The organism is Tabrizicola sp. (genome assembly GCF_041913445.1).
Classification (GTDB): Bacteria; Pseudomonadota; Alphaproteobacteria; order Rhodobacterales; family Rhodobacteraceae; genus Tabrizicola.
Map to the genome: position 1 here is coordinate 53,913 of NZ_JAYSFG010000013.1, position 52,595 is coordinate 106,507.

At 66.5% G+C, this 52,595-nt stretch carries 64 protein-coding genes (2 of these 64 cut by a window edge); 35 read left to right on the top strand and 29 right to left on the bottom strand.

Annotated elements, in window-relative coordinates; translation table 11 throughout:
- The 5 genes in view from ACE3Q6_RS14880 to ACE3Q6_RS14900 are tightly spaced (at most 53 nt apart) and all read left to right on the top strand, a layout consistent with a single transcriptional unit that may run on beyond the window.
- A protein-coding gene (locus tag ACE3Q6_RS14880; protein WP_374433926.1) for an aminomethyltransferase family protein crosses the window boundary here: on the top strand, positions 1-637 show its 3' portion. Its footprint begins 500 nt before the window's first position; the window shows 637 of its 1,137 coding nt (coding positions 501-1,137); its start codon lies beyond the left edge, outside the window; its stop codon occupies positions 635-637.
- Positions 638-690: 53 nt separating this feature from the next.
- Complete coding sequence (locus tag ACE3Q6_RS14885) at positions 691-1,317, top strand: dimethylamine monooxygenase subunit DmmA family protein (RefSeq protein WP_374433928.1); 627 nt, start codon at positions 691-693, stop codon at positions 1,315-1,317.
- Positions 1,314-2,276, top strand: coding sequence for a 2Fe-2S iron-sulfur cluster-binding protein (locus ACE3Q6_RS14890; RefSeq protein WP_374433931.1), 963 nt, complete (start codon positions 1,314-1,316; stop codon positions 2,274-2,276). The genes ACE3Q6_RS14885 and ACE3Q6_RS14890 overlap by 4 nt, the downstream gene beginning before the upstream one ends.
- 9 nt (positions 2,277-2,285) lie before the next feature.
- The gene (locus ACE3Q6_RS14895) at positions 2,286-3,356 is read left to right on the top strand and encodes a DUF3445 domain-containing protein (protein WP_374433932.1); all 1,071 of its coding nucleotides are present in this window, start codon (positions 2,286-2,288) and stop codon (positions 3,354-3,356) included.
- Positions 3,349-4,356: a GlxA family transcriptional regulator gene (locus tag ACE3Q6_RS14900; RefSeq protein ID WP_374433934.1), complete on the top strand. Its 1,008-nt coding sequence runs from the start codon at positions 3,349-3,351 to the stop codon at positions 4,354-4,356. The genes ACE3Q6_RS14895 and ACE3Q6_RS14900 overlap by 8 nt, the downstream gene beginning before the upstream one ends.
- On the opposite strand, the gene ACE3Q6_RS14905 is transcribed toward ACE3Q6_RS14900, so the two are convergent.
- Positions 4,357-5,190: an EamA family transporter gene (locus ACE3Q6_RS14905; protein WP_374433937.1), complete on the bottom strand. Its 834-nt coding sequence runs from the start codon at positions 5,188-5,190 to the stop codon at positions 4,357-4,359.
- A 135-nt stretch (positions 5,191-5,325) separates the two neighbouring features.
- Between ACE3Q6_RS14905 and ACE3Q6_RS14910 the strand changes: the two genes are divergently transcribed.
- Both ACE3Q6_RS14910 and ACE3Q6_RS14915 read left to right on the top strand, forming a co-directional pair.
- Entirely contained in the window at positions 5,326-7,695 is a 2,370-nt protein-coding gene (locus ACE3Q6_RS14910; RefSeq protein ID WP_374433939.1) for a DUF1989 domain-containing protein, read from the top strand.
- An 87-nt stretch (positions 7,696-7,782) separates the two neighbouring features.
- Entirely contained in the window at positions 7,783-8,166 is a 384-nt protein-coding gene (locus ACE3Q6_RS14915) for a group II truncated hemoglobin (RefSeq protein ID WP_374433941.1), read from the top strand.
- 66 nt (positions 8,167-8,232) lie between these two features.
- On the opposite strand, the gene ACE3Q6_RS14920 is transcribed toward ACE3Q6_RS14915, so the two are convergent.
- From ACE3Q6_RS14920 to cbiB, 3 genes are read right to left on the bottom strand one after another with little or no spacing between them, the layout of a single operon-like run.
- On the bottom strand, positions 8,233-9,138 hold the full coding sequence (locus tag ACE3Q6_RS14920; RefSeq protein ID WP_374433943.1) for a glycosyltransferase family 2 protein: 906 nt from the start codon (positions 9,136-9,138) through the stop codon (positions 8,233-8,235).
- A complete protein-coding gene (locus ACE3Q6_RS14925; RefSeq protein WP_374433945.1) occupies positions 9,138-10,295 on the bottom strand; it encodes a lytic murein transglycosylase in 1,158 nt (385 codons plus the stop codon). The genes ACE3Q6_RS14920 and ACE3Q6_RS14925 overlap by 1 nt, the downstream gene beginning before the upstream one ends.
- Before the next feature lie 24 nt (positions 10,296-10,319).
- On the bottom strand, positions 10,320-11,219 hold the full coding sequence (gene cbiB, locus ACE3Q6_RS14930; protein ID WP_374433948.1) for an adenosylcobinamide-phosphate synthase CbiB: 900 nt from the start codon (positions 11,217-11,219) through the stop codon (positions 10,320-10,322).
- A 213-nt stretch (positions 11,220-11,432) separates the two neighbouring features.
- Here cbiB and ACE3Q6_RS14935 point away from each other — a divergent pair, with 213 nt between their 5' ends.
- The gene (locus tag ACE3Q6_RS14935) at positions 11,433-11,786 is read left to right on the top strand and encodes a hypothetical protein (RefSeq protein ID WP_374433950.1); all 354 of its coding nucleotides are present in this window, start codon (positions 11,433-11,435) and stop codon (positions 11,784-11,786) included.
- Positions 11,787-11,861: 75 nt separating this feature from the next.
- Here ACE3Q6_RS14935 and ACE3Q6_RS14940 read toward each other — a convergent pair whose 3' ends face one another.
- The gene (locus ACE3Q6_RS14940) at positions 11,862-12,392 is read right to left on the bottom strand and encodes a murein L,D-transpeptidase family protein (protein ID WP_374433952.1); all 531 of its coding nucleotides are present in this window, start codon (positions 12,390-12,392) and stop codon (positions 11,862-11,864) included.
- The gene (locus ACE3Q6_RS14945; RefSeq protein WP_374434072.1) at positions 12,389-13,561 is read right to left on the bottom strand and encodes a MalY/PatB family protein; all 1,173 of its coding nucleotides are present in this window, start codon (positions 13,559-13,561) and stop codon (positions 12,389-12,391) included. The genes ACE3Q6_RS14940 and ACE3Q6_RS14945 overlap by 4 nt, the downstream gene beginning before the upstream one ends.
- Before the next feature lie 196 nt (positions 13,562-13,757).
- On the opposite strand from ACE3Q6_RS14945, the gene def (ACE3Q6_RS14950) reads away from it, so the two are divergent.
- The 5 genes from def (ACE3Q6_RS14950) to ACE3Q6_RS14970 are packed head-to-tail and all read left to right on the top strand — an operon-like array spanning position 13,758 to position 16,480.
- Positions 13,758-14,273: a peptide deformylase gene (def, locus tag ACE3Q6_RS14950; protein WP_374433955.1), complete on the top strand. Its 516-nt coding sequence runs from the start codon at positions 13,758-13,760 to the stop codon at positions 14,271-14,273.
- 44 nt (positions 14,274-14,317) lie between these two features.
- A complete protein-coding gene (gene def / locus ACE3Q6_RS14955) occupies positions 14,318-14,806 on the top strand; it encodes a peptide deformylase (protein ID WP_374434074.1) in 489 nt (162 codons plus the stop codon).
- Positions 14,803-15,306: a peptide deformylase gene (def, locus tag ACE3Q6_RS14960; RefSeq protein WP_374433957.1), complete on the top strand. Its 504-nt coding sequence runs from the start codon at positions 14,803-14,805 to the stop codon at positions 15,304-15,306. Before def (ACE3Q6_RS14955) ends, def (ACE3Q6_RS14960) begins: the two co-directional genes overlap by 4 nt.
- A complete protein-coding gene (fmt, locus tag ACE3Q6_RS14965; RefSeq protein WP_374433961.1) occupies positions 15,303-16,193 on the top strand; it encodes a methionyl-tRNA formyltransferase in 891 nt (296 codons plus the stop codon). Before def (ACE3Q6_RS14960) ends, fmt begins: the two co-directional genes overlap by 4 nt.
- 53 nt (positions 16,194-16,246) lie before the next feature.
- Complete coding sequence (locus ACE3Q6_RS14970) at positions 16,247-16,480, top strand: GlsB/YeaQ/YmgE family stress response membrane protein (RefSeq protein WP_374433964.1); 234 nt, start codon at positions 16,247-16,249, stop codon at positions 16,478-16,480.
- Here the strand turns inward: ACE3Q6_RS14970 and ACE3Q6_RS14975 are convergent.
- The 9 genes from ACE3Q6_RS14975 to ACE3Q6_RS15015 all read right to left on the bottom strand — a co-directional run bounded on the left by ACE3Q6_RS14975 (position 16,473) and on the right by ACE3Q6_RS15015 (position 21,732).
- Positions 16,473-16,973 carry a transcriptional regulator gene (locus ACE3Q6_RS14975; RefSeq protein WP_374433966.1) on the bottom strand — a complete coding sequence of 167 codons (501 nt, stop codon included), beginning with the start codon at positions 16,971-16,973 and terminating at the stop codon, positions 16,473-16,475. The genes ACE3Q6_RS14970 and ACE3Q6_RS14975 overlap by 8 nt on opposite strands.
- Before the next feature lie 39 nt (positions 16,974-17,012).
- Complete coding sequence (locus ACE3Q6_RS14980; protein ID WP_374434076.1) at positions 17,013-17,648, bottom strand: trimeric intracellular cation channel family protein; 636 nt, start codon at positions 17,646-17,648, stop codon at positions 17,013-17,015.
- Positions 17,649-17,656: 8 nt separating this feature from the next.
- Positions 17,657-18,115 (bottom strand): ribonuclease HI, encoded by a 459-nt coding sequence (gene rnhA, locus ACE3Q6_RS14985; RefSeq protein WP_374433968.1) that lies wholly within the window; start codon positions 18,113-18,115, stop codon positions 17,657-17,659.
- Positions 18,116-18,117: 2 nt separating this feature from the next.
- The gene (locus ACE3Q6_RS14990; protein WP_374433969.1) at positions 18,118-18,579 is read right to left on the bottom strand and encodes a DUF3429 domain-containing protein; all 462 of its coding nucleotides are present in this window, start codon (positions 18,577-18,579) and stop codon (positions 18,118-18,120) included.
- 37 nt (positions 18,580-18,616) lie between these two features.
- The gene (locus tag ACE3Q6_RS14995) at positions 18,617-19,093 is read right to left on the bottom strand and encodes a hypothetical protein (RefSeq protein ID WP_374433971.1); all 477 of its coding nucleotides are present in this window, start codon (positions 19,091-19,093) and stop codon (positions 18,617-18,619) included.
- Entirely contained in the window at positions 19,090-19,539 is a 450-nt protein-coding gene (locus ACE3Q6_RS15000) for a YdeI/OmpD-associated family protein (protein WP_374433974.1), read from the bottom strand. Before ACE3Q6_RS15000 ends, ACE3Q6_RS14995 begins: the two co-directional genes overlap by 4 nt.
- A complete protein-coding gene (ispH, locus tag ACE3Q6_RS15005; protein WP_374433977.1) occupies positions 19,536-20,489 on the bottom strand; it encodes a 4-hydroxy-3-methylbut-2-enyl diphosphate reductase in 954 nt (317 codons plus the stop codon). Before ispH ends, ACE3Q6_RS15000 begins: the two co-directional genes overlap by 4 nt.
- A gap of 192 nt (positions 20,490-20,681) precedes the next feature.
- Entirely contained in the window at positions 20,682-21,110 is a 429-nt protein-coding gene (locus ACE3Q6_RS15010; RefSeq protein ID WP_374433979.1) for a YqaA family protein, read from the bottom strand.
- 46 nt (positions 21,111-21,156) lie between these two features.
- The gene (locus ACE3Q6_RS15015; protein ID WP_374433981.1) at positions 21,157-21,732 is read right to left on the bottom strand and encodes an NYN domain-containing protein; all 576 of its coding nucleotides are present in this window, start codon (positions 21,730-21,732) and stop codon (positions 21,157-21,159) included.
- A 135-nt stretch (positions 21,733-21,867) separates the two neighbouring features.
- On the opposite strand from ACE3Q6_RS15015, the gene folK reads away from it, so the two are divergent.
- From folK to rnc, 8 genes are all read left to right on the top strand, one after another.
- Positions 21,868-22,443, top strand: coding sequence for a 2-amino-4-hydroxy-6-hydroxymethyldihydropteridine diphosphokinase (gene folK, locus ACE3Q6_RS15020; protein ID WP_374433983.1), 576 nt, complete (start codon positions 21,868-21,870; stop codon positions 22,441-22,443).
- An 85-nt stretch (positions 22,444-22,528) separates the two neighbouring features.
- The gene (gene rpoZ / locus ACE3Q6_RS15025; protein ID WP_374433986.1) at positions 22,529-22,882 is read left to right on the top strand and encodes a DNA-directed RNA polymerase subunit omega; all 354 of its coding nucleotides are present in this window, start codon (positions 22,529-22,531) and stop codon (positions 22,880-22,882) included.
- Between the two features lie 25 nt (positions 22,883-22,907).
- The gene (locus ACE3Q6_RS15030) at positions 22,908-25,025 is read left to right on the top strand and encodes a bifunctional (p)ppGpp synthetase/guanosine-3',5'-bis(diphosphate) 3'-pyrophosphohydrolase (RefSeq protein WP_374433989.1); all 2,118 of its coding nucleotides are present in this window, start codon (positions 22,908-22,910) and stop codon (positions 25,023-25,025) included.
- Positions 25,026-25,088: 63 nt separating this feature from the next.
- Positions 25,089-25,769 carry a DUF2062 domain-containing protein gene (locus ACE3Q6_RS15035; protein ID WP_374433991.1) on the top strand — a complete coding sequence of 227 codons (681 nt, stop codon included), beginning with the start codon at positions 25,089-25,091 and terminating at the stop codon, positions 25,767-25,769.
- A 39-nt stretch (positions 25,770-25,808) separates the two neighbouring features.
- Positions 25,809-26,567 carry a pyridoxine 5'-phosphate synthase gene (locus tag ACE3Q6_RS15040; RefSeq protein ID WP_374434079.1) on the top strand — a complete coding sequence of 253 codons (759 nt, stop codon included), beginning with the start codon at positions 25,809-25,811 and terminating at the stop codon, positions 26,565-26,567.
- Positions 26,568-26,613: 46 nt separating this feature from the next.
- The gene (gene acpS / locus ACE3Q6_RS15045; protein WP_374433993.1) at positions 26,614-27,039 is read left to right on the top strand and encodes a holo-ACP synthase; all 426 of its coding nucleotides are present in this window, start codon (positions 26,614-26,616) and stop codon (positions 27,037-27,039) included.
- Positions 27,040-27,089: 50 nt separating this feature from the next.
- The gene (lepB, locus tag ACE3Q6_RS15050; protein ID WP_374433996.1) at positions 27,090-27,893 is read left to right on the top strand and encodes a signal peptidase I; all 804 of its coding nucleotides are present in this window, start codon (positions 27,090-27,092) and stop codon (positions 27,891-27,893) included.
- 4 nt (positions 27,894-27,897) lie between these two features.
- Positions 27,898-28,584, top strand: a complete 687-nt coding sequence (gene rnc / locus ACE3Q6_RS15055; RefSeq protein ID WP_374433999.1) for a ribonuclease III — start codon at positions 27,898-27,900, stop codon at positions 28,582-28,584.
- On the opposite strand, the gene ACE3Q6_RS15060 is transcribed toward rnc, so the two are convergent.
- Complete coding sequence (locus ACE3Q6_RS15060; RefSeq protein WP_374434001.1) at positions 28,581-29,159, bottom strand: thermonuclease family protein; 579 nt, start codon at positions 29,157-29,159, stop codon at positions 28,581-28,583. The genes rnc and ACE3Q6_RS15060 overlap by 4 nt on opposite strands.
- A gap of 119 nt (positions 29,160-29,278) precedes the next feature.
- On the opposite strand from ACE3Q6_RS15060, the gene era reads away from it, so the two are divergent.
- Positions 29,279-30,190: a GTPase Era gene (gene era / locus ACE3Q6_RS15065; protein ID WP_374434003.1), complete on the top strand. Its 912-nt coding sequence runs from the start codon at positions 29,279-29,281 to the stop codon at positions 30,188-30,190.
- A gap of 72 nt (positions 30,191-30,262) precedes the next feature.
- Positions 30,263-30,598, top strand: coding sequence for a DUF1491 family protein (locus tag ACE3Q6_RS15070; RefSeq protein WP_374434005.1), 336 nt, complete (start codon positions 30,263-30,265; stop codon positions 30,596-30,598).
- On the opposite strand, the gene ACE3Q6_RS15075 is transcribed toward ACE3Q6_RS15070, so the two are convergent.
- Positions 30,587-31,189: a Pr6Pr family membrane protein gene (locus ACE3Q6_RS15075; RefSeq protein ID WP_374434008.1), complete on the bottom strand. Its 603-nt coding sequence runs from the start codon at positions 31,187-31,189 to the stop codon at positions 30,587-30,589. The genes ACE3Q6_RS15070 and ACE3Q6_RS15075 overlap by 12 nt on opposite strands.
- Before the next feature lie 79 nt (positions 31,190-31,268).
- Between ACE3Q6_RS15075 and recO the strand changes: the two genes are divergently transcribed.
- Both recO and ACE3Q6_RS15085 read left to right on the top strand, forming a co-directional pair.
- Positions 31,269-31,988 carry a DNA repair protein RecO gene (gene recO / locus ACE3Q6_RS15080; RefSeq protein WP_374434010.1) on the top strand — a complete coding sequence of 240 codons (720 nt, stop codon included), beginning with the start codon at positions 31,269-31,271 and terminating at the stop codon, positions 31,986-31,988.
- 62 nt (positions 31,989-32,050) lie between these two features.
- A complete protein-coding gene (locus ACE3Q6_RS15085; RefSeq protein WP_374434012.1) occupies positions 32,051-33,274 on the top strand; it encodes an MFS transporter in 1,224 nt (407 codons plus the stop codon).
- Here the strand turns inward: ACE3Q6_RS15085 and ACE3Q6_RS15090 are convergent.
- The 3 genes from ACE3Q6_RS15090 to ACE3Q6_RS15100 form a co-directional block, all read right to left on the bottom strand.
- On the bottom strand, positions 33,271-34,281 hold the full coding sequence (locus ACE3Q6_RS15090) for an SDR family oxidoreductase (RefSeq protein WP_374434015.1): 1,011 nt from the start codon (positions 34,279-34,281) through the stop codon (positions 33,271-33,273). The genes ACE3Q6_RS15085 and ACE3Q6_RS15090 overlap by 4 nt on opposite strands.
- 56 nt (positions 34,282-34,337) lie before the next feature.
- Entirely contained in the window at positions 34,338-35,999 is a 1,662-nt protein-coding gene (locus ACE3Q6_RS15095; protein ID WP_374434017.1) for an acyl-CoA dehydrogenase family protein, read from the bottom strand.
- Positions 36,000-36,110: 111 nt separating this feature from the next.
- Positions 36,111-36,629: a hypothetical protein gene (locus ACE3Q6_RS15100; RefSeq protein WP_374434019.1), complete on the bottom strand. Its 519-nt coding sequence runs from the start codon at positions 36,627-36,629 to the stop codon at positions 36,111-36,113.
- Positions 36,630-36,693: 64 nt separating this feature from the next.
- Between ACE3Q6_RS15100 and ACE3Q6_RS15105 the strand changes: the two genes are divergently transcribed.
- The gene (locus tag ACE3Q6_RS15105) at positions 36,694-37,467 is read left to right on the top strand and encodes a sulfite exporter TauE/SafE family protein (protein ID WP_374434021.1); all 774 of its coding nucleotides are present in this window, start codon (positions 36,694-36,696) and stop codon (positions 37,465-37,467) included.
- Here ACE3Q6_RS15105 and ACE3Q6_RS15110 read toward each other — a convergent pair.
- Positions 37,445-37,945 (bottom strand): DUF2243 domain-containing protein, encoded by a 501-nt coding sequence (locus ACE3Q6_RS15110; protein ID WP_374434023.1) that lies wholly within the window; start codon positions 37,943-37,945, stop codon positions 37,445-37,447. The genes ACE3Q6_RS15105 and ACE3Q6_RS15110 overlap by 23 nt on opposite strands.
- A gap of 34 nt (positions 37,946-37,979) precedes the next feature.
- On the bottom strand, positions 37,980-39,578 hold the full coding sequence (locus tag ACE3Q6_RS15115; protein WP_374434025.1) for a phosphoenolpyruvate carboxykinase: 1,599 nt from the start codon (positions 39,576-39,578) through the stop codon (positions 37,980-37,982).
- A gap of 356 nt (positions 39,579-39,934) precedes the next feature.
- Between ACE3Q6_RS15115 and ACE3Q6_RS15120 the strand changes: the two genes are divergently transcribed.
- From ACE3Q6_RS15120 to ACE3Q6_RS15150, 7 genes are read left to right on the top strand one after another with little or no spacing between them, the layout of a single operon-like run.
- Complete coding sequence (locus tag ACE3Q6_RS15120; RefSeq protein ID WP_137111551.1) at positions 39,935-40,636, top strand: response regulator transcription factor; 702 nt, start codon at positions 39,935-39,937, stop codon at positions 40,634-40,636.
- A gap of 12 nt (positions 40,637-40,648) precedes the next feature.
- Entirely contained in the window at positions 40,649-42,343 is a 1,695-nt protein-coding gene (locus ACE3Q6_RS15125; RefSeq protein ID WP_374434028.1) for a sensor histidine kinase, read from the top strand.
- Positions 42,340-42,762, top strand: coding sequence for an HPr kinase/phosphorylase (locus ACE3Q6_RS15130; protein WP_374434030.1), 423 nt, complete (start codon positions 42,340-42,342; stop codon positions 42,760-42,762). Before ACE3Q6_RS15125 ends, ACE3Q6_RS15130 begins: the two co-directional genes overlap by 4 nt.
- Before the next feature lie 18 nt (positions 42,763-42,780).
- On the top strand, positions 42,781-43,695 hold the full coding sequence (gene rapZ, locus ACE3Q6_RS15135; protein ID WP_374434032.1) for an RNase adapter RapZ: 915 nt from the start codon (positions 42,781-42,783) through the stop codon (positions 43,693-43,695).
- Positions 43,692-44,087: a PTS sugar transporter subunit IIA gene (locus ACE3Q6_RS15140; RefSeq protein ID WP_374434035.1), complete on the top strand. Its 396-nt coding sequence runs from the start codon at positions 43,692-43,694 to the stop codon at positions 44,085-44,087. The genes rapZ and ACE3Q6_RS15140 overlap by 4 nt, the downstream gene beginning before the upstream one ends.
- Before the next feature lie 11 nt (positions 44,088-44,098).
- Positions 44,099-44,368, top strand: a complete 270-nt coding sequence (locus ACE3Q6_RS15145) for an HPr family phosphocarrier protein (RefSeq protein WP_374434037.1) — start codon at positions 44,099-44,101, stop codon at positions 44,366-44,368.
- A gap of 49 nt (positions 44,369-44,417) precedes the next feature.
- The gene (locus tag ACE3Q6_RS15150) at positions 44,418-45,302 is read left to right on the top strand and encodes a lysophospholipid acyltransferase family protein (protein ID WP_374434039.1); all 885 of its coding nucleotides are present in this window, start codon (positions 44,418-44,420) and stop codon (positions 45,300-45,302) included.
- 45 nt (positions 45,303-45,347) lie between these two features.
- Here the strand turns inward: ACE3Q6_RS15150 and ACE3Q6_RS15155 are convergent, their stop codons facing one another.
- Positions 45,348-46,223: a 3-hydroxybutyryl-CoA dehydrogenase gene (locus tag ACE3Q6_RS15155; protein WP_374434041.1), complete on the bottom strand. Its 876-nt coding sequence runs from the start codon at positions 46,221-46,223 to the stop codon at positions 45,348-45,350.
- A 162-nt stretch (positions 46,224-46,385) separates the two neighbouring features.
- Here ACE3Q6_RS15155 and ACE3Q6_RS15160 point away from each other — a divergent pair, with 162 nt between their 5' ends.
- Entirely contained in the window at positions 46,386-47,210 is an 825-nt protein-coding gene (locus ACE3Q6_RS15160) for a DUF6473 family protein (RefSeq protein ID WP_374434043.1), read from the top strand.
- 65 nt (positions 47,211-47,275) lie between these two features.
- On the opposite strand, the gene ACE3Q6_RS15165 is transcribed toward ACE3Q6_RS15160, so the two are convergent.
- From ACE3Q6_RS15165 to ACE3Q6_RS15190, 6 genes are all read right to left on the bottom strand, one after another.
- Entirely contained in the window at positions 47,276-48,202 is a 927-nt protein-coding gene (locus ACE3Q6_RS15165; protein WP_374434045.1) for an electron transfer flavoprotein subunit alpha/FixB family protein, read from the bottom strand.
- Positions 48,202-48,963, bottom strand: a complete 762-nt coding sequence (locus ACE3Q6_RS15170; protein ID WP_374434047.1) for an electron transfer flavoprotein subunit beta/FixA family protein — start codon at positions 48,961-48,963, stop codon at positions 48,202-48,204. The genes ACE3Q6_RS15165 and ACE3Q6_RS15170 overlap by 1 nt, the downstream gene beginning before the upstream one ends.
- Before the next feature lie 149 nt (positions 48,964-49,112).
- Positions 49,113-49,685 carry a cob(I)yrinic acid a,c-diamide adenosyltransferase gene (locus tag ACE3Q6_RS15175; RefSeq protein WP_374434050.1) on the bottom strand — a complete coding sequence of 191 codons (573 nt, stop codon included), beginning with the start codon at positions 49,683-49,685 and terminating at the stop codon, positions 49,113-49,115.
- Positions 49,686-49,687: 2 nt separating this feature from the next.
- Positions 49,688-49,891: a twin transmembrane helix small protein gene (locus tag ACE3Q6_RS15180; RefSeq protein WP_374434052.1), complete on the bottom strand. Its 204-nt coding sequence runs from the start codon at positions 49,889-49,891 to the stop codon at positions 49,688-49,690.
- Between the two features lie 103 nt (positions 49,892-49,994).
- Entirely contained in the window at positions 49,995-50,825 is an 831-nt protein-coding gene (locus ACE3Q6_RS15185) for an SDR family NAD(P)-dependent oxidoreductase (protein ID WP_374434055.1), read from the bottom strand.
- A gap of 24 nt (positions 50,826-50,849) precedes the next feature.
- On the bottom strand, positions 50,850-51,425 hold the full coding sequence (locus ACE3Q6_RS15190; RefSeq protein WP_374434058.1) for an SH3 domain-containing protein: 576 nt from the start codon (positions 51,423-51,425) through the stop codon (positions 50,850-50,852).
- Between the two features lie 177 nt (positions 51,426-51,602).
- Here ACE3Q6_RS15190 and ACE3Q6_RS15195 point away from each other — a divergent pair, with 177 nt between their 5' ends.
- Positions 51,603-52,595, top strand: the 5' end (the start) of a protein-coding gene (locus ACE3Q6_RS15195) for a DNA topoisomerase IV subunit A (protein WP_374434060.1). The gene runs 1,323 nt beyond the window's last position; the window shows 993 of its 2,316 coding nt (coding positions 1-993); the start codon lies at positions 51,603-51,605; its stop codon lies off the right edge, out of view.

A 52,595-nucleotide genomic window follows, 5' to 3' on the forward strand; every position in this document is an offset into this window, starting at 1 on the left:
GCCCTACATGGGCCACATGCCCGCGATGCTGTTCGGCAAGCCGATCACCCTGTCGCGCACCGGCTACACCGGCGAGCGCGGCTATGAAATCTTCTGCCGTGGGCAGGACGCGGGCGAGATCTGGGACCGCATCCTCGAGGAAGGCGCCAGCATGGGGATTATCCCCTGCCGCTTCACCACCTTGGACATGCTGCGGGCCGAGAGCTACCTGCTGTTCTACCCCTTCGACAACTCGGAAATGTATCCGTTCGAGAACGAAGGCCCGGGCGACACGCTGTGGGAACTGGGCCTCGAATGGACGGTCACCAAGGGCAAGACCGGGTTCCGTGGCGCGGAAGAGCATTACCGCCTGCAGGGCAAGGAACGCTTCAAGATCTCGGGCCTGAAGTTCGAGGGCAAGAAGGTTCCCGGCAACGCGCCGATCTACAAGGACGGCAAGAAGGTCGGCGTGGTCACCCAGCCGATGTATTCGCCGCTGAACGACTGGGTCGTGGCGATTGCCCGCCTGGAAGTGGACTGCGCGAACAACGGGACCGAGCTGGAAGTGCGCTGCGGGACCCACGGGCCGCTGAAAGCGGTGTCGGCGCCGCTGCCGTTCTACGACGTGGAAAAAAAGCGTCGGACGGCCAAGGACTGATCTTCCTGGGGCCCGCCTTCGGGTGGGCCCCTTTCACTTAGGGAACTGCCCCCGTGAAAGTTGAACTGACCCCTGTGAATGCCCCGTCGATCAAGTCGCGCCCGGTCTACGCGCCGCTGGAACCGCGTCCGGGCAAGCTGCATGTAATCGTTGCAGACGACGCCGGAGCGGATGCCGTTACCGACATGCTGGCGAAGGCGAACAACCGTTCGGAAATTCTGTCCGGCGCACATGTGATGTATTGCCCCGGCCCGACCGGGACGGACGGGACGGCGAATCTGGATGCTTTGGGCGCGGCGCAGTTCTTCCGCGCGCCGACCATTCCGGCGCTGCTGCCGCGTCTTGTGCGGGTGCTGTCGGATGCCCATATGGGGACTCAGTTCTACCTCGCCGGCACGGAAAGCCTGATCGGCCAGGCGGAACGCGAGATCATGAATACCGGCTTCCCCTTCGCCTCGATCCAGAAGGAGCAGCGCGGATCGACCCTGCGGCGGGTGCAATGCGTGCACTGCAAGGGGATCACCGAGAACGTGGCGACCGACCCGTTCAAATGCAGCCATTGCGGGCTTAACCTCTTTGTCCGCGATCATTATTCCCGGCGGATGGCGGCCTTCCAGGGCGTGAACATCGATGCCGAGGACCCCGGCCTGGTGCCGGAAAGCGTCGTGAGGTTCAAATGAGCGGGGGTGCGAAACTCCAGGTCCGCGTGGCCGAGGTGGTCGAGGTCAACGAGCTGATCAAGCGCTTCCGCTTCGTGGCGCGGGACGGCTCGCCGCTGCCTGCGTTCTCGGGCGGGGCGCATACGGTTGTCGAGATGGATGACCACGGGACGCGGAGGCTGAATCCTTATTCACTTATGTCCGACCCCGAGGATCGGTCGGGCTATGAGATCTCGGTCCGCCGCGATGACGTGGGCCGGGGCGGGTCGCTGTACATGCACCGGCATGTGAAGCCGGGGATGGAGATGACGCTCTCTTACCCCGTCAACCTGTTCCCGCTGGACAACCGGGCGAAGAAGCACCTTATGATCGCGGGCGGGATCGGGATCACGCCGTTCCTGGCGCAGATCGCGCAGATCACACATTTCGGCGGCAAGTTCGAGTTGCACTATTCGGCCCGATCAAAGCCGCTTGGCGCCTACATGGACCGGCTGACGTCGGCGCATCCGGATCGGGTCCACTGCTACTTCGACGACCAGAAGCAGATGATCGACCTGGGCAAGGTGCTGGAAAACCAGCCGATTGGCACGCACCTTTATGTCTGCGGGCCGAAGGGAATGATCAACTGGGTGCTCGCGACGGCGGAAAGCATGGGCTGGCCGAAGCAGGCGCTGCACCATGAAGAATTCCTCGCCCCCGGCACCGGCCTGCCGTTCCAGGTAGAGCTTGCGGCCAGCGGCAAGACCATCACCGTAGGCACGACGCAGAGCCTGCTCGAGGCGATGGAGGCGGCGGGTGTCGACGCGCCATACCTCTGCCGGGGCGGGGCCTGCGGGCAATGCGAAACGGCCGTTCACAAATGTGACGGGACGATCCTGCACCGCGACCACTGGCTGTCGCCGGAAGAGCAGGCCTCCAACCAGAAGATCATGCCTTGCGTCAGCCGCTTCGAGGGCAAGACCCTCGTCATCGACCGATAGGAGACGACGATGAGCCTCGATTTCAAGTTTACGCCCGATGATTTCGGTGGCTTCTTCCGGGACGAGACGTTCCGCGGGGATTTCACCTACAAGAACAGCAATCCGCGCCGGTTCCCGTTCCCCTTCGACCGCGACGACTACATGTATTCGGTCAACATGGAGCCGCACACGCCCGGCCGGAAGGGCACGGCCTTCGAGCACACCTTCGACGTCGACGAACACTACGTCGCCGAGATGATCGACCGCGCCAAGGTGCTGGCCGAGGATCCGCTGCGCTGCCAGTCCCTGCCGCACATGACGCTGGCGGGCTGGGACGTGCTGGAACTGATCATGGAGACCAAGGCGCGGGACTATCCGCAGTGGTTCTCGCTGACCAAGGACGGCAACCGCTGGCATTGGGTGAACCGGCCGCTGGGGATCGAACAGTCGTTTACATTCCTGGACGAATCGACGCTGCCCTACCCGCCCTTCGAATACATCATGCGGCAGACCCAGGGCGACTGGACCCTCCAGGATGAACGCGACGGGACGCTGTGGATGGATGCGGGGATCGCCACCAGCCAGGCCGACTGGTCGGTGGACTTCGACGTCGGCATGAACTTCATGGAATGGCACGCTCCAGTTCCGCTGGCGCATGAGAAGGGCGTCTTCGAACGCGCCCTGAAGTTCCTTCTGAAGCTGCAGCACGGCGCGCCGGTCCGGCGGTTCAACTGGACGATGACGGTGAACCCGCTTCTCGACACCGCGCCCGAGACCTATCCGAAGTGGGGGCCGATGAAGACGACCCTGACGCCGGAGAACCTGGGGAAGAAGCAGCACCTCCGGGTGGAGTTGCAAAGCCTCTACCGCCTGCCCCGGTCGAACGCGATCGCCTTCGACATCCGCTGCTATCTTTGCAGCTTCGAGCAGATCGTCACGGTTCCGAAATGGGGCCGCCGCCTGCACCGCGTGCTGCGCGACCTGCCGGACGAACTCGCGACCTACAAGGGTTTCATCCGCAACCGCCCCGCGATGGTCGAATGGCTGTCCAAGTACGACGACGGCCAGCCCACCTCTCCCGGCTGGTGGCCTGATGACTGACCGGACCGGCCCCCTGCGCCTGGGGTTCCTGATGTTCCCCGGCTTTCCGATGGCCTGCCTCACCTCGGCCATTGAGCCCCTGCGCGCCGCGAACGAGATCACCGGGCGGCAGGAGTTCGTCTGGAAGCTGGTGGCCGAAGCGCCCTCGCCCGTCCGCTCCAGCGCCGAGATCGGGTTCGACCCGGACGTGACGCTGCAGGACCTGGAGGGGATCGACCACCTTTACCTTCTCTCACCCCCCACGGCCGAATTCTCCGACCCCCGGCGCAGCCCGGCCAAGCTGCGCTGGCTGGACCGGACCGGTGTCACCCTCGGGGCCTTCTCGGGCGGGATCTTCCCGCTGGCCCGCTCGGGGCTTCTGGAGGGCAAGGCCTGCTCCGTCCACTGGTGCTACGAGGCCGCCTTCAAGGCGGACTTCCCGGCCGTCGAGGCGCGCGAGGTCACCATCCTGCGCGAAGGCCGCCGCACGACGGCCAGCGGGGCCGGCGCCGTCTTCGACCTGATGCTGCGGCTGATCGAAGAGCGCCTCGGGCGCGACTGCATGACCGAGGTTGCCTGCTGGTTCCAGCACCCCTTCGTCCGTGACGCCGACGCCTCGCAGAAGGTTCCCGTCGCGCGGGCCGGCGGGACGACCGACAGCCTTCCCGCCGCGATCCGCGAGGCGATCCGGTTGTTCGAGACCCATGTCGAGGACCCGCTGCGCATCCCTGACGTCGCGCAGGCCGTGGGCCTGTCCGGCCGCCACTTCGAGCGCCTGTTCAAGCGCGAGACGGGGCAAAGCCCCCTGCGTTACTACCACCACATGCGCCTGCAGAAGGCCCGCCAGCGCGTGCTCTATTCCAACGATTCTCTGCGCGAGATCGCGGCTTCGGTCGGCTACATGACCTCCAGCCCGATGATCCGGCACTATACGGAATTCTTCGGGGTCTCGCCCCGCGACGAACGCCGCCTGACCCAGACCATGCGCCGAGCGCCGGTGCGGGTAGAGGCGGCGGAATAGTCAGCCCTGCGAGGAGAGGATCGCGACGCCCGCGAAGACCACTCCGATCCCGGCCCATTGCACGGGGCGCACGGGCTCGCGCAGGAAGCGCCAAGCCAGAAGCACGGTGACGAGGCCGAAACAGGACGAGGTGACCGAGGCGAACTCGGGCCGGTCGAAGCTGCCCGCGGCGGTGACTGCGAACATGCCGCCAAGGTCGAGGGCCGCCATCATGGCCAGGATGGGCCAGACGGTCAGGGCCGGCCGGACCGCGACGCGCTGTCCGAGGATGAGCATGAGGATGCCCGCGCAGCCGGCGAGGCGGGCGATCAGGGCGACGGGGGCGTCGGCGGCCGCTTCGGCGGCGGAGTGGAGCATCCCAAGGCTGGCGAAGAAGCCGGCTGCGGCGGCGATGGACCAGAGGATGGCCGCGCGGCTGGAGCCTGCGCCGTCACCCCCCTCACCACGTGCGACGAGGGCCACGCCCGCGACGACGGCACCGGCGGCCAGCCAGACGAGGAGCGTGATCTCTTGCCCCTGGACCATGGCAAGGCCAACGGAGAGCAGCGGATAAGCCCCGCAGATCGGCGCGACCAGCCGGACGGGGCCGATGGCGAAGGCGCGGTAAAGGGCATAGACGCCAAAGGCATAGACGAGGCCGGCCAGGACAGTGAAGCCGATCAGGCCCGGTGAGAGTTCCGTCCAGCCGGGCGACAGAAGCGCGAAGGGCAGGATCCAGAGGACTCCGAAGACGAGGACCAGGAAGTAGAGGGCCGCCGCATCGGCCGCGGCGGAGACGCGCCGGACGGTGAAGTCATGCAGACCCCACAGGAGTGCGGCCGTCATGCCCAGCATCAAGGACTCCATGCCCATCCCTCGCCATCCGATTTTTCGCTGGTTAGCATGCACCGCGCTTGCGGCAGAAGGCAAGTCGCGGTATTCCTGTCATTAAAATTCCTTTTCTGCCGTTCAATACGACGAGAGGCTCTGATGCTGGACCAAGCCTATCCTTCCGTCCTGCCGGGACCGCCACGGCCCAGCCGGATTCTGACCCCGCAGGGGTTCTCGCGCCATCATGGGCAGGAGCGGCATGTCGTGCCGGGTGGCGGGGCGGTGCTCTTGCAGTTGATGGTCGGCGACCGGCTGACGCTGGTGAACGACGAGGGTGGCCAGCCGGTGGAGCTGGTCACGGCGACGAAGGATGGCCGGATCGACGCGGCGATCCTGGGGCAGGCGGCGAATTCGACGGCCGAAGGGCTGAAGGCGATGCTGGCCTCGGGCGAGGAGAGCCTGGCGCGGCTGCGCAAGGGTCTGGAAGCGCGGCGGATCGACCTGGCGACGGCCGGGGCGGTGCGGCTGTTTTCGGGAGAGACTCCGGCGGGGACAAGGGCTGAGCTGACGGTGCTGGACGAGGGCTGGCTGGTCTTCTGTGCGCCTGGCCTGCCGATGGCTCCGGATGCGCAGGACACGGCGACTCAGGTGACGTTGCTTGTGCAACGCGCCAAGCCGCGGATGGTGGGGCATTATGACCTGCCGGACCCGCTGGCCGACCCGATCCTGGACCTGCGGGTCAAGTCGGCGACGGCGGAGAGCTATTTCGTAAAGGCCGGCGACTACATCCAGATCCTGGACGTGGATGGCCGCCAGTGCACCGACTTCCAGTGCTTCGACGCGCGGAAGCTGGACAAGGGCATCCAGCACGCGCTGGACGTGACGACCTCGCGCACGCTGATGGGCCACGCCTATTCGATGCCGGGGCTGCATTCGAAATACTACGACCAGGACTGGGTGCCGCTGGTCGAGGTGGTGCAGGACACGGTGGGGCGGCATGACGCCTTCGCGATGGCCTGCGCGTCCAAGTATTACGACGACATCGGCTATCCGGGGCATGTCAACTGCTCGGACAACTTCAACAAGGCCTTGGCCGGGCGGGGCGTCGATGCGCGGCCGGGCTGGATGGCGGTGAACCTGTTCTTCAACACCAACATCGACGCCCATGGCGTGCTGATCAGCGACGAGCCGTGGAGCCGTCCCGGCGACTACGTGCTGTTCCGCGCGCTGACCGACATCGTCTGCGTGAACTCGGCCTGCCCGGACGACACCTCTCCGGCCAATGGCTGGTACCTGTCGGACATCCATGTCCGCACCTATTCGGGGGCCGAAAAGTTCTCCCGTTCCATCGCCTATCGCCCCACGCCCGCTTCGGAGCCGAAGATGACCAAGGAAACCGCCTTCCACTCGAAGATCGCCGAAAAGACCCGGCATGTGGTGGAGTACAAGGGCTACTGGCTGCCGCAGGTCTATTCGCAGAATGGCGCGCTGGAGGAATACTGGGCCTGCCGTCAGGCGGCGGTGGTGCTGGACCTGTCTCCCCTGAGGAAGTGGGAGGTCACGGGGCCGGACGCCGAGGCTCTGATGCAGTGGGTGCTGACCCGCGACATGAAGAAGCTGTCCCAGGGCCAGGTGGTCTATTCGGCCATGTGCTATGAGCACGGCGGGATGATCGACGATGGCACGGTGTTCCGCCTGGGCCGCGACCAGTTCCGCTGGATCGGCGGGGATGAATATGGCGGGCACTGGATCCGCGAGCAGGCCGAGAAGCTGGGGCTGCAGGTGATGGTGCGGTCCTCCACGGACCAGCTGCACAACCTGGCGGTCCAGGGGCCGAACAGCCGCGAGATCATCAAGCGCATGATCTGGACCGCCCCGCACCAGCCGACGATCGAGGAGCTGGGCTGGTTCCGCTTCACCGTGGGCCGGTTGGGCGGGCCGTCGGGGGCGCCGGTCGTGGTGTCGCGGACGGGTTATACCGGCGAGCTTGGGTTCGAGATCTTCTGCCACCCGAAGGATGGCGCGGCGGTTTATGACGCGGTCTGGGCAAATGGCGGCGACCTGGGGCTGAAGCCGATGGGGCTGCAGGCGCTGGACATGGTGCGGATCGAGGCGGGGCTGATCTTCGCCGGGTACGACTTCAGCGACCAGACCGACCCGTTCGAAGCGGGGATCGGGTTCACGGTGCCCTTGAAGTCGAAGACCGACGATTTTGTGGGCCGCGAGGCGCTGATCCGGCGGAAAGAACACCCCAGCCGAAAGTTCGTGGGGCTGGAGATCGACAGCAACGTCGACGTGGGCCACGGCGATTGCCTGCATGTCGGCCGGGCGCAGGTGGGCGAGGTGACCTCTTCGGTGCGGTCTCCGATCCTGGGCAAGAACATCGCGCTGGCACGGGTCGACGTGGCGCATAGCGAGGTCGGGACGGCGCTGGAGGTGGGCAAGCTCGACGGTCAGCAGAAGCGTCTTCCTGCGGTGATCGTGGGCCTGTCGCACTACGACCCGAAGAAGACGCGGCCGCAGAGCTGAGGGTGCGGACTTTTTAGAAAGTCCGGTTCGGAGCCTTCAAAGGCTCCGGTTCGATTTCTTTGAAGAAATCGGGGAGAGGAGGATGCGATGGAGCCGATGATCGACCGGATCGGGGGGGAGGAGAAGGTTCATCTCCTGGTGAACCACTTCTACGACCTGATCGAGACCCTGCCCCAGGGCAAGACGATCATGGAGATGCATCTGAAAGGCCACGGGCTGAGCCATGTGCGGCCCGAGCAGTTCAACTTCCTTTGCGGCTTCTTCGGCGGGCGGCGGTACTACCATGAACTCCACGGCCACATGAGCCTGCGAGAGATCCACGCCCATGTGGAAATCCGCACCCAGGACGCCGAGGATTGGCTCGCCGTGATGGACCGGGCGATGGTCGAAACCGAAGTGGCCGAGAAGGAACGTGGCGAGATCATGAAGACCTTCCGTCGCGCAGCGCTGATGCTGGTCAATACCGACTGAGGGTGCCCCCCACCCCCGGCCCCTCCCCACGGCGGGGGAGGGGAGGGGCCTAGGCGCACCGGTCGTCTACAGTGCGCCATCGCGCAGGGCTTGGACCTTGGTCCGCAGATCGAGGTCGGCGATGATCACCCGGCCGACCGCGACCAGTTCATCCCGAAGGTCGGTGGGCAGGATCTGGGTGCGGCGGTAGAAGCGGTCGATCTCTTCGGGCGGGGATTCCGCTAGGAAGGCCTGTAATTCGGGCCGGAACTGGTAGGCCCCCTTCGTCATCCGGAACATGAGCCGCGACTGCCAGTCCGCGCGGTCCTGCGCGTGGAAGTGGAGGAGTTTCATCTCGGGCTGCCAGTCCGGGGTGCGGACGAACTCCTTGTCGACCATGACGGCGTGAAGGCGCGGAAGAAGGCCGGGCACGCGCGTGCGGTAGATCACTTTGCCCACCGTGTGCGACAGCATCCCGTCGCGGATCACCTTGCGGTATGGGCCAAGCGCGGCGCGGCGTCGGGGCCAGTGTTCGTGCCGAAGCGCACCGCGAAACTCGCGCGAGGTGAAGATGTCGTCGGGCAGGAGCGGGTCGTGCATCGCCTCGAAGGGTTCCAGCTTCATCGCGATGGTTTCGGCCGGCGTGTCGCCGAGGATCGCGGCGATGGGGCGCGCGGGCAAAAGGAACTCATCCACGTCGATGTGGACGATCCAGTCCGAGGTGACCAGTGCGCGGTAGGTGTAGCGGGCGTTCAGCGTCTGGCGGTTCTGGTGCTGCGGCGGGCGCTTCTTGCCCGTGCGAAGCCAGTGGTCCTCGTCGCAGGGTGTGACGGTGACCCGAGGGTGGCTGGCCAGCGGGACGGGGATCGGCTGGTCGGGGTCGTCGAAGAAGAGCCAGAGGTGATCGGCCCCCAGCGAAAGGTGGTGCGCGGCGAAGGCGAGGACTTTCTCCTCGGGAGCCTTGATGGTGGCGACAAGGCTCCACGTCGCCATCAGAGCGCGCCCAGGAGGTCCCGGGTCGGCCAGCCGTCGGCGGGGAGGCCGAGGCGCGCCTGTTCCTTCTGAACGGCCGTGCGGGTGCCTGCGCCGAGGATGCCGTCTATCTCTCCCACGTCATGTCCAAGCGCGGCGAGTTTCTCTTGCAGGGCCTTCATCTGGTCGAGGTCCAGCGCGGGGTCGGGACTGCCCGCGGCATAGGGCTCGGCCCCTTCGATGCGGGTGGCGAAATAGGCGGCTGTGGTGACGTAGACGAAGCTCTTGTTCCATTCGAAGAGCACGCGGTAGTTCGGATAGGCGAGGAAGGCGGGGCCCTTGCGGCCTTGGGGGAGCAGGATCGAGGCGGTGAGGCCGGGGGTCAGGGGGCCGTTCCGGGGAGTGACGCCAATGGCCTGCCAGTCTTCGGTGGTCTTTTCCGTGTCGAGGCCGGTGAGGGACCAGTCGAAGTCGTCGGGCAGGGTGACCTCGGCCAGCCAGGGTTCGCCCGCGCGCCAGCCGTGGTGCTGGAGCATCCGCGCGCCGGAGAGGATGGCGTCGGCTTCCGACGTCTTCAGCAGGATCAGCCCGTCGCCATCGCCATCGACGCCGCGCTCCAGGATATCCTTAGGCAGCATCTGGACCATGCCGATCTCGCCCGCCCAGGCGCCGGTGGTATCGAGCGGGAAGTCGTTCATCGCGTGGAGTTTGGCGGCGGCGATGACCTGGGGCTGGAAAAGTTCCGGGCGGCGGCAGTCGTGGGCTAGGGTGAGGAGCGCGTTACGGGTGTTGAAGTCGCCCTGGACCTGACCGAAGTCGGTCTCGAAGGCCCAGAAGGCCAGAAGGATGCCGCGCGAGACGCCGAAGTCGGTCTCGGCCCGGGTGAAGATGTCGTTCAGGGTCTCGGATTTCGAGCGCGCGGTGGACAGGCGCTGCTTGGAGATGAGGGACTGCGAGAAGTCGAGGAAGGTCTTGCGGAAGACGCCTTGGGAACGGTCGGCCTTGAGGACTTTGGGGTCCTGCTTTGCGCCCTTGAAGAAGGCGGCAGCGGCGTCGGTGGGGACGCCTGCGGCGATGGCTTCTGCTTCCATTGCCGTGAGGAACTCGCCGAAGTCGCCGCCACAGGGGGCCGCGGCGGCGGGGGTGGCAAGGGCGAGAGCGAAGAGGGCAGCGCGCATGGGGTCTCCGTCGTTTGAGGAAACCTAGGTGAGCGCCACCAGAACGGCAACCGCAAGGAGGGCGGCCCAGACGCGCCAGAGAGCATCGGCGGCGGCGTCGATGTCGTCTGGGCCGGGGTCGCGGCGGCCCTCGGGCCAGACCCAGGGATAGTCCTTGCGGACACCGTTGTAGCTGCGCGGGCCGGAGAGGGCGACGTTGAGGACGGGGGCGAGGGCGCTTTCGGGCCAGCCGGCGTTGGGGCTGCGGTGCTTGGGGGCGTCGCGGAGGATGGGAGCGGGGTCGGTCCAGCCGTGGGTCAGCGCGATGAGAAGGGCCGTCAGGCGGGCGGGGATCAAGTTGAGGACGTCGTCGAGGCGCGCGGAGGCCCAGCCGAAATCTTTGTAGCGTGGCGTCAGGTGGCCGATCATGCTGTCGGCGGTGTTGATCAGCTTGTAGGCCAGGATGCCGGGCAGGCCGAGGATGAGGTACCAGAAGACGGGGGCGACGACGCCGTCCGACAGGTTCTCGGCCGCGCTTTCGATGGCGGCGCGGGAGATGTCAGGGCCGGTCATTTCCGCGGTGTCGCGGCCGACGATCATGCTGACGGCATGGCGGCCTTCGGGGATGGACCGGCGGAGGGCCGTGGCGACGGCGCGGACGTGTTCGACGAGGGATTTCTGCGCGACGAGGATGGCGACGGCGAGGGCCTCCAGCACCCCGTGGTCGGGGATCATGTGGATCAGCCAGCCGAGGATGAGGCCGGTGAGCGTGAGGCCCGCGGCGACGAGAGTGCCCTTGAGCTTGAGGTCCCCGTCGCGGTTGAACCGTTGGTCACACCAGCCGACAAGGCGACCCATCAGCACGGCGGGATGGGGCATCCGGTCCCAGAGCCAGCGCGGCTCGCCGAGGGCGGCGTCGAGGAGGAGGGCGACGATCAGGATCATGGGCGTGGCTATCGGCAGGGACGCGGTGATTCGCAAGCGGTTGCAGGGCGTTCGCCGTGCGTCCTATTGTTTCGCGGGCCGGATCAACCATGGATTGTGGAAATCCGTGTCTTTCCCGACATACACGGTTTACATTCCGGCAATACCCTTGTGGCAGCTTGATTTTCTGAGGGTCCGCTCCAGAATTTCATTTGGGGAGAGGTCGAGGCTGCCATGCTTGAGTTTCTGCCGACGTATGTGCGTGAAGGGCTGGAAGCGGCCCGGAAGAGGGACCTGAAGCGCAAGTCGCGACTGCGCGTGCAGGTGGGCGATGCGGTCTATCCGGTCCTGCGGTTCTGGGACAACGGCTTTGCGCTGGATGCGGATTTCTCGCCGGGGAAGCTGCGAGGGCTGGTCGATGTCTATGACGGCTCGCGCCACGTGTTCCAGTGCCTGATCATGGCATCCAGCATCGACAACGGCGAACTCGTCTGCGACTTCAAGCGCGCGACGGCAGTGACGGAACGCGCTCCGCTGGACTTCTGGCGGGATGAGAACGCGCCGGTCGGTTATCTGCCCAAGGCTTGAACCGGGGACGATTTCTTCAAAGAAATCGTGACGGAGCCTTCAAAGGCTCCGGTCCGGAATTTTTGAAAATTCCGGTCAGGGCCGGATTTCCACCTTGGTCCCGACGGGAGTGACAGCCCAGATTTCCCGCATCTCGGCATTGGTCAGCGCGATGCAGCCTGCCGTCCAGTCGCCCTTGATCTTCAACCCGTCCGGGAGGGCATTCGGCTGGCCGTGGATGAAGATGTCGCCGCCCGGCGAATAGCCGCCCGCGCTGGCGCGGATCAGGTCGTCCTTCTGCGGGTAGTCCAGCCCAAGCGACAGATGAAAAGCGCTTTCATCGTTGCGGCGGTCGATGGTGAACTCCCCTTCCGGGGTCTTGCCATCGCCCTGGCGTTCCTTGTCGCCCTCGGGCGTGAAGCCAAGCGCGATCTGGTAGGTCCGCACCGGCTTGCCGTCCTGGATCAGCTGCATCTGCCGGTCGGACTTGTCGATCACGATCCGGGCCACCGCCCCCGTCAAGGGCGGCGGAGGCGGCAGGGGGCGCATCGGGCTGTAGAGTGAGGCGGCGATGAAGCCGAAGCCCACCAGCAGGCAGAGGTAGAAGAAAAGCCGCAAAAGCCTCATTGCAGGTCGGCGAAGGCCCTTTCCAGCCGCGAGACCGCCTCCACCACTTGCGCGCGGGGGCAGGCGAGGTTGAAGCGAAGGAAGCTTTCGCCCCCGGTGCCAAAGGCCGAGCCGTGGTTGGTGGCGATCTTGGCCTGTTTCTCGACCCGCTCGATGAACTCCTCAGGCGCCATGCCGGTGCCGGAGAAGTCGACCCAGGCGAGGTAGGTCGCCTCCAAGGGCGTGGAGCGTAGCCCGGGGATCTTTGCGATGCCTTCATCGAAGAGCTTCCGGTTGCCGTCGAGGTAGCGCATCAGCGCGTCGACCCAGGCGGCGCCTTCGGGCGAATAGGCGGCGGTCGCCATGTGCATCCCGAAGGAGTTGGGCGAGATGCCCATCGCGTTGATCGTGCCTGCGAAGGTCTTCCGCAGCGCGGGATCGGCGATGATGACGTTGCCGATATGGGCCCCGGCGATGTTGAAGGTCTTGGTCGTGGCGGTCATCATCACCAGCCGGTCGGCGATCTGCGGGGCGGCCAGCGCCATGACGGTGTGCTTCTGGCCGGGGTAGACGAGGTCGTGGTGGATCTCGTCCGAAACGAGGATCAGGTCGTGCTTCACGCAGAAGTCGGCGATCTGGCGAAGCTCCTCCCCCGTCCAGACCCGGCCGCCGGGGTTGTGGGGGGAGCAGAGAATGAACATCCGTTCTTTCCCGGTCAGGTACTTCTCCCAATCCGCGGTATCCACCTGGGCCAGGCCATCCTTCAGCGTCAGCGGGCATTCGGTGACGCTGCGCCCGGCGGCTTTGATGACGCGGGCGAAGGCGTGGTAGACCGGGGTCATCAGGACGACGGCGTCGCCGGGCTGGGTGTAGCTTTGGACGCAAAGCGCCGTGCCGTTGACGAGGCCGTGGGTGGTGAAGATCCAGTCGGGCTGGACCTCCCAGCCGTGGCGGGTCTGCATCCACCAGCGGATCGCGGCGAGGTAGGCGGTGTCGTCGCCGAAATAGCCGTAGACCCCGTGGTCGAGCATCTTCTGCAGCGAGTCCTGCACGACCTGTGGCGGCTTGAACTCCATGTCCGCGACCCACATGGCAAGGCCCTCATCAGCCTTGAAGCCGTAGAGCGGTTCCAGCATGTCCCATTTGACGCAATGGGATCCGGCGCGGGAGATGGGGGTGTCGAAGGTCATGTCATCAGGCCTGTTGGTTGGGATGTTCATCCGATTATTCCATCACTGTCGGGAAGTCATCCCAATATTGTCCACTGATATGGAAAATCATTCCGGAAGCACGGGTTTACTTGGAACAAAGAGCTTGCGCCTTGGGGTGACGGGCTTCTCCCCTGTTCCTCTTGCCATCGCAGGGCGGCTTTCGTAAATCCCGGACATGATCCGCCCCATCCTGATCCATCCTGACCCGCGCCTCAAGAAGGTCTGCGATCCCGTGGCGGAAATCACGCCTGAGATCCGGGCCTTGGCCTCCGACATGCTGGAAACCATGTACGACGCGCCGGGCATCGGCCTTGCCGCGCCGCAGGTGGGCGTGACGAAGCGGATCATCGTGATGGACTGCATCAAGGAGGGCGACCCGGAGCCGATCGCGCTGGTCAACCCGCAGATCGTCTGGTCGTCCGAGGACCTGTCGACCTATGAGGAAGGCTGCCTATCGATCCCCGAGCAATACGCCGAGGTAAAGCGGCCCGCAGAGGTCAAGGTGCGCTGGCTGGCGCTGGACGGGTCCGAGCAGGAGCGGCAGTTCTCGGGCCTTTGGGCAACCTGCGTGCAGCACGAGATCGACCACCTGGATGGCAAGCTCTTCATCGATTACCTGGGCCCGCTGAAGCGCCAGATGATCACGCGGAAGATGGAAAAGCTGAAGCGGGAACGGGCGCGGGCCAGCTGAAGCCGCGGGGGTGACTTTCCGCCCAAAGGACCTCGAAGGAAACCCTGATGCTGCTGCCGATCCTGCGCTGGCCCGATCCCCGCCTTTCGCAACCCTGCGCCTCGGCGGTCCTTGATGACGATTTGCGGTCGCTGGCGGCGGACATGCTGGAGACGATGTATGCCGCCCCGGGCCGCGGGCTGGCGGCGTCTCAGGTCGGGCGGCTGGTGCGGATGTTCGTGATGGACGTCGACTGGAAGACGGGCGAGCCCGCGCCGATGGTGTTCGTGAACCCGGAGCTGGAGCTGATGGGCAACCGCGTGACGGGACCCGAAGGCTGCCTGTCGATCCCCGGCCCGGTCACCGAGGTGGAGCGGAACGACACGGTGCGGGTGCGCTGGACCGACCTGGAGGGCGCGGCGCGCGAGCAGGTCTTTGACGGCTTTGCCGCCATCTGCATCCAGCACGAGAACGACCATCTGGACGGGATCCTGACGCTGGACCGGCTGCAGCCCGAGGCCCGGGCGAAGGCCGAGGCGGAGGTGCTGGCATGACCGTGCGGCGTTGTGTTCCCTGGCCTTCGGCCGTGCTGCGGACCCCGGCGGCGGATGTGGCGGAGATCACGGACGAGGTGCGGCAGACCTGGGCCGACATGATCGACACGATGGACGCGATGCCGGGCTATGGGCTGGCGGCGGTGCAGATCGGCGTGCCCTTGCGGCTGGCGGTGGTGGATTGCTCTGAGGCGCGGGGGCAGGCGGTGCGGATGGCGAACCCGGAGGTCCTGCATGCGAGCGGGCAGATGCGGGAGCATGAGGAGGCCTCGCCAAATCTGCCGGGCGTCTCGGCGGTGATCCAGCGGCCGCGGGCGGTGACCGTGCGGTTCGTCAATGACAAGGGCGAGGTCGAGGAGCGGGACTTCGTCGGGCTTTGGGCAACGTCCGTGCAGCACCAGATCGACCATCTGGCGGGGAAGATGTACTTCGACCACCTGTCTCCGCTGAAGCGCAAGATGCTGATCGCCAAGGCGCAGAAGCTCGGGCGGCGCGGATGAAAGTCGTTTTCATGGGCACGCCGGAGTTTTCTGTCCCGGTGCTGGAAGCGCTGCACCAGCGGCACGAGATTGTCGCCGTCTACTGCCAGCCGCCCCGCCCGGCGGGGCGGGGGAAGGCGGACCGGCCGAGCCCTATCCAGGCGCGGGCCGAGGCTTTGGGCCTGCCGGTGCGGCATCCGGTGTCGCTGCGCAGCCCGGAGGCGGTGGCGGAGTTTGCGGCGCTGGGGGCCGACGTGGCGGTCGTCGTTGCCTATGGGCTGATCCTGCCGCAGGCGGTGCTGGACGCGCCGCGGCTGGGGTGCCTGAACATCCACGCCTCGCTGCTGCCGCGCTGGCGGGGGGCGGCGCCGATCCATCGGGCGATCATGGCCGGCGACCGGGAGACCGGCGTCTGCATCATGCAGATGGAGGCGGGGCTGGATACCGGGCCGGTCCTTCTGCGCGAGGCGGTGGAGATCGGGGCGGAGGAGACGACGGCAGAGCTGCATGACCGGCTGAGCGCCTTGGGCGCGCGGCTCATCGTGGCGGCGCTGGAGCGGTTGCCATTGCCAGCCGTGCCGCAGCCCGAGGAGGGCGTGACCTATGCCGCGAAGATCGACAAGGCCGAGGCGCGGGTGGACTGGACCCGCCCGGCGATAGAGGTGGACCGGCTGATCCGGGGACTGTCGCCCTTTCCCGGGGCCTGGGTGGAGGTCAATGGCGAACGGGTGAAGCTGTTGCGGTCTCGGCTGGCCGAGGGGTATGGTGCCCCGGGGCAGGTGCTGGGCGGGTTCACCGTGGCCTGCGGCACGGGCGCGGTGGAAGTGCTGGAAGCGCAGCGCGAGGGGAAGCGATCGATGGCGGCCTCCGAAGTGCTGAAGGGGCTGAATCTTCCTGCGACGCTATAGCGCAGGGCGCAAAGGGTTCCCATATTCCGCGAAGAACGGTGGGGAGGGACGCCATGCCGCTTGTTGCTCTTCTGGTCGTCGGGGTTGCCGTGGGCTTCCTGGCCTCACGCATCCTCAAGGTGAACCTGGACACGCCATCCACCATCGCTCTGGGGGTCCTGGGCGCGCTGGTCGGGAGCCTTGTGCTGCGCGGGCTGACGATGCTGGCCGGTATCGGGGCGGGCTTCGTTGGCGCCCTGATCGGGGCGCTGGTGCTGATCTGGGCGTGGAAGACCTACGCTAAGTAAGCCGCTTCACGGCGTCCTTCAGGCGGAAGGCGGGTTCCCCTGCCGCCGCCCAGAGCGACTGGCCTTGCCAGGCGGCGAACAGCAGTGCCGCGCTTTCTCGGGCTTTCAGGCTGTTGCCAAGGCGGAGGGCCAAGGCTGCCTCGACCGCAGCGCGCCAGCCTGCGGCGCGGGCGGCGAGGTCCGGATCGCGCAGGTCCACCGCGATGGCCCCGGCAGGAACCGGGCCGATGGCTTTCAGCAAGCCCTGCGGTCCCTTGTCTGCCGTGCCCGCAATGGCCTCGGCCGTGCGGTGGTCGAGCGCGTCCCAGAAGGCCAGGCGCGCGGCGCGGACCATGCCGTCGCGGCTTTTGTACCGCTGGACGAGAGTCGGAGGGGCAAGCCCCGTGGCCGCCGCAATGCTGCCGAAGGAGACGGCCTTGTCGCCGCCCTGGTCCAGCAAGCGCTGGATCGCGGCGAAGACCTTGTCATCCGGGACAGTGCGGGTGCGCGGCATGGGGCAATGCTAGACGAATGATCGTTCACATCGCAAGCCTTACCGCTTGGGGGCATCCGGGCGCGGCGGCTGCGACTTGTAGACCGGGAGCCGCCAGCCAAGGGCGATGCTTCCGGCGCGCAGGGTGAAGACGAGCGCCGCACAGACGATGAGGGCAAGACCTTGGCCGAGGCCGCAAGCAAGGGCCACGACCGCGCCAATCGACCCTGCAAGCGCGCAAGTGGCGTAAAGCTCGCCCTGTTTCAGGATCAGCGGGACCTCGTTGCAGACCACGTCGCGCAGAAGGCCGCCCATGCAGCCGGTGACGATCCCCATGACCAGGACGATGGGCCAGCCTTGCCCTTCCGACAGGGCGACGGCAACGCCGGCGGGGACGGCCACGGCCAGGGCGAAGGCGTCGAACCACAGGAGCGCCCGGTAGCGGCTTTCCAGAAGATGGGCGGTGAAGAAGACCAGGATGGCAGCCGCCGTGGCGACACCGAGGGTCAGCGGATCGGCGACCCAGAAGACCTCGCGGTTCAGGATTGCATCGCGGAGCGTGCCGCCGCCGACGGCCGTGAGGCAGGCGATGAAGATGAAGCCCACGATGTCCAGTTGCGACCGGCTTGCGGCGAGCGCCCCGGTCAGGGCGAAGACCAGCACCGAGGCATAGTCGAGCGCGTCGAGAAGCGTCAGGCCCCCCATCAGGCGGAGGCCTTGAACGGGGCCATCCCGGCGCGGGCGAGGGCGTCGGCGCGTTCGTTCTCGGCATGGCCCGCGTGGCCCTTGATCCAGCGCCAGGTGACCTGGTGGCGGGCCGCTGCAGCCTCAAGCCTTTGCCAAAGCTCGACATTCTTGACCGGGGACCCGCCCGCCGTGCGCCAGTTCTTCCGCTTCCAGCCCGCCACCCATTCGGTGATGCCGTTCTTCACATAGGCGCTGTCGGTCACGATGGTCAGTTCGGACGGGCGGGACAGGGCCTCCAGCGCCGAGATGGCGGCCAGAAGCTCCATCCGGTTGTTGGTGGTCTGCGCCTCGCCCCCGGAAAGCTCGCGTTCCTTGATCACCGCGCCGTTCTCGCGCGCGATCATCAGCACGCCCCAGCCGCCCGGACCGGGGTTTCCGGAGCAGGCGCCGTCGGTGTAGGCGAAAAGCTCGGCCATGGTCAGGCCTGCAGCGGGATGGCGAGGCAGCCGAGGACGACCACGGTCAGCATGACCCTGAGGCGCAGCCACCAGCGCGGGGCGAGGCCCCAGGCCTGAAACATCGCGTCGAGGAGAAGGAGGCCCACGAAGCCCGCGGCGAGGAAGATGGCCGAGGTGTCCGAGGCGTCGGAGACCATGAAGAAGACCCAGAGCGCGGGGATGACCGACAGGGTATAGGCAATGGCGGCCTCTCGCCCTTCGGCCTTGGTGGCAAAGCCCCAGAGGACGCCGGACATGAAGCTGAGGATGACAGTGCCGTAGGTCAGCCCGACATAGGCCCCAAGGAACATCGGCGACAGGACCTGCCCGGCCGCGCTGGACAGGTCCGGAGACAGATGCGTCGCCGCCGACCAGAGAAACGGGATCAGCCCGGCGAGGCCGAGAAGGAGGGCAGGGCGGGGGATGCGGCTGTCGTCGGTCATGCGCCTGATCTAGCGTGATGCGGCGTGCATGGCCAGATCAGTCCGGGTCCACGAACCGGTCGAAGCGCGGCGGGATGGCGGCAGCGATCGCCTGAAGGACCTTGCCCACCCGGTCGACGTCCGCCTCGCGGGGCTGGGAGGGAAGGTCCACCGTCCCGGCGGCAAGGTTCACCCGGCCCCAGGTCAGGCCGCCGCCGACCATCGGGGTGTCGGTCTCGCGGGCCGGACGGTCCAGGAGGCCGCTTTCGTCGGCGGCAGTCCGGATCGCCTCGAGTGCCGCTTCGGACACTTTGGCGCGGCGGAGCTTGCAGGCAGGGCCTTCCGTCTCGTAGCCCCGGCAGTGCTTCAGCTCCAGCTGGCCATCCTCCCGGATCACGACGCTGGTTTCCCAGGCGTATTCCGGGGGCAGGCTGCCCGAGTTCGTCCAGTACTCGGCGAGGGCCGGAGCGGGTTCCTCGGCCTGGGCTGGGAAGGCCAGAGCCAGGGAGAAGGCGAGAAGGCTGCGGCGGATCATGAGAGGTCTTCCACGAGGCGTCGGATGCGTTTCTGGCGGGTCGGCTCGGTCTTGGCGGTGGCGATCTGGTACAGAAGGCCCCTTCGTCTGCCGGGGGTGAGGCTTTCCCAGACGGAGAGGATGCCGCCGGCAAGGAGGGCGGCTTCGATGTCCGGGTCAAGGTCGACGCGGTCATCTGGAGCGGGGCGGAGGCGGACTTCGATCGGCTCACCCGGTTGGATGCCGATCCGGTCAAGAAGGCTTTGCCCGGTCCAGAGGAAGACGCCCTCGACCACCGGAGCGCGGCAGAGGGCGAGGTTGACGGGGTGTTCGGCGATCTCGCCCTCGACTCGGCGGGTCTTGCCAAGGGATTGGGCGACATCTTCGGGGAGGCGGAGGATGGTGTAGGTCGAACCGCCCCAGGTCAGGGGTTCCACCCGACCCTCGAAGGTGACCCAATCGGTCATGCAGGCTCGCGCAGGATGCGGGGGACCTTGAATTCGATATCCTCGACGGCGGTTTCGACGAGGTCGAGCGTGACGCTGTAGCGGGCGCGGAAGGCGTCGATGACTTCGTTGACCAGGACCTCGGGCGCGCTGGCCCCGGCGGTCAGGCCCACGGCGCGGACGCCTTCCAGGGCGCGCCAGTCGATGTCGGCGGCGCGCTGGATCAGCATGGAATAGGGGCAGCCCGCGGCGGAGCCGACCTCGACCAGGCGCTTGGAGTTCGAGGAGTTGGGCGCTCCGATCACGAGAAGGGCGTCGATCTTCGGGGCGACGGCCTTGACGGCGGCCTGGCGGTTGGTGGTCGCGTAGCAGATGTCGTCGTGGGCGGGGGCGTGGATCAGGGGGAAACGGGCCTTGAGGGCGGCGGCGATCTCGGCGGTGTCGTCGACCGAGAGGGTCGTCTGGGTGATGAAAGCAAGCTTCGCGGGGTCGCGGACCTGCAGGGCGGCGACGTCCTCGACGGTTTCGACGAGGAGGACCTCCCCCTGGGGAAGCTGGCCCATCGTGCCCACGGTTTCCGGGTGGCCCTGGTGGCCGATGTAGATCATCTGGGTGCCGGCCTCGTGGTGGCGGGCGGCCTCGTTGTGGACCTTGGTGACAAGGGGGCAGGTGGCGTCGACGGCGATCATGTTCCGGGCGGCGGCCTCGGCCGGGACGGACTTCGGGACGCCGTGGGCCGAGAAGACGACGGGGCGGTCGGTGGGGCAGTCGTCCAGTTCCTCGACGAAGACGGCTCCTTGCGCCCTCAGGGCGTCGACGACGAACTTGTTGTGGACGATCTCGTGGCGGACGTAGACCGGGGCGCCCCATTTCTGCAGGGCCATCTCGACGATCTTGATCGCCCGGTCCACCCCGGCGCAGAAGCCGCGGGGGGCGGCGAGGTATAGGGTGAGGGCGGGCAGGTCGGACATCGGCGGGCCTTCGGCAGGGGTTGCGACAGGTTTAGGGGCTGCGGCAGGGCCTGTCGAGTGTCCACGCAGGACAGGTTTCGCGGTCTGAGCGAATTCAAAGGGTTGGCTGTGGACGTTCAGGATCTGTTGACCTTGATGCGGCTCTAGCGCCTTCGGCTCGTCGTGGTGGCCCAGCGAGGAGGCCGGATAGCTCTAGATGCCGAATGCCGCAGCGCCAAGCCACCCAAGCGCGATGTAGCGGCCGGTCTTGGCGATGGCGACCAGCAGCAGGAACAGCGGAAACGGCACGCGCAGCACGCCGGAAAGGGCGACGATCATGTCGCCGAAGGGCACCCAGGAGAGGAGGAGGAGCCAGAGGCCCCAGCGGGACCACCAGCCCTCGGCCCGGGCCAGCTGGCCGGGCTTCAGCGGGAACCAGCGGTGGTCCCGCTGGTCCGACAGCCAGCGGCCAAGGCCATAGGTAACGCAGGACCCCAGCGTGTTGCCGATCGAGGCGACGACGACCAGCCAGAACGTATCCCACCCCGCAGCCTGCAGGCCGAGGAAGACAAGTTCCGACTGGAACGGCACCGGCGTCGCGGCGAGGAACGCTGCGGCGAACAGTCCGGCGAGGGCGATCATGCTGGTATCACCGAGAGCTCCCCAGCTGCTTCGGTGAATCCAGACCTCACTTCGCCTCGACCGCGACCTCTTCCCCGACGGCCGGGCGCGGTTCGCGCGGCGGACGGCCGATGACTTCGCGCAGCTCGTCCAGCTCGATGAAGTTGTCGGCCTGGCGGCGCAGTTCGTCGGCGATCATCGGCGGCTGGCTGCGGATGGTCGAGACCACCGACACCCGGACGCCCTGGCGCTGCAGGCTTTCCACCAGCGGGCGAAAATCCCCGTCGCCCGAAAACAGCACGATGTGATCGACCCGTTGCGCCAGCTCCATGGCATCGACGGTAAGCTCGATGTCCATGTTGCCCTTCACCTTCCGCCGTCCCTGGCTGTCGGTGTATTCCTTCGCCGGTTTCGTCCGCATGGTGAAGCCGTTGTAATGCAACCAGTCCACCAGCGGCCGGATCGGCGAATAGTCATCGTTCTCGAGCAGCGCCGTGTAGTAGAACGCGCGGAGGAGCTTTCCCCGGCGCATGAACTCCATCCGGAGAAGCTTGTAGTCGATGTCAAACCCCAGTGCCTTTGCCGCGGCATAAAGGTTGGAACCATCGATGAACAGCGCGAGCCGTTCGTCTTTGTAAAACATTCTGTGTCCCCTCAAAGTCGCCGTCAGAAAAACCTAGCTGGTCGAAATGACATGCAATTCGTAAATCCGGCGGCCAACCCCAAGTAAATAACAGCCGGACATGGCTAGGCACAAGAGAACTAAAGGAATAGGCCAATGTACGAAAGGATAGGTGTGCACGCCCTGGTTGCGCTCGGCGCAAATCTGCCACTGGCAGATGCGCCTCCGGCGGAAACTTTGCGTGCCGCTCTGAAAGCGCTTGCAGCGGAAGGCCTTTCGGCACTTGCGGTTAGCCGTTTCTACGCGACGCCCTGCTTTCCGGCGGGGTCAGGGCCGGACTATGTGAACGCGGCTGCCGTGCTGGATGCGGGCGGCCGGGACGCCGATTCCATCCTGGCAACACTGCACGCCGTGGAAGCCCATTTTGGACGGGTTCGGGAAAAACGCTGGGGAATGCGCACGCTGGACATCGACCTTCTGGCCCTGGGCGATTCGGTTCTGCCTGATCCCGCGACGCAGGATTCCTGGCGCGCACTGCCGCCCGAGGCGCAGGTCCGCAGGACGCCGGACCAGCTGATCCTGCCGCATCCGCGGCTGCAGGACCGGGCCTTCGTGCTGGTTCCGTTGGCCGACGTGGCGCCCGACTGGGTGCATCCGCGCACGGGTCAAAGCGTGGCCGCGATGCTGGCGGCCCTGCCCGAAGCGGATCGCGCCGAGGTGAAACCACTTTGATTTTGCCCGTTTTGCCGCTTGTCAAGACTTTCCGGGCGGCATAATAAGGCCACTTCCAGCGAAGCTTCCCGATTGGAGTATCCCCATGGCCCGCGTGACGGTCGAAGATTGCGTTGACAAGGTCCCGAACCGGTTCGAGCTGGTGATGCTGGCCGCCCACCGGGCGCGCGAGATCGCCTCGGGGTCGCCCGTCACGGTGGACCGCGACAACGACAAGAACCCCGTCGTCGCCCTGCGCGAGATCGCCGACGAGGCGCAGTCGGCCGAGGTCCTGCGCGAGCGGATGATCGAAAGCTACCAGACCCAGATCGAGGTCGACGAGCCCGAGGAAGACCAGATGGCGCTGCTCATGGGCGGCGAGATGGATCGTCCGATGGTCGACGACATGTCGGAAGAGAAGCTTCTGCGCGCCCTGATGGAAGCCCAGGGCGAGTTCTGACCGGGTTTTGCCCAGTGGGGCGGTGATGATCGACGTCGAAGACCTCATCGCCCTGGTTCGCAACTACAACCCGCGCTGCAATGCCGACCTGATCCGTCGTGCCTATGCCTATGGCATGAAGATGCACGAGGGTCAGGTGCGGAAGTCGGGCGAGCCCTATTTCACCCATCCCGTCGCGGTGGCCGCGATCCTGACCGAACAGCGCCTGGACGACGCGACGATCGTCACGGCCCTTCTGCACGACACGATCGAGGACACGCGGTCGACCTATTCCGAGGTCTCGGATCTGTTCGGGGTCGAGGTGGCCGAGCTGGTCGATGGCGTCACCAAGCTGACCAACCTGCAGCTTTCCAGCGCGGGCAGCCAGCAGGCCGAGAACTTCCGCAAGCTCTTCATGGCGATGTCCCGCGACCTGCGGGTGATCCTGGTGAAGCTCGCCGACCGGCTGCACAACATGCGCACGATCCGGTCGATGAAGCCGGAAAAGCAGGCCCAGAAAGCGCGCGAGACGATGGAGATCTTTGCTCCGCTCGCTGGCCGGATGGGGATGCAGTGGATGCGGGAGGAGCTGGAGGATCTGTCCTTCAAGGTCCTGAACCCCGAGGCGCGGAATTCCATCCTGCGGCGGTTCCTGACCTTGCAGAAGGAATCCGGGGATGTGGTCCACAAGATCACGGCGGATATCCTGCACGAGCTGGACAAGGCGCAGATCGAGGCGGACGTGTTCGGGCGCGCGAAGAAGCCCTACTCGATCTGGCGCAAGATGCAGGAGAAGGACCTGGCCTTCAGCCGGCTTTCCGACATCTATGGCTTCCGGGTGATCTGCGGGTCGGTGGCGGACTGCTACCGCATCCTTGGGGTGATCCACCAGCGCTGGCGGGCGGTGCCGGGGCGGTTCAAGGATTACATCAGCCAGCCGAAGAACAACGGATATCGGTCGATCCACACGACGGTCAGTGGCCGCGACGGCAAGCGGGTCGAGGTGCAGATCCGCACGCGCGAGATGCACGAGGTGGCCGAGGCGGGCGTCGCGGCACATTGGTCGTACCGTGAGGGCGTGCGGGCGGTGAACCCCTTCGCGGTGGACCCGGCCAAGTGGATCGCGACACTGACCGAACGGCTGGACGAAGGCGACACGGACGAGTTCCTGGAGCATGTGAAGCTCGAGATGTATTCCGACCAGGTGTTCTGCTTCACGCCCAAGGGGGACGTGATCCAGATGCCGCGCGGGGCTACCCCGCTGGACTTTGCCTATGCGATCCACACGCGGATCGGGAACTCCTGCGTCTCGGCGAAGATCGACGGGATCCGGGTGCCGCTGTGGACCCGGCTGAAGAATGGCCAGTCGATCGAGATCATCACGGCCGAGGGGCAGCGCCCGCAGTCGAGCTGGATCGACATCGTGACGACGGGGCGGGCAAAGGCGGCGATCCGGCGGAGCTTGCGGGAAGAGGACCGGGGGCGGTTCGTCAAGCTTGGGCAGGAGCTGGCGCGGGCGGCTTTCGACCACGTGGGCAAGAAGGCCAGCGAAAAGGCGCTGCGGACGGCGGCAAAGATGCTGGGGCTGGCGGATGAGAACGACCTGCTGGCGCGGCTTGGCTCCGCCGAGCTTCCGGCGCGACGGGTGGTCGAGACGCTTTATCCGGAACTCGCCCAGGCGGTGGCCGAGGAAGTCGATTCGAAGCGCCCCGTCGTCGGGCTTATGGCCGACCAGGACTTCCGCCGCGCGCAGTGCTGCCAGCCGGTCCCGGGCGAGCGGATCGTGGGCATCACCTACAGGGGGCAGGGCGTCGTGGTCCATGCCATCGACTGCCCCGCGCTGGAGGAGTTCGAGGACCAGACCTCGCGCTGGGTGGACCTGCAGTGGCACTCGGGCCGTCACAAGCCCGTGTTCACGGTCAGCCTGGACCTGACGATTTCCAACGATGCGGGCGTGCTGGGCCGGATCTGCACCCTGGTCGGCGAGCAGAAAGCGAACATCTCGGACCTGCGCTTCACCGACCGCAAGCCCGATTTCTATCGCCTTATCATTGACGTGGATTTGCGCGATGTCGAACATCTTCATATGGTGATGACGGCCTTGGAGGCCGAGACGGATGTGGCGCAGATCTCGCGTCATCGGGATTTGACACGCCGGCCGTAAGGGCGGACAGCGGGGGTGGGGCCCGGAGAAGAGGCGGCGTTGGTTTTCAGGCGTAGAGATCCGTTGAGTTGGGGCGCGTGGCTGCGCGAGCAGGTCTATCCGCGCTCGGGCTTCAAACGGGCGACGCGCTATGTCGTCTACCGGATGCGCCGCCTGCCTGACCAGCCGCACCGGGTCGCCCGCGGTGTCTTTGCTGGGTTCTTCATCGGCTTCCTGCCCTTGCCGGGCCTGCAATTCCTGGCGGCCTGGGGCATGGCGCGGCTGATGCGCGGCAACGTGCTGGCGGCCCTTCTGGGCACCTTCAACACCAATCCGCTGACGACCCCTCCATTCACCGTGTTCGCGGTCTGGCTGGGCCACTGGATGCTTGGCATCGAGGCCCCCTTGAATGCCCAGTATATCCTGGGAGCGTTGGAGAATGCGGGTCACGACCTCTGGTTCAACGTCATGGCGCTGTTCGGGCCGGAAAAGGCGCAGTGGGACGGGCTGATCCAGTTCTTCAACGAGATCTACCTGCCCTGGCTGATCGGCGCCTTGGGGCCGGCCATCGTGATCAGCGCCATCGCCTATTACGTGACGATCCCGCTGGTCGAGGCCTACCAGAAAGCCCGCGCCGCCACGGCGCATGAACGGGCCGAGCGTCGCGGCAAGATGCGGGCCAAGCTGGCCGAAGCCGCGGCCAAGCTGAAACGCCGCAGCGAAAAGGGCGGCGAGGACGATGACGACAGCCCCGGAACGCCCTAGACTGTCGGAAAACGCGGGAAGGCCGGAATGACCCATTCACTGAAGACGCCGGGCAAGCTGAGGCTCGGGGTGAACATCGACCACGTCGCGACGGTGCGGAACGCCCGTGGCAGCGCCTGGCCGGACCCGCTGCGGGCGGCCCTTCTGGCCGAGACCGCGGGTGCGGATGGGATCACCGCTCACCTGCGCGAGGATCGCCGCCACATCCGCGATGCCGACATCGAGGCCCTGATGGCTGGGATCGCGATCCCGCTGAACTTCGAATGCGCCGCCACGGCCGAGATGCAGGCCATCGTCCTGCGCCATAAGCCGCATGCGGTCTGCCTGGTCCCCGAGAAGCGCGAGGAGCGGACGACCGAGGGCGGCCTCGACGTGGCGGGCGACCAGAACCGGCTGGCCGACTACATCGCCCCCCTGCGCGACGCGGGCTGCCGGGTCAGCATGTTCATCAGCCACGACCCCCGCCAGATCGAAGCCAGCGCCCGGATCGGCGCGGCGGTGGTGGAGCTGCACACGGGGCTTTATTCCGAACTGCTGGCCGATGGGCACACGTCCCTGGCCGAGCGCGAGCTGGCCTCGCTGCAGGCCGGGGCGGAACTGGCGGCCAGCCTGGGGCTGGAGGTCCATGCCGGGCACGGGCTGACTTATGACAATGTGGAACCCATCGCCGCGATCCCGGAGCTCGCGGAACTCAACATCGGCCATTTCCTGATCGGAGAGGCGATCTTCCGCGGCCTGGAACCGGCCATCGAGGAGATGCGCCGCCGGATGGATCTGGCCCGCGGGGGCGCGGCGTGAGACCGATTTCCGAAACGGAAATCGGCGTTGCGCCGGGTGACGGGGCATGATCCTGGGCATCGGCAGCGACCTGTGCAACATCGAGCGGATCGAGGCGACTCTGGCCCGCCACGGCGACCGCTTCAAGGACCGCGTCTTTACCGAGACCGAGCAGAAGAAGGCCGACAGCCGCCCCCGCGCCGTGGCCGCGACCTATGCGAAACGCTGGGCGGCGAAGGAGGCGTGCTCGAAGGCGCTTGGCACCGGCCTTCGCATGGGGATCGCCTGGAAGGACATGGCCGTGACCAACCTGCGGTCGGGCCAGCCGGTGATGCATGTCACGGGCTGGGCGGCCGAAAGGCTGCGCGCCATGACGCCCGAGGGTCACGAGGCGGTGATCCATGTCACGCTGACGGACGACCACCCCTGGGCGCAGGCCTTCGTGGTGATCGAGGCGCGTCCGCTGGTTCCCGGCGTAGCCCCCCACGCTTGACTCCCCCCGACCCGGCGCGCATGTAGCGGAAAACGCAAGAGGCAGACGACATGGCAAGCAGGGACAAGGGCGATGGCGGCATCGTCGAGACGATCAAGACGGTCTTCTGGGCCCTGGTGATCGCGATCGCCTTTCGGTCGATCCTGTTCCAGCCCTTCTGGATCCCGTCCGAGTCGATGAAGGACACGCTCCTGATCGGCGACTTCCTCTTCGTCAACAAGATGGCCTACGGCTATTCGCGCTATTCCTGCGAGATCCCCTTCACCACCATCAGCCTCTGCCCGGTCGAGGGTCGGGTGCTGGGGTCGGATCCGGTGCGGGGCGACGTGGTGGTGTTCCGCCATCCGACGGCCGGGTCGGACTACATCAAGCGGTTGGTGGGCCTGCCGGGCGACAAGATGCAGATGCGGGACGGCGTTCTGTACATCAATGGCGCGGCGGCGCCTCAGCAGCCGGATGGCGTCTTCGAAGAGATCATGGAAGCCCAGGGGCCCATGCGCAACCGCCCGCGCTGCGAGAACGGCGCGGTGGGCGAGGGCGGTATCTGCCAGAAGAGCCGCTTCATCGAGACCCTGCCCGAGGGCCGCCAGCACCATGTGCTGAACATCGACACGGACGGGGCCGGGGACAACACCGACGTCTTCACCGTGCCCGAAGGCCATTACTTCGTGATGGGCGACAACCGCGACAACTCGACCGACAGCCGCTTCCCGCAGTCGGTGGGCGGGGTTGGCTTCCTGCCGGCGGAATACCTGATCGGCCGGGCGGACCGGATCATGTTCTCGTCCGCGGGCCGCAGCCTGTTCTTCTTCTGGACCTGGCGCGCCGATCGTTTCTTCAAGGCGATCGAGTAAGCGCGTGAGGCTGTCGGCGGACCTGCTGGCCTTCCAGGATCGGCTGGGGCACACGTTCCGGAAGCCCGACCTCTTGCTGCGCGCGGTCACCCATGCCTCGATCGGGACGGCGACGCGGCCGGACAACCAGCGGCTGGAGTTCCTGGGCGACCGGGTCCTGGGCCTCGTGATGGCCGAGGCGCTTCTGGCGGCCGACGCGGGCGCGCGCGAGGGGCAGCTGGCACCTCGGTTCAACGCCTTGGTCCGGAAGGAGACCTGCGCCGACGTGGCGCGGGAGGTAGGCCTGGGGGACGTCCTGAAGCTTGGCCGCAGCGAGATGCTGACCGGGGGCCGCCGGAAGGAGGCGCTTCTCGGCGACGCGATGGAGGCGGTGATCGCGGCTGTCTACCAGGACGCGGGCTTCGAGGCGGCGCGGGCGCTGGTCCTGCGGCTTTGGGGCAAGCGCATCGCGTCGGTGGAGCCCGACGCGCGGGATGCCAAGACCTCGCTTCAGGAATGGGCGCAAGCGCGGGGGATGCCGCCGCCGGGGTACGAGGAAGCTGGCCGCTCCGGCCCCGACCACGCGCCGCAGTTCACGGTGCGGGTCACGCTGGCGAATGGCGAGACGGCGGAGGCGACGGCGGGATCGAAGCGCGTGGCCGAACAGGCGGCGGCTCGGCTCCTTCTGGAGCGGGTGGGCGGAGAGGGCTAGTCGGGCAGACCCGGTGGCATCAATCCCTTCTGCCGAGCGTCGCAGCGCCAGAGCTTCTTTCTGATCCCGTCCGGTTCGAGACCCCGGTATTTGCCCCCCGAGAACTTTCTCCAGTCTATTGCCATGCCCGCCTTGACCATCTCGGCCGACAGATCGCGCCCGTCGGGAAGGTAGCAGGTAGCTACGGTGCGGTCGTGCGATAGGTCGCCATCGAAAACTGCGCGCACCTCATGTCCCTTGCACAGGTTTACAAGCATCCACTTGGCATTCTTTCCGTAGGGGTGATCCATCTCGGGTGCGTCAATTCCGGACAGACGAATCCGCGTGCCACTTATGTCGATTGTATCGCCGTCGATGACCCAGGCACGGCCCCGCAGTTCCTGCACCTCTACGATCTTGATCTGGGTGGTCTGCTGAACCGCAATGATTGGCGGTGGTCGGCCTCGCTGATCCTCCGTCGGTCGCGGCATCCGGCCTTCAGGAACGTGGATGACCGACGTATCCCTCTCGACCACCACCAGCTTTGGACGGCGCGAGCGCGAGAAGGCGCGGAAGAGGAGACGGAGAATGCCCATGGCAAACGACTCGAAGGAGCAATGGGAAGAGGATGACTGCTTGTCCCTTGAAAGCCAACTGGCATTTCCCCCACTTTTCCCGTAAGGGCCGCTGATCAAGCAAAGGATCACCAGACCACATGACCACGCGCGCGGGCTTCGTTGCCCTGATCGGAGAGCCGAACGCCGGCAAGTCCACGCTTCTGAACCGGATGGTCGGGGCGAAGGTCAGCATCGTCACCCACAAGGTGCAGACGACGCGGGCGCGGATCCGGGGGATCTCGATGGCGGGGGAGGCGCAGATCGTCTTCGTCGACACGCCCGGCATCTTCCGGCCCCGGCGGCGGCTGGACCGGAGCATGGTCAAGGCGGCCTGGGGCGGGGCCTCGGATGCGGACGTGATCGTGTTGCTGATCGAGGCGCATCGCGGGCTGACCGAAGGCGCGCAATCGATCATCGACCGGCTGCGGGACGAGATGCCGAAGGGCAAGCCCGTGGCCTTGGCGATCAACAAGATCGACCGGGTGAAGGCCGAGACTCTGCTCGCGCTGGCCGAGGAGGCGAACAAGGCCTTTCCCTTCGCCAAGACCTTCATGATCAGCGCCGAGCGCGGCTATGGGGTCGAGGACCTGAAGGAGTGGCTCGGGGAGAACCTTCCGGAAGGGCCGTGGTATTACCCGGAGGACCAGATCGCCGACCTGCCGATGCGGATGATCGCGGCCGAGATGACGCGGGAGAAGCTGACTCTGCGGCTGCATGAGGAGCTGCCCTACCAGCTGACCGTCGAGACCGAGAAGTGGGAAGACAAGCCCGACGGGACGACGCGGATCGACCAGGTGGTCTATGTCGCGCGGGACGGGCACAAGGGGATCGTGCTGGGCAACCGGGGCGAGACGATCAAGGCCATCGGCCAGGCGGCGCGGGCGGAGATTTCCGAATTTTTGGGGCGGACGGTGCACCTCTTCCTGCAGGTGAAGGTGCGGCCGAACTGGCTGGAGGAGGCCGAGCGCTATTCCGAGATGGGCCTCGACTTCAAGGACGGCGATGTCTGAGGGGACCAAAAGTCTTCGAAGACTTTTGCAAGTTCCTTCGAAGGAATTTGGTCCCGGGCGTGCGGTGCCGCGATGACGCCGCGGCTGGCCTCGGGCGTCTGGGTCTCGGCCTATCTCACGCGGCTGCGGCTTGCGGATATTCCGGCCTATGTGACGGCGAAGGGCGACGCGGAGGCCGGGGCGGTGGTGGTGAAGGTGGCGCTCATGGACGGCACGGCCCGGGCCTATGAACGGCGGTCGGACCTTATGACCGGGGCGCGGGCCTGGATCCTGCTCGCCGAGTGTGAGGAGCGGGAGGTGGATGCATTGATCTCGCGGACCCGCGCGCGGGACCCGGACCTCTGGGTGATCGAGCTGGAGGATCGGCAGGGGCGGACTCTCCTGGAGGAGCCAGGCCTATCGGAGTGAGGCCCGGGCCAGCGCGATGAGGCAAAGGCCGAGCGCGGCAAAGGCAAGGACCATCCCGGCGACATTGAGCGCGACCTGCGGCCAGCCGAGAGTATCGGCGTCGAGGAAGGGGTAGGGCCAGAAGCTGGTCAGGGCTCCGCGTACCAGGGCGTAGACGGCGTAGAGCGCGGGCCAGATCAGCCAGGAGGGCAGGTCGCGGATGGTGACACGTCGGTCCCCGAAGGTCAGCCACCAAGCCAGGGTAAGCAGCGGTGTGGCGGTGTGGAGCGCCTGGTCCGTCCACCAGGCCAGCCCCTCGGGAGCCCAGAGACGGGCGAGGAGGGCGTGGTAGACAAGGCCAACCATCAGGATCGACAGCACAAGACCTCCCTGGAGCCGCGCCGACAAGCGGACGCCGAGGGCGGTGGCACCCATCAGGAGCGCTACGGCGCCGTTCGTAAGGATGGTGAAGTAGCCGGCAAGCCACCACCAGGCGGCGGTGTCCGGGGGGCGACCGGGTGCCGTGGCAGCGAGCGGGAGCTGCAGGGCGATGGCCGCAAGCGCGGTCGCGGCGGTGAGGGCGGCAAGGGCTCGGGACGGGTAGGAGGGCATCCGCGAAGGATAGGTGCGCCGGGCGGGGCTTCAATGGCGCGGCCTTGCGCGCGGTGGGGCCGCGGCGGATAGTCCCGGGATGGACTGGCGCGACGAAGGCATCCTTCTGTCCATGCGGACGCATGGCGAGACCTCGGCGATCATCGAGGTGATGACGGCTGCGCATGGCCGCCACATGGGCGTCGTGCGCGGCGGGTCCTCGCGCAAGATGGCGGCAACCCTGCAGCCGGGGACCGGGCTGACACTGGAATGGCGGGCGCGGCTGGACGATCATATCGGCAGCTTCACGGTGGAGCCCTTGCAGTCGCGGGCGCATCTGTTGGGCGACCGGCTGGCGTTGGCCGGGCTGATGGCGGTCTGCGCGCTGCTGCATGAGGCGCTGCCGGAGCGGGAGCCGCATCCGGCGCTGTGGCGGAAGACCCTTGGGCTGATGGATCGGCTGGGGGTGGAGGGGTGGACGGCGGACTATGTCCGGTGGGAGTTGTGCCTTCTGGAGGAGATCGGCTTCGGGCTGGACCTGACCACGTGCGCCGTGACCGGGGCGACCGAGGGGCTGGCCTATGTCAGCCCCAAGTCGGGCCGCGCCGTCACGGCGAAGGGCGCGGGGGACTGGGCGGATCGGCTGTTGCCCTTGCCCGAGGGGCTGGAGGGCAAGGGGGCGCTTACGCCCGAGGGGGTGCTGATGGGGTTGCGCTTGACCGGGTTCTTCCTCGACCGCGAACTGCGGCCCGTCTTGCACGACCGACCCCTGCCCGAGGCACGGTCACGGCTGGTGGACCTCTTGTGCCGGTCGGTCTGATACGACGGAGAATGTCGGGTTTGTGACAGACGGAACCGGGGGCAACCGGTCCAAGTCGAGGCATGGCCAACCGTTATATTCCGCTGGCGCTGCGCTACAGCCCCACGCCCCGCATCGAGCATTTCGCGCTTCTGTCGGGGCTGGAAGCGGCAGTGCGGGGCACACTGATCTCGGCCATGCCGCTGGCGGTCTATGCGGCGCTGCAGGATGCGCAGTTGACGTCGCTGGTCTATTTCCTGGCCGGGATCGTTGCTCTGGTCTGGGGGCTTATGGTGCCCTGGGCGACCCGCCTGATCCCGCGGCGCTGGGCCTATACGGGCGGGTGCCTGTTGTACCTGGTGGGGATGGGGCTGGCGGTCCTGGGGACCTGGTGGTCGGTGCCGATGTCGCTTGCCTGCAACGCGATGGCGACGGCGACGACCTTCGTCTGCCTGAACGCCTATGTGCTGGATTATGTCGACCGCACCAACCTGGGCAAAAGCCAGTCGACGCAGATGCTCTATGCAGCGGCGCCTTGGGCGATCGGGCCGATGACGGGGGTCTGGCTGCATGACCACTGGGCACCCGCGCCGTTCATCCTGGCGGGGGTGTTTGCGCTGATGCAGCTGACGGCGTTCTGGGTCTTGCGGCTGGGGAACGGCAAGCAGATCCAGCGGGCGAAGCGGCCGGCGGTGAACCCGGTGGGTTACCTGGGGCGGTTCTTCAAGCAGCCGAGGCTGATCGCGGGCTGGATGTTCGCGGTGATGCGGTCCTGCGGCTGGTGGGTTTATGTCGTCTACTTGCCGATTTTCTGCATCGAGGCGGGGCTCTGGGACAAGGTCGGTGGCATTGCCTTGTCCATATCGAACGCGCTCCTCTTCGCGGCCCCGGCGCTGAACCGGCTGGGGCGGCGGATGTCGGTGCGGCGGTCGGTCCGGGCGGCCTTCGGCTTCTGCGGGGCGCTGTTCCTGGCGGCGGGGCTGATGGCCTTCCTGCCCTGGACGACGGTGGCCTTCTGCATGGCGGCCTCGATCTTCCTGGTGATGCTGGATGTGGTCGGTGGCCTGCCCTTCCTGATGTCGGTCAAACCCAGCGAGCGGACCGAGATGTCTGCGGTCTATTCCAGCTTCCGCGACGTGTCGTCAATCCTGACGCCGGGGGCGGCCTGGCTGGTTCTCTGGGTGGCACCCTTGCCGGGGATCTTCGTGGCCGCAGGCCTGGGGCTGCTGGCGTCCTGGGCGGTGGCCGGGCGGCTGCACCCGAGGCTGGGGGCGCAACGGCCGTCGCGCGGGGGCGTCGCGGCCTAGGCCCAGATCCTGCCGTGCTTGACCAGCCAATCGGCCGAGGCGAGGAGGGCGGCCTTGGGGGCGATGAACTCCATCCCCATCTCGCTGACCGCACGTGCGTTGGACACCCGTTCCAGATGGCCGAGCTTGGGCAGGATCGACTTGATCGTCGGGTCGAAGAGCGAGAGGAGCCGCACGATGGCCTTGGGCGCCTCGCGCGTCGGGATGCGGCGGGTGGGGTAGGCGGCCTTGAGCGTGCGGCCCATGTCAACGAAGGCCATCGAGCCGGAGGAGGCAAGGTAGCGCCGTCCTTCAGTTTCGGGGCGCTGCAGCGCGCGCAGGTGCATCTCGGCCACGTCGCGGACGTCGACCACGGGCAGGCCCATCGGGGGCAGCATCGGGTCCTTGCCCTTGAGGAAGCGTTCGACCAGCGTAAGCGACGAGCCGTAGTGTTCGTCCAGCGGCGGGCCAAGGACGAGGCCGGGGTTGATGGTGGTAAGCTTCAGGCCCCGGGCCTTGGCAATCTCCCAGGCCGCGCGCTCGGCCAGGGTCTTGGACTTGGCATAGGGCGTGGTGCTGGGCAGGTGGGTGTCGCACCAGTCGGCCTCGTCCTGCAGGGTGTCGGGCTTGCCCTCGTTGATGACGGCGACGGTGGAGGACGTCAGCACGACGCGAGTAACGCCAGCGGCGGCGGCGGCTTTCAACACGCGCTCGGTCCCTTCGACGGCAGGGCGGATGACCACGGCGGGGTCCTTCGGCTGGGCGATGGGGAAGGGCGAGGCGGTGTGGACCAGGGCGGAGACACCGGCCATCGCTTCGGCCCATCCGGTATCGGATTCGAGGTCGGCCTGGTGGAAGGTCATCGCGCCCGCGCTTTCGGTAAGATACGGGGCCAGGGCAGCGCGGACCTCGTCGGCCCGGTCCAGCCGGCGCAGGGTGCCGCGCACGGCGTAGCCTGCATTCAGCAGTTTCAGGGCCACATGCTTCGCGATGAAACCGGAGATCCCGGTCAGCAGCACAAGGTCCATGCCCGACACTCCCTACCCTTTCTAAAGGTTAGGCGAGCCGGGCTGCAATGCAACCCTTACTCCAGTAGGCGGCGGGCGATCACCTGTGCCTGGATCTCGGCGGCGCCTTCGAAGATGTTCAGGATGCGCGCGTCGCAGAGGATGCGGCTGATCCGGTATTCCAGCGCAAAGCCGTTGCCGCCGTGGATCTGCAAGGCGTTGTCGGCACTGGCCCAGGCGACGCGGGCGCCGAGGAGCTTGGCCATCCCGGCCTCCAAGTCGCAGCGCTTGTCGTGGTCCTTCTGCCAGGCCGAAAAGTAGGTCAGCTGGCGGGCGATCATGATCTCGACCGCCATCATGGCGAGCTTCGACTCGATCCGGGGGAACTCGATCAGCGACTTGCCAAACTGTTTGCGGTCCTCGGCATATTGCATCCCCGTTTCCAGCGCCGACTGCGCGACGCCGATGGCGCGGGCGCCGGTCTGGATGCGGGCGGATTCGAAGGTCTGCATCAGCTGCTTGAAGCCCTGGCCTTCGACCTGGCCCAGGAGGTTTTCCCCCTTCACCCGGAAGTCGTCGAAGTTGACGGTGTATTCCTTCATGCCGCGGTAGCCGAGCACCTCGATCTCTCCGCCGGACAGGCCCTGGTCGACGAAGGGAGTCTCGTCCGTGCCGGGCGTCTTTTCGGCGAGGAAGAGCGAGAGGCCGCGGTAGTCGGTGGTGCCTTCGACGCTTCGGGCAAGGACGGTCATGACGTGCGTCCGGGCGGCGTGGGTGATCCAGGTCTTGTTGCCGGTGATGATCCAGTCGTCGCCGTCCTTCCGCGCGCGGGTCCTCAGCGAGCCGAGGTCGGAGCCGGTGTTCGGTTCGGTGAAGACCGCGGTCGGCAGGATTTCACCGGAGGCGAGGCCGGGGAGCCACTTCTGCTTCTGCTCTTCCGTCCCGCCGCAAAGGATCAGCTCGGCGGCAATTTCCGACCGAGTGCCAAGCGAGCCCACGCCGATGTAGCCGCGCGAGAGTTCCTCGGAGACGACGACCATCGAGGCCTTGGACAGGCCGAAGCCGCCGTAGGCTTCCGGGATCGTCAGACCGAAGACGCCCATCTCGGCGAGTTCCTGGATCACCTCCATCGGGATCAGCTCGTCCTTCAGGTGCCAGTCATGCGCGCGGGGGATGACCTTGTCGTCGGCATAGCGGCGGAACTGGTCGCGGATCATCTCCAGCTCTTCGTCGAGGCCCGTGGCCCCGAAGGTCGCCCGCCCGTGGTTGTCGCGCATCAGGGCGACGAGGGCGTGGCGCGCTTCGGCAGAGTTGCCCTGCGCCATCAACGTCGCGGCGGCGGTGCCTGGGGTCCAGGTCAGGCCAAGGTCAGAGAGACGGGCGAATTCCGTCTGGCTCATCGGGATGCCGCCCGCGATCTGGGTCAGGTATTCCCCGAAGCCGATCTGGAGGATCAGCGTCTCCATCTGGCCGAACTGCCCGGCCTCTTTCAGCCGTCCAGCCCAGGCGTCCAGCTGGCGCAGGGCTTCGACATAGGTGGCAAGCCAGGCGAGCGCATGGGCCTGGAACTGGCGCGCCTCCAGCGCCTGGTTCGAAACCTTGCCACCCGCCGAGACCTGGGCCTTCAGCGTATCGCGGGCCTGCGCGAACAGCGCCTCGACCTCGGGGAGGGCGGCGGCGGTCAGGGCCTGAAGGTCGGCAAGGATCGGGGTTTCGGTCATGACTTGTCCGTCAGGCATCGGTCGGCTCCGGCAAGATTCTGCATCTGCGAAGAGGTAGCGCCTTCGCAACCGCAGAGCAACAAGATTTCAACACCGATCATCACGGCGAATGAAAATGTCGCAGCCGATTCACGAGATGCCCCCGCAGGCCTGGGCGATTTCGGGAAGGGCCTCGGCCGGGACCACCTCGAAGGGCACCGTGTAAAGGAGTTCGTCGCCCGCCCAGGCCTCGAACCGCCAGGGGCCGGGGATAAGCTCATCCTCGCGGTCGAAGCGGAAGAAGGCGAACTGGTCGGAAAGGTCGGTGAAGCTGGAGTCCCAGGTTTCGGGCGTGGAGGAGCCGGGGCGGTAGACCCGCATTTCGCCGTCAAGGAACAGGCCCGGGGCCATGCGGGACTTGATCCCGAAGGCAAGGCCGATCTGCGCGGGGACCACCTGGCGGTCGGGCCAGTGGAAGTCGATCACGCTGTCTGGGACGTGTATCCAGCCGGTCAGGGTCCCCGGGGCAGGGCGCTGGTCCATCGCCTGCAGCGCACAGAAGACGCCGACCTCCAGCCGCGCGACGCTGGTTGCGGCCTGCGGCAGGGCCGGGTCGGCGCGAAGCGGGGTCGTCAGGGCCAGCGCAATTGCCAGTGCCAGCGTTCGCATTTCCGTCTCCCGGGCCTTTCCCCTGCCGGGAGAGTGCGCCACAAGGGGGCGGAAAGGGCAAGTCATGTTCGAATTCGTCTCTGGCGGTCTGTCGGGCCAGGCCTTTGCGGCGGCGCTGGCGATCACGCTGTTTGCGGGCTTCGTCAAGGGCGCGGTCGGATTTGCGATGCCGATGATCCTGGTGTCCGGCTTTGCGGTGTTCCTGCCGCAGGAGCTGGCGCTGGCCGGGCTGATCCTGCCAACGCTGGTGACGAACCTGAGCCAGGCGTTCCGGCAGGGTGTGGGACCGGCGGTCGAGACGGCGCGGACCTATCGGAGGTTCCTGGTGGCGACGGTGGTGTTCATCGCGGTGTCCGCGCCCTTCGCCGATGCGATCCCGAGGGTGGTCTACCTGCTGATGCTGGGGATCCCGATCAGCCTCTTCGCGGCGCTGCAGCTGATGGGCAAGAGCCTGGCGATCAAGCTGCACCATCGCGACCGGGCGGAATGGGGGCTGGGGGTGATCGGCGGGCTTTACGGCGGGGTCTCTGGCATCTGGGGGCCGCCGCTTCTGGTCTTCCTGTTGTCCACCGGGGCGGACAAGGTGACGATGATCCGCGCGCAGGGCGTAGTCTTCCTGATCGGCGCGGTGGCGCTTCTGGTGTCGCACCTTGGGACCGGCATCGCGACGGGACCCGCCTTGGGCTTTTCCGCCGCGCTCTGTCTGCCGGCTCTGGCGGGGCTTTACCTGGGCTATGTTGTGCAGGATCGCTTGGACCAGGCCCGCTTCCGGCGCTGGACGCAGGGGCTTCTGGTGCTGACGGGGCTGAACATGGTCAGGCAGGCGCTTTTCGGCTGAGCCCGTAGCCTGCGGCCAGAAGCACAAGGCCAGAGGCGAGGAAGCCCAGGTCCCAGGCCAGCCACTGGCCGGGGGGTGCGGTCTCGTTCACGTGGTGAAGGCCGAGGAGCTGGTGGTTCACCAGGCCCTCGATCAGGTTGAAGAGGCCGAAGCCCATGAGCGCACCGCCAATCAGGCGCGACCAGAGAAGCCGCGCTCCGCGCCGCGCGCCGCGCCAGAGGAGGGCGATGGCTGCGGCCGTCATGATCCAGGTGGCAAGGTGGAAAAGCCCGTCGAAAAGGGTGTTCATCCGCAACCCGTCGACCGTGTCCACGGGGACGCCGGCCGAGGAGGCGATGTGATGCCATTGCAGGACCTGGTGCAGCACGATCCCGTCGAAGAACCCTCCCAGGCCCGCGCCGAGGAGGATGGCTCCGCCGGTCGGAAAGGGCCGGGGCGGCGTGGGTGCCTGGGGTATGGTCTGGGAGGAAAGGGGCATCCCCGGCGAACCGGCGGATGCCCGACTTGTTCCGTCAGCCGATGGCGGCGGCCTTCACGTCGGCGTCGATGAAGGGCACGTACTGGGCGAAGTTCTTCTGGAACATGCCCACCAGTTTCGCCGCCTGCGCGTCGTAGGCGGCAGGGTCCGCCCAGGTGCGGCGCGGGTCGAGGAGGGTGGCATCGACGCCCGGGACCTGGACCGGGACCTCGAAGCCGAAGTTCGGGTCCTTGCGGAACGTCCCATTGCCCAGCGAGCCGTCCAGTGCCGCGGCCAGAAGCGCGCGGGTGGCCTTGATCGGCATCCGTTTGCCCGTGCCATAGGCGCCACCGGTCCAGCCGGTGTTCACCAGCCAGCAGGAGGCGCCATGCTTGGCGATCTTGGCCTGCAGAAGCTTGCCATATACCTCGGGCCGGCGCGGCATGAAGGGCGCACCGAAGCAGGTGGAGAAGGTGGGCTGCGGCTCGGTGATGCCACGTTCCGTCCCGGCGGCCTTGGAGGTGAAGCCGGAGAGGAAGTGGTACATCGCCTGCGCGGGGCTGAGCCGCGCGATGGGGGGCAACACGCCGAACGCGTCACAGGTCAGCATGACGACATGGCGCGGATGGCCGCCCAGGCCAGTGGCGCTGGCGTTCGAAATCGCCTCCAACGGATAGGCGCAGCGGGTGTTTTCGGTGAGGCTGCGGTTGGAAAAGTCCAATTCCAGCGTTTCGGGGTCGTAGACCATGTTCTCCACCACGGTCGCAAACCGGTGGGTGGTCGCATAGATTTCCGGCTCGGCCTCGGGGCTAAGGTCGATGGTCTTGGCGTAGCAGCCGCCCTCGAAGTTGAAGATGCCGCGGTCGGACCAGCCGTGTTCGTCGTCGCCGATCAGCGTGCGGTCGGGCGAGGCGGAGAGCGTGGTCTTGCCGGTGCCGGAGAGGCCGAAGAAGACGGCGGCGTCCACGGGGTTGCCGATGGCATGGTTGGCCGAGCAGTGCATGGCCATCACACCCTTGGCGGGCAGGAGGTAGTTCAGGATGGTGAAGACCGACTTCTTGTTTTCACCCGCATAGGCGGTGTTGGCGATCAGGACGGTCTTGTCGTCGAAGTTGAGGACGATGGCGGTTTCCGTCCGCGTGCCGTGGCGGGCCGGGTCGGCCTTGAAGGACGGGCAGTTGATGATGGTCCAGTCGGGGGTGAAGCTGTCCAGCTCGGCCCGGTCGGGACGGCGGAGGAGGTGACGGATGAAAAGCCCGTGCCAGGCCAGCTCGGTCACCACGCGCACGTCCAGCCGGTGGATCGGATCGGCCCCGGCGTAGAGGTCCTGGACGAAGAGCTCACGCCCCTGGACATGGGCCAGCATGTCGGCCTTGAGGCGAGCATAGGCCTCGGGCGTCATGGCGGCGTTGTTGTCCCACCAGATGGTGTCTTCGGTGGTGGCGCTGCGGACGACGAACTTGTCCTTGGGCGAACGGCCGGTGAACTGGCCGGTGGTGCAGAGGAAAGCGCCTCCGCGCCCAAGGCGGCCCTCGCCGCGCGACACGGCGGCCTCGACCAGCGCGGACTCGACATAGTTGTAGTGGGCCACCGCCACACCCGTAATGCCTTGCGTCTCCAGCGTCTGGTTGGGGTTCACGCGTCCTTGGGTCATCCTGCAAGCTCCCGTTGCCGCAAGCCGCTTGCGGCGGTTCAGATGGGTCGGCATCCGGGCCAATGAATGCCGTGACAAGCCCTTGTGGGGGCCGGCCATAAGGGGCCTATAGCATGGGATTTTTGCACGAGAATAGCGTGTTTTCAAACAGTTAGCGCAATCATTCCGCCGTTAGCGCCACCATCGGCAAGGCCCTGCCGGAAGGGGTCGGAAATTGTCACCGGGATTGGCTAAATTGTCACCCTTTGACGCATTGTTTCAGGGGTGATTCGGATTTCTGTTGATTATCCGGGGGGCAACCCCGAAAATGTCGGTCAAAACAATAAGGCAGCAGCAGTTTTAAGGGAGGCACGCAGATGTCCCGCATCGCCCTTGTCGACGATGACAGGAATATCCTGACCTCGGTCGCCATGACCCTTGAGGCCGAGGGCTTCGAGGTCGAAACCTACAACGACGGCCAGTCCGCGTTCGAGGCGTTCAGCCGTCGGATGCCGGACATGGCGGTCCTGGATATCAAGATGCCCCGGATGGACGGGATGGATCTGTTGCAGCGCATGCGGCAGAAGACCTCGATCCCGGTGATCTTCCTGACCTCGAAGGATGACGAGATCGACGAGGTCCTCGGTCTGCGGATGGGCGCGGACGACTACGTCAAGAAGCCCTTCAGCCAGCGGCTTCTGGTGGAACGCATCCGCGCGCTTCTGCGCCGACAGGAGGCGATCAATACGGGCGAAGCGGCCGCCACCGAAGAGACCCGGATGATGGAGCGGGGTGCGCTCCGCATGGACCCGCTGCGCCATTCGGTGACCTGGAAGGGCAAGGAGGTCGCGCTGACGGTGACCGAGTTCCTGCTTTTGCAGGCGTTGGCTCAGCGGCCCGGCTTCGTGAAAAGCCGCGACCAGCTGATGGACGTGGCCTATGACGACCAGGTCTATGTCGACGACCGGACCATCGACAGCCACATCAAGCGGCTGAGGAAGAAGATGCGGTCGGTCGACGACACGTTCTCGGCCATCGAAACGCTCTACGGCATCGGCTACCGCTACAACGAAGAGTAACGGTCGCCCGACATGACCTCGGCCCCCAGGCTCAACCCCAATGACGTTCGGCCAAAGCGGTCGGGCGACGTCCTTCTGGGCGAGGACTGGGTTTCCCCCGACGCCACCGTCGAGCGGTTGAAGGAAGGCCGCGGCGGGCGCAGCATCGTCGGGCTGAACCGCTCGCCGCTGGCGCGGAAGATCATCGTTTTCAACCTGATGGCGCTGGTGCTTCTGGCCGTGGGCGTGCTGTTCATGAACCCGTTCCGCGACAGCCTGGCGCTGCAGCGCCAGCTTGGAATGGTGCGCCAGGCCGAACTGATTTCCGCCGTCTACGAGGCGCATCTGCGGTCGGGCAACACGGGCTTCGACTTCCGGACGCCGCTGCAGGACATCGAGCTTGACCCGGTGCTGGAGGTCTTCGTCTTCGATCCGACCGGGGCGCTGCTTGCCTCGCGCGTCGGGCAGGGGACGGGGACACTCGTGACCAACCCCGACCAGCCAACGATCCTGACCGACTTCCTGGAAGGCGTCTGGAACATCGTGACCGTGCTGTTCCGACAGGGCCAGGCTGACCGGACCGAGACGATCGACCCGGCCGACAACGCGCGGGCGGCTTTCGAGGGCGCGCGGGGCGGCGAGGTGGTGACCCGCATCACCCGCAACGGCGAAGGCAGCATCTACTTCACCGTCGCTACGCCCATTAGCATTTCGGGCGACCTGGTGGGGGTCGTTGCCGTCACCTCGAACAGCCAGGAGATCGACCGCCTGGTGCGCTATGAACGCGAGCAGATCCTGCAGATGTTCGTGCTGGCCGTGGTCCTGTCGATCAGCCTTAGCCTCATGCTGGCCTCGACCATCTCGAACCCGCTGTCGGACCTGGCGGCGGCGGCGGAAGTGGGCCGCGACCGCGACTCGCGCCGGGTGGCGCCAAGCCGGGTCCGCATCCCCGACCTTGCGGCCCGCCCGGACGAGATCGGCCGGCTGTCCGTTGCCATGCGGGGCATGGTCTCGGCGCTGTATGACCGGATCGACGCCAACGAACAGTTCGCCGCCGACGTGGCGCACGAGATCAAGAATCCGCTGGCGTCGCTGCGGTCGGCCGTCGGCTCGCTGCGGTTCGTCAAGAAGGACGAACACCGCGACAAGCTGCTGGACGTGATCGAGCATGACGTCCGTCGCCTGGACCGGCTGGTCAGCGACATCTCCAACGCCTCGCGACTGGATTCCGAGCTGGTGAAGGAGGAAGAGGAGGAGTTCAACCTTCTCAAGACGCTCTCGAACCTTTGCCAGTACCTGTCGCAGCAGGCCGGTGAGAAGGGCGTGGATTTCATCATCGACCTGCCGTCCGACCCGATCACCATCCACGGGCTGGAGGCGCGGCTGGCGCAGGTGTTCGTGAACCTCGTCACCAACGCGATTTCCTTCTGCGAGGATGGCGATGCCGTCCGCGTCTGGGCCCGGCGGCGTGAGAACCGGGTGCTGATCGTGGTCGAGGACACCGGACCGGGCATCCCGGAACAGGCGCTGACCAAGGTGTTCAAACGGTTCTATTCCGAACGCCCGCAGTCCGAATTCGGCAAGCATTCCGGCCTGGGTCTGGCGATTTCGAAGCAGATCGTCGAGGCGCATGGCGGCGTCATCTGGGCCGAGAACATCCGACCCACGGCGGCCGATCCGACCTCGGAACCCCTGGGCGCGCGTTTCGTCGTCGGCCTGCCGGTGTGACCGCGGAAATCCTGCACGCAAGCTGCGTGGCCGTCGAAGGCCGGGGCCTCTTGATCCTGGGACCTTCGGGTGCAGGAAAATCATCCTTGGCGCTGCGGCTTGTCTCTCTGGGGGCGGCGCTGGTCTCGGATGATCTGACGCGGGTGGCGCGGGGGGGCGACGGGCTGGTCGCAAGCTGTCCGAAGGCCGAGTTCCGGGGGCTGATCGAGGCACGGGGCCTGGGTCTTTTGCGCGCGCCCTGGATCGAAAGTGCGGACATCGCGCTGGTCGTCGATCTTGGCCAGGTCGAAAGTCAGCGCCTGCCGCCCGTCCGGACGGTCACGATTCTGGGAACTGAGGTTCCCCTTGTGCTGCACGCGCAAAATGACCATTTTCCCGACGCCTTGATGCTTTATCTTAAGCACGGTCGTCAGGCATGACGTTCGCCTGGATTTCGCATGATACCCGACCCGACCCATGACCACCGTCTTGTCTTCGTCACCGGCCCCTCGGGCGCCGGGCGGACGACGGCGATCCGCGTGCTGGAGGATCTTGGGTACGAAGGCATCGACAATATCCCCCTCTCTCTGGTCCCCCGTCTGGTCGAAGGCGCGCCGCTGGACCGGCCGATCGTCCTGGGGCTGGACGTCCGCAACCGCGACTTCAACGCCACCGCGCTGATCGAGCTGATCGACAGCCTGACCCGCGACCCCCGCGTGCAGCTGGAGGTGCTTTATCTGGATTGCGCGCCCTCGGTCCTGATCCAGCGCTTTTCGGAAACCCGGCGGAGGCACCCCCTTGCCCAGGCCGAGACGCCCGCGCAAGGGGTGGAGCGCGAGATCGACCTTCTGGCGCCGATCCGGGTCCGGGCGGACCACCTGATCGATACGACTGAACTGACGCAGCACGACCTCAAGGCCGAGCTGGCGGCGATCTTCGACATCATGCCCTCGGGCCGGCTTTCGGTGTCGGTGCAGTCCTTCAGCTACAAGCGTGGCATCCCGCGCGGCGTGGACATGATCTTCGACTGCCGCTTCCTCGCGAATCCCCACTGGCAACCGGCGCTGCGGGCGCTGGACGGGCGCGACCCGGCGGTCGAGGCCTTCGTCCGCGCCGACCCGCGCTTCGAGGAATTCTTCCGGAAGGTGAGCGACCTTCTGACCTTTCTGCTTCCGGCCCATCTCGAGGAGGGAAAGGCGCATCTCGCCATCGGCTTCGGTTGTACCGGAGGGCAACACAGGTCGGTGGCCATGGCGGAAATGGTCGGTTCAGCGCTTGCAGAGGCGGGCTGGCCAGTGTCAAAACGGCACCGGGAACTGGAACGCAAGGCCGCGGCCCATGACCCCGAAGTAATGAAGGTGGCGGGCGCTTGATCGGTATCGTGATCGTGGCACATGGCGGTCTGGCGCGGGAATATCTCTCGGCGGTCGAGCATGTCGTGGGCCGTCAGGACGGGGTGCGCGCCATTGCCATCGAGGATGACCATGACCGCAGCGCCAAGCAGGCCGAGATCTGCGCCGCCGCCGATGCCGTCGACACCGGGCATGGCGTGGTGCTGGTGACCGACATGTTCGGAGGATCTCCCTCGAACCTGTCGCTGCCGGCCTGTGCCACGAGCGGCCGCCGCATCCTTTACGGCGCCAACCTGCCCATGCTGATCAAGCTTGCCAAATCGCGCGACCTGGGTGTTCCTGAGGCCGTGGCCGCCGCGCTGGACGCGGGCCGCAAGTACATCAACAGCCTCGACCTCGGCGGCGGGGCCTGAAGGAACCCTGCATGACCAGCCGCACGCTGAAGATCGTGAACGAGAAGGGCCTTCATGCCCGCGCCAGTGCCAAGTTCGTCGAAGTGGTGGAAGCGCACGAGGCCCGCGCCTCGGTCGCCAAGGACGGGATGGAGGTTTCGGGCGATTCGATCATGGGCCTGCTGATGCTGGGCGCCTCGCGCGGGACCACGATTGACGTCACGACCAGTGGCGAAGACGCGGAGAAACTCGCCGATGCACTGGAGGCGCTTGTTGCGGCCCGGTTCGGAGAGGACTATTGAGGCGGATGCCCCGACTCTGCGCGGGGCCACCCCTGGGGATAGCCGCTGAGTGACTGACCACAGCCAGATCGTATCCGAGACGCCGTCGTCTGCGGCCGTCCCGGCTGACCGTCCGTATGACATGCGGCGGCTGTCCTATGCGGGCACCTTCAAGAATCCCTGGAAGGCCAACTCGATCCGTGCGCTGGAATGGCTGACCGCAAAGGTCCAGCTTCTGCGCCTGATCCGCAGCTTCGAGAAGTCCGGCGCCCCGCATGGCGCGCCCTTCTGGCCGAAGGCGATCCGCCACATGGGCATCCGGATCGAAACCCCGCCCGAGGAAATCGCCCTGATCCCGAAGACCGGGCCCCTGGTCGTGGTGTCGAACCACCCCTCGGGGCTGGTGGACGGCATGGTGCTGGCCGAGATGGTCAACCGCGTGCGGTCCGACTTCAAGATCCTGACGCGGTCCCTGCTGACCGGCATCCCCGAGGTCGAGGAGTTCATGATCCCCGTCCCCTTCCCGCACGAGGACAACGCCCGCGAGCTGGGCCTGCAGATGCGGGACGAGACGATGGCGCATCTGAAGGCCGGGGGGGTGATCATCCTGTTCCCGGCCGGCAAGGTCGCAATGTCCGAAGGCTGGTGGGGCCCCGCGGTCGAGGGGGAGTGGAACGTCTTCACCCACAAGATCGTCAAATCGACCGGCGCGACGATCCTGCCGATCTACTTCCCCGGCCAGAACTCACGCGCGTTCCAGATCGCCAACCAGCTGTCGGACACGATCCGTCAGGGGCTCTTGCTGTATGAGATCAAGCGGTGTCTCTTCAAACCGACCCGGCCCGTGATCGGTGCGCCGATCCCGGCGGAAGAGCTGAAGAAGTGGGAAGGCAACCCGCGGGGGTTCCTTGCCTGGCTTCGGGAGCATACGCTGGGCTTGGCCGGCAAATCCTGATTTTTCACATAAGAATAGTTCACGAGCCTTCTGCGAAGGATCGCTTCACCGCGTCGGCACCGGCACTTCGCCCCGATAATCATAGAAGCCCCGCTGGGTCTTCCGCCCCAGCCACCCGGCCTCGACGTACTTGGTCAGCAGGGGACAAGGCCGATACTTCGTATCCGCCAGCCCCTCGTGCAGGACGTTCATGATCGAAAGACACGTGTCCAGCCCGATGAAATCCGCCAGCTCCAAAGGCCCCATCGGGTGGTTGGCGCCAAGCTTCAGCGACTCGTCGATCGACTTCACCGAGCCCACGCCTTCGTACAAAGTATAGACCGCTTCGTTGATCATCGGCATCAGGATGCGGTTGACGATGAAGGCCGGGAAGTCCTCGGAGCTGGAGGCGGTCTTGCCAAGCTTGCGCACCACCTCGTGCAGCGTCTCCCAGGTCTCCTGGTCGGTGGCGATGCCGCGGATCAGCTCGACAAGCTGCATCACCGGGACCGGGTTCATGAAGTGGAAGCCCATGAACTTTTCCGGCCGGTCGGTGCGCGACGCCAGCCGGGTGATCGAGATTGACGAGGTGTTCGACGTCAGGATCGTCGTGGGCTTCAGATGCGGCAGGAGGTCCTCGAAGATCGCTTGCTTCACGGTCTCGCGTTCCGTGGCGGCCTCGATGATGAGGTCGCACTGGCCCAGGTCGGTCAGTTTCAGCGTGGTCTTGATCCGCTCCATCGCCGCGCGCTTGTCGGCGGCCAGGACCTTGCCGCGGCTGACCTGGCGGTCGAGGTTCTTCTCGATGGTGGCAAGCGCCTTCTGAAGGCTCTCCTCCGAGATGTCGGTCATCAGCACGTCATAGCCCGCAAGGGCAAAGACATGGGCGATCCCGTTGCCCATCTGTCCCGCACCCACCACGCCCACCTGCTTGATGTCCATCGCTTGACCTCCGTCTTTCGACCCCGGTTATGCCCGCCCGGTCCCCCCGGCGCAAGGCGAGGGAAATGCCTAGACCTTTAACGAACCGCCCGATTTTAGCCATTCGGCAACCACCGTCGGGCAGGCTTTGTGGCGGGTAGACTGGAAACGGGTGGTGGGATGATGTCGATTCTGGCGGAAGCGGAGGGGCTGGATTATTTTCCGTGCCGCTATGGCGCGTCGAAGACGCTGTTCCGGGGGCCGGAGCGGGTGCTGACGCAACCCTTCGTCGCGATGCTGGGCGGGTCCTCCACCTTCGGGAAGTACGTGGCGCAGCCCTTCCCCGCGCTGGTGGAAACGGCCTTGGGCCGTCCGGTCGCGAACCTTGGCGGGCTGAACGCGGGCCCGGATTTCTACCTGTCGGACCCGGCCGCACTGGCAGTCGCCGCCCGGGCGCAGGTGGCTGTCGTGCAGGTCACGGGGGCTGAGGCGCTGACGAACCCCTATTACAGCGTGCACAGTCGGCGGAACGACCGTTTCCTTGCCGCAACCCCTGCACTGCGCGCGCTCTTCCCCACGGTGGACTTCGCCGAGGTGCACTTCACCCGCCATCTCCTGCAGGTGTTGGAGCGGAGCGATCCCATCGCCTTCGCCCAGGTGGTCAACGGGTTGAAAGACGCATGGATGGACCGGATGCGCCGGCTTCTGGGTCAGTTGCCGGGACGGCGTGTGCTGCTCTGGCTGGCCGACGCCCCGCCGCCGGACCAGGCGCTGGCGCTGGACCCCGCGCCGCCCTTCATCGACAGGGCCATGCTGGATGCGCTGCAGGGCGAGGTGGACCAGGTGGTCATCGCCACGCCCAGCAGGCGGGCGCGGGCGCTTGCCCCGTTCGACATGACCTACCCCGAGACCGAGGCCGCCCTTGCCGCCTGCCTGCCCGGGGCCGCGATACATGCCGAAGTCGCCGCAAAGCTGGCCCCGGTCGTCAAGGCGCTTCTCCAAAACTGAAAGGGCCGCCCTATGGCGGCCCTTCCGGATCCGGTGCGTCGGATGGGCGATATCGCCCACCTGCCTCAGAGCTTCTCGATCAGCTCCGGCACGACGGTGAAGAGGTCGCCCACCAGGCCGTAATCGGCGACCTGGAAGATCGGCGCCTCTTCGTCCTTGTTGATCGCGACGATGATCTTCGAATCCTTCATCCCCGCGAGGTGCTGGATCGCGCCCGAGATGCCGACGGCGACATACAGTTCCGGCGCCACGACCTTGCCGGTCTGGCCGACCTGCCAATCGTTCGGCGCGTAGCCCGAGTCGACCGCGGCGCGCGAAGCGCCCACGGCGGCGTTCAGCTTGTCGGCCAGCTTCTCGATCAGCGCGAAGTTCTCTTGCGAACCCACGCCACGGCCACCCGAGACCACGATCCCGGCCGAGGTCAGCTCGGGACGGTCCGAGGAGGCAACTTTATCCTCGACCCAGGCGGACATGCCGCCGTCGACCGAAGCCGAGACCTTCTCGACCGGGGCGTTGCCGCCCTTGCCCGCCGCGTCGAAGGTCGCGGTGCGGATGGTCAGCACCTTCTTCGCGTCCGAGGTCTTCACGGTCTGGATCGCGTTCCCGGCATAGATCGGGCGGTCGAAGGTCGCGGCGTCGTGCACGGCCAGGACTTCCGAGATCACCATCACGTCGAGAAGGGCCGCCACGCGGGGCAGGACCGATTTCGACAGTGCGCCGGAAGCGGCCACGATGTGTTCGTAGTCCCCGGCCAGCGACACGACCAGCGCGGCGGTGGGTTCGGACAGGCCGTGGGCGTAGGCGCCATCTTCGGCCAGAAGGACCTTCGCCACCCCGTCCAGCGTCGCGGCTTCCGCAGCGGCGGCGGCGGCGTCGGGGCCCGCGACCAGGACGGTCACCGGACCCAGCGATTTCACCGCGGTCAGCGCCTTGGCGACCTGGTCGGCCGCCAGTTTGCCCTCGGCAACGTCAGCAAGAAGAAGAACGGCCATCAGATCACCCCCGCTTCGTCTTTGAGTTTCGCGATCAGCTCGGCCACCGAGCCGACCTTCACGCCCGCCTTGCGGCCCGCCGGTTCGACGGTCTTCACGACCGAAAGCCGCGGCGAGACGTCCACGCCGTAGTCGGCGGGCGTCTTGGTCGCCAAGGGCTTGGCCTTGGCCTTCATGATGTTCGGCAGCGAGGCATAGCGCGGCTCGTTCAGGCGGAGGTCGACGGTGATGATCGTCGGCATCTTCACCGTGATGGTCTGGAGACCACCGTCCACTTCGCGGGTCACCTTGGCGCTGTCGCCCTCGATGGCGACTTCGGAGGCAAAGGTGGCCTGCGACCAGCCCAGGAGGGCCGAGAGCATCTGCCCGGTCGCGTTCATGTCGTTGTCGATCGCCTGCTTGCCGCAGAGGACGAGGCCCGGGGCCTCTTCCTTGACCACGGCGGCCAGAAGCTTCGCGACGGCCAGCGGTTCGATGTCGGTGTGCACGTCGGTGGCGGCCTCGATCAGGATCGCGCGGTCGGCACCCATCGCCAGCGCATTGCGGAGCGTTTCCTGCGCCTGCTTCACGCCGATGGAGACGACGACGACCTCGGTCGCGACGCCCTTCTCCTTCAGGCGGATGGCTTCTTCCACCGCGATCTCGTCAAAGGGGTTCATCGACATCTTGACGTTGGCGAGGTCGACACCCGAGCCGTCCGCCTTCACCCGAACCTTCACGTTGTAGTCGATCACCCGCTTGACCGGGACCAGAACCTTCATGGGCCGCACTCCTTGTCCGACGTGGGCCGCGATGGGCCGCACAAGCTCTCGCCCGCCTGTTACCGGAACGGGGGGCGTCGGAACAGACCAAATGCGACAGGTTTCCGCGACGCGACGCCGCGTTTTGATCGTTCGGGTCGATCAGGCGATCAGCGCGTCAGGCCGGGGACCCAGAGCACGTCGTCCTTGCCGTCGTTGTTGGCGATGCGGCCGGCGACGAAGAACCAGTCCGACAGGCGGTTGAGGTAGCGGACCGCCTCGGGGTTCACGTCCTCCATCGTCGCGGTTTCCACGACCAGGCGCTCGGCCCGGCGGCAGACGGTGCGGCAAAGGTGCAGCTGCGCGGCCAGCACCGACCCGCCCGGCAGGATGAAACTGCGCAAGGGCGTGAGCCGTTCGTTCATCGCGTCGATCTCGCGCTCCAGGCGGGCGACCTGGCCTTCGATCATGCGAAGCGGCGTGTAGGACAGGGTCGCGTCCAGGTGGCGGTCCGGGGTGCAAAGGTCCGCGCCCAGGTCGAAAAGGTCATTCGAGATACGCTTCAGGGCCTCGGCCATCTCTCCGGTCGCGTGCAGCCGGGCGAGGCCGACGGTCGCGTTCGTCTCATCCACCGTGCCATAGGCGCTGACCCGCAGCGAATGCTTCGCGACCCGTGCGCCGTTGCCCAGTGCGGTTTCCCCGGCGTCCCCGGTCTTGGTGTAGATCTTCGACAGGACGACCATGATTACCCCCGCGCCCTAAGCCAGGCGAAGCCGGCGATCAGCACCACGGCCACAAACTGCACGCCCAGACGCCAGCGCATGATCTTGTTCGCGTTGCGCTTGTTGAACTCGCCACCCTTGGCGAAAGTGCCGATCCCGAAGAGCAGGATGCCCAGGACCACAAGGCAGGCGACGACGGCGAAGATGACGAGCGGATCGGAAAACATGGCTTTCTCCCTTTGACCCTGATCTAGGGGCGCGCGGCCCGAAAGCGAAGCCAAATTTCTTGCGTAAGAAATTTGCCAAGAATTTTACTAAAAATTCTTGCGGCTAGCCCTTGGAGACCAGCCAGTCCAAGGCCCGCGTCGGCAGAAGGCGGCGGAGGGCTCCCATCAGATAGGTCGGCGTCGTGACATAATAGCGCGGCTTCGGACGCGGGTCTTCCAGCGCGCGGATCAGCTTGGCCGTCACCGCCTCGGGCCCCAGCTCGAAGGCGTCCTTCTTGATCTTCTTGTCGTAAAGCCGCCCGCGCAGGCTGACATACTGGTCACGCCGGGCCGAGTTCTCCCAATCCACCCATTTCTCGAAATGCGCCACGGCATTCTCGCGGATCTTGGTGGCGATGGGACCCGGTTCGATCAGGATCAGGTCTATGCCCGTCCCGCGCATCTCGATTCGCAGGACGTCCGTAAGCCCCTCCATCGCGAACTTGGTCGCGACATAGGCCCCGCGCCACTTGGCACCGACCAGGCCCAGGACCGAAGAGCAGTTGACGATCCGCCCATGCCCCTGCTTGCGCATGACGGGGATCACCCGGCGGGTCAGGTCGTGGTAGCCGAAGAGGTTGGTCTCGAAGATCTCGCGCAGTGCGCCGCGCGGCAGGTCCTCGACCGCGCCGGGGCAGGCGAAGGCGCCGTTGTTGTAGACCGCATCCAGAGTGCCACCGGTCCGGCGCAGCGCTTCGTCCAACGCATCGGCGATGCTGGCTTCGTCGGCATAGTCCAGGCGGAAGCTCTCCAGCCCCTCGGCCCGCAGCCGTCCGCAGTCCGCCTCCTGCCGGCAGGTCGCGAAGACCCGCCAGCCGCGCGCCTTCAGGCCACGCGCAGCGTCAAGCCCGATGCCCGAGGAGCATCCGGTGATCAGGATCGAACGTTGGGTCATGTGTCCCTCGGGGCAGACGGCCCGTCAGGGGGCCTCGGCGCTGAGGTAGCGCATGGCGACGAAGCCTTCCACCCCGTCGCCCTGGATCACGATCCGCGCCCAGTCCTCGTTGACGGCCTGCACCACCAGCGTCGCCTCGCCCGAGGCAAGCTTGCCCACCACCTCGGCCTCGGTCGTGGGTTCGGCGCGGACGTTGACCGAGCTGGCGTTGACGTACCAGATCGTGCCCTCTCCCCCGTCCGGGACTTCCGGAGTGGATGCCGCATCGGCAGAAGCGGCGGGCATCGCTTCGTTGCCGACGGATGCCAAGGAGAAGACGGGCTCTTCCAGCTCGGTGACCAGTTCCCGGTCCGGTTCGACATAGGGTTCTGGTTCGGCAGAGGCCAGGACGGGGGCGGCCGATTCGACCACCGGCTCTGCGATCTCTGGTTCCGCTGCGGCCGATTCGACGGCCGGCTCGGCCACCGCAGCGGGCGCCTCGGCCACGGTCGCGGGGGCCGGCGTCAGCGCTTCGGGTTCAGCCTTTTTCGCGGCGGCCGCCGCCAGACCCGGGCGCATCTGCCCGCGGTCCTCGCCTGCAATCATCAGGGCGGCGAACATGCCGATACAAAGAAGTAAAGTGAGGCGAAGCATGAAAAGGTCCGTTTCTGTCGTTGCGGCGGTCTTAGCACAGGCCTGTTCGCGGAGTGTAAGAAAAATGCACAACCTCCGCAGTGGTTCCCCTGTTCCCGTGATTGCCATCTGGACCCGTCGCGGCGTTTTCCCTACACCACATGCATGAGCGCAGATGACGACGAGCCCAAGATCGAGGGTCCTGAGGGCCTGACCACCTCCGAACCCCTCTCCCGGGCGATCGGCGAGAGGTATCTGACCTATGCGCTGTCGACCATCATGCACCGGGCGCTTCCCGATGCCCGCGACGGGCTGAAGCCGGTCCACCGACGAATCCTCTGGGCGATGCGGCGGCTGCGCCTCACGCCGACGGGGGGGTTCCTGAAATCGGCCAAGATCAGCGGCGACACGATGGGGGACTTCCACCCCCACGGGGACGCGGCGATCTACGACGCGATGGCGCGCTTGGCGCAGGACTTCAACATGCGCTACCCGCTGGTGGACGGGCAGGGCAACTTCGGCAACATCGACGGGGATAACCCGGCGGCGTCCCGCTACACCGAAGCCAGGGTGACCGCGGCGGCCGAGGCGCTGATGGAAGGGATCGACGAGACGGCCGTCGACTTCCGCCCGAACTACGACGGCCGGTTGGAAGAGCCGGTGGTGCTGCCGGCGGCGTTTCCGAACCTGCTGGCCAACGGCTCCTCGGGAATCGCCGTGGGGATGGCCACCAACATCCCGCCGCACAACCTGGATGAGCTGATCGACGGTTGCCACGCGCTGTTGGACAATCCGGCCCTCACCGATGAAGAGCTGGTCGCCAGGATCCCCGGCCCGGACTTCCCGACCGGCGGCGTGATCGTCGAACCCCGCGATTCGATCCTGGAAGCCTACAAGACCGGCCGCGGCGCCTTCCGCACCCGCGCGAAGTGGGAGGTCGAGGACCTCGGCCGCGGGACCTGGCAGATCGTGGTGACGGAAATCCCGTTCCAGGTGCAGAAGTCGAAGCTGATCGAGAAGTTGGCCGAGCTTATCCAGATCAAGAAGGTCCCCCTCCTGGCCGATGTCCGCGATGAAAGCGCCGAAGACATCCGCCTGATCCTGGAACCCCGGTCCCGCACCGTGGACCCCGAGGTGCTGATGGGCAGCCTCTTCCGC

Excerpts from the sequence above, each read along its gene's own strand:
- ACE3Q6_RS14890 (WP_374433931.1), top strand. The coding sequence starts at position 1,314 with ATGAGCGGGGGTGCGAAACTCCAGGTCCGCGTGGCCGAGGTGGTCGAG.
- ACE3Q6_RS14895 (WP_374433932.1), top strand. The coding sequence starts at position 2,286 with ATGAGCCTCGATTTCAAGTTTACGCCCGATGATTTCGGTGGCTTCTTC.
- ACE3Q6_RS14900 (WP_374433934.1), top strand. The coding sequence starts at position 3,349 with ATGACTGACCGGACCGGCCCCCTGCGCCTGGGGTTCCTGATGTTCCCC.
- ACE3Q6_RS14905 (WP_374433937.1), bottom strand. The coding sequence starts at position 5,190 with ATGCTGGGCATGACGGCCGCACTCCTGTGGGGTCTGCATGACTTCACC.
- ACE3Q6_RS14910 (WP_374433939.1), top strand. The coding sequence starts at position 5,326 with ATGCTGGACCAAGCCTATCCTTCCGTCCTGCCGGGACCGCCACGGCCC.
- ACE3Q6_RS14915 (WP_374433941.1), top strand. The coding sequence starts at position 7,783 with ATGGAGCCGATGATCGACCGGATCGGGGGGGAGGAGAAGGTTCATCTC.
- ACE3Q6_RS14920 (WP_374433943.1), bottom strand. The coding sequence starts at position 9,138 with ATGGCGACGTGGAGCCTTGTCGCCACCATCAAGGCTCCCGAGGAGAAA.
- ACE3Q6_RS14925 (WP_374433945.1), bottom strand. The coding sequence starts at position 10,295 with ATGCGCGCTGCCCTCTTCGCTCTCGCCCTTGCCACCCCCGCCGCCGCG.
- cbiB (WP_374433948.1), bottom strand. The coding sequence starts at position 11,219 with ATGATCCTGATCGTCGCCCTCCTCCTCGACGCCGCCCTCGGCGAGCCG.
- ACE3Q6_RS14935 (WP_374433950.1), top strand. The coding sequence starts at position 11,433 with ATGCTTGAGTTTCTGCCGACGTATGTGCGTGAAGGGCTGGAAGCGGCC.
- ACE3Q6_RS14940 (WP_374433952.1), bottom strand. The coding sequence starts at position 12,392 with ATGAGGCTTTTGCGGCTTTTCTTCTACCTCTGCCTGCTGGTGGGCTTC.
- ACE3Q6_RS14945 (WP_374434072.1), bottom strand. The coding sequence starts at position 13,561 with ATGACCTTCGACACCCCCATCTCCCGCGCCGGATCCCATTGCGTCAAA.
- def (WP_374433955.1), top strand. The coding sequence starts at position 13,758 with ATGATCCGCCCCATCCTGATCCATCCTGACCCGCGCCTCAAGAAGGTC.
- def (WP_374433957.1), top strand. The coding sequence starts at position 14,803 with ATGACCGTGCGGCGTTGTGTTCCCTGGCCTTCGGCCGTGCTGCGGACC.
- fmt (WP_374433961.1), top strand. The coding sequence starts at position 15,303 with ATGAAAGTCGTTTTCATGGGCACGCCGGAGTTTTCTGTCCCGGTGCTG.
- ACE3Q6_RS14970 (WP_374433964.1), top strand. The coding sequence starts at position 16,247 with ATGCCGCTTGTTGCTCTTCTGGTCGTCGGGGTTGCCGTGGGCTTCCTG.
- ACE3Q6_RS14975 (WP_374433966.1), bottom strand. The coding sequence starts at position 16,973 with ATGCCGCGCACCCGCACTGTCCCGGATGACAAGGTCTTCGCCGCGATC.
- rnhA (WP_374433968.1), bottom strand. The coding sequence starts at position 18,115 with ATGGCCGAGCTTTTCGCCTACACCGACGGCGCCTGCTCCGGAAACCCC.
- ACE3Q6_RS14990 (WP_374433969.1), bottom strand. The coding sequence starts at position 18,579 with ATGACCGACGACAGCCGCATCCCCCGCCCTGCCCTCCTTCTCGGCCTC.
- ACE3Q6_RS14995 (WP_374433971.1), bottom strand. The coding sequence starts at position 19,093 with ATGATCCGCCGCAGCCTTCTCGCCTTCTCCCTGGCTCTGGCCTTCCCA.
- ACE3Q6_RS15000 (WP_374433974.1), bottom strand. The coding sequence starts at position 19,539 with ATGACCGATTGGGTCACCTTCGAGGGTCGGGTGGAACCCCTGACCTGG.
- ispH (WP_374433977.1), bottom strand. The coding sequence starts at position 20,489 with ATGTCCGACCTGCCCGCCCTCACCCTATACCTCGCCGCCCCCCGCGGC.
- ACE3Q6_RS15010 (WP_374433979.1), bottom strand. The coding sequence starts at position 21,110 with ATGATCGCCCTCGCCGGACTGTTCGCCGCAGCGTTCCTCGCCGCGACG.
- ACE3Q6_RS15015 (WP_374433981.1), bottom strand. The coding sequence starts at position 21,732 with ATGTTTTACAAAGACGAACGGCTCGCGCTGTTCATCGATGGTTCCAAC.
- folK (WP_374433983.1), top strand. The coding sequence starts at position 21,868 with ATGTACGAAAGGATAGGTGTGCACGCCCTGGTTGCGCTCGGCGCAAAT.
- rpoZ (WP_374433986.1), top strand. The coding sequence starts at position 22,529 with ATGGCCCGCGTGACGGTCGAAGATTGCGTTGACAAGGTCCCGAACCGG.
- ACE3Q6_RS15030 (WP_374433989.1), top strand. The coding sequence starts at position 22,908 with ATGATCGACGTCGAAGACCTCATCGCCCTGGTTCGCAACTACAACCCG.
- acpS (WP_374433993.1), top strand. The coding sequence starts at position 26,614 with ATGATCCTGGGCATCGGCAGCGACCTGTGCAACATCGAGCGGATCGAG.
- lepB (WP_374433996.1), top strand. The coding sequence starts at position 27,090 with ATGGCAAGCAGGGACAAGGGCGATGGCGGCATCGTCGAGACGATCAAG.
- ACE3Q6_RS15060 (WP_374434001.1), bottom strand. The coding sequence starts at position 29,159 with ATGGGCATTCTCCGTCTCCTCTTCCGCGCCTTCTCGCGCTCGCGCCGT.
- era (WP_374434003.1), top strand. The coding sequence starts at position 29,279 with ATGACCACGCGCGCGGGCTTCGTTGCCCTGATCGGAGAGCCGAACGCC.
- ACE3Q6_RS15070 (WP_374434005.1), top strand. The coding sequence starts at position 30,263 with ATGACGCCGCGGCTGGCCTCGGGCGTCTGGGTCTCGGCCTATCTCACG.
- ACE3Q6_RS15075 (WP_374434008.1), bottom strand. The coding sequence starts at position 31,189 with ATGCCCTCCTACCCGTCCCGAGCCCTTGCCGCCCTCACCGCCGCGACC.
- recO (WP_374434010.1), top strand. The coding sequence starts at position 31,269 with ATGGACTGGCGCGACGAAGGCATCCTTCTGTCCATGCGGACGCATGGC.
- ACE3Q6_RS15085 (WP_374434012.1), top strand. The coding sequence starts at position 32,051 with ATGGCCAACCGTTATATTCCGCTGGCGCTGCGCTACAGCCCCACGCCC.
- ACE3Q6_RS15090 (WP_374434015.1), bottom strand. The coding sequence starts at position 34,281 with ATGGACCTTGTGCTGCTGACCGGGATCTCCGGTTTCATCGCGAAGCAT.
- ACE3Q6_RS15095 (WP_374434017.1), bottom strand. The coding sequence starts at position 35,999 with ATGCCTGACGGACAAGTCATGACCGAAACCCCGATCCTTGCCGACCTT.
- ACE3Q6_RS15100 (WP_374434019.1), bottom strand. The coding sequence starts at position 36,629 with ATGCGAACGCTGGCACTGGCAATTGCGCTGGCCCTGACGACCCCGCTT.
- ACE3Q6_RS15105 (WP_374434021.1), top strand. The coding sequence starts at position 36,694 with ATGTTCGAATTCGTCTCTGGCGGTCTGTCGGGCCAGGCCTTTGCGGCG.
- ACE3Q6_RS15110 (WP_374434023.1), bottom strand. The coding sequence starts at position 37,945 with ATGCCCCTTTCCTCCCAGACCATACCCCAGGCACCCACGCCGCCCCGG.
- ACE3Q6_RS15115 (WP_374434025.1), bottom strand. The coding sequence starts at position 39,578 with ATGACCCAAGGACGCGTGAACCCCAACCAGACGCTGGAGACGCAAGGC.
- ACE3Q6_RS15120 (WP_137111551.1), top strand. The coding sequence starts at position 39,935 with ATGTCCCGCATCGCCCTTGTCGACGATGACAGGAATATCCTGACCTCG.
- ACE3Q6_RS15125 (WP_374434028.1), top strand. The coding sequence starts at position 40,649 with ATGACCTCGGCCCCCAGGCTCAACCCCAATGACGTTCGGCCAAAGCGG.
- rapZ (WP_374434032.1), top strand. The coding sequence starts at position 42,781 with ATGATACCCGACCCGACCCATGACCACCGTCTTGTCTTCGTCACCGGC.
- ACE3Q6_RS15145 (WP_374434037.1), top strand. The coding sequence starts at position 44,099 with ATGACCAGCCGCACGCTGAAGATCGTGAACGAGAAGGGCCTTCATGCC.
- ACE3Q6_RS15155 (WP_374434041.1), bottom strand. The coding sequence starts at position 46,223 with ATGGACATCAAGCAGGTGGGCGTGGTGGGTGCGGGACAGATGGGCAAC.
- ACE3Q6_RS15160 (WP_374434043.1), top strand. The coding sequence starts at position 46,386 with ATGTCGATTCTGGCGGAAGCGGAGGGGCTGGATTATTTTCCGTGCCGC.
- ACE3Q6_RS15165 (WP_374434045.1), bottom strand. The coding sequence starts at position 48,202 with ATGGCCGTTCTTCTTCTTGCTGACGTTGCCGAGGGCAAACTGGCGGCC.
- ACE3Q6_RS15170 (WP_374434047.1), bottom strand. The coding sequence starts at position 48,963 with ATGAAGGTTCTGGTCCCGGTCAAGCGGGTGATCGACTACAACGTGAAG.
- ACE3Q6_RS15175 (WP_374434050.1), bottom strand. The coding sequence starts at position 49,685 with ATGGTCGTCCTGTCGAAGATCTACACCAAGACCGGGGACGCCGGGGAA.
- ACE3Q6_RS15180 (WP_374434052.1), bottom strand. The coding sequence starts at position 49,891 with ATGTTTTCCGATCCGCTCGTCATCTTCGCCGTCGTCGCCTGCCTTGTG.
- ACE3Q6_RS15185 (WP_374434055.1), bottom strand. The coding sequence starts at position 50,825 with ATGACCCAACGTTCGATCCTGATCACCGGATGCTCCTCGGGCATCGGG.
- ACE3Q6_RS15190 (WP_374434058.1), bottom strand. The coding sequence starts at position 51,425 with ATGTTCGCCGCCCTGATGATTGCAGGCGAGGACCGCGGGCAGATGCGC.